General features: G+C 37.2%; 63 protein-coding genes (1 of these 63 cut by a window edge). 14 read left to right on the top strand and 49 right to left on the bottom strand.

The annotated features are described in order from the left end of the window. Together phaQ and UtA1_RS08885 are read left to right on the top strand one after the other, a co-directional pair. Positions 1 to 444, top strand: partial view of a poly-beta-hydroxybutyrate-responsive repressor gene (gene phaQ, locus UtA1_RS17910; RefSeq protein ID WP_096550751.1) — the 3' portion only. The gene continues 126 nt to the left of window position 1, outside the view; only the last 444 of its 570 coding nucleotides appear in the window; the start codon falls outside the window, past its left edge; the stop codon is at positions 442 to 444. 76 nt (positions 445 to 520) lie between these two features. After that, positions 521 to 1,015 (top strand): hypothetical protein, encoded by a 495-nt coding sequence (locus UtA1_RS08885; protein ID WP_016836881.1) that lies wholly within the window; start codon positions 521 to 523, stop codon positions 1,013 to 1,015. A gap of 108 nt (positions 1,016 to 1,123) precedes the next feature. Here UtA1_RS08885 and sirA read toward each other — a convergent pair whose 3' ends face one another. After that, complete coding sequence (sirA, locus tag UtA1_RS08880; protein WP_096550749.1) at positions 1,124 to 1,549, bottom strand: sporulation inhibitor of replication protein SirA; 426 nt, start codon at positions 1,547 to 1,549, stop codon at positions 1,124 to 1,126. A 227-nt stretch (positions 1,550 to 1,776) separates the two neighbouring features. Between sirA and UtA1_RS08875 the strand changes: the two genes are divergently transcribed. From UtA1_RS08875 to UtA1_RS08855, 5 genes are all read left to right on the top strand, one after another. Next, on the top strand, positions 1,777 to 2,124 hold the full coding sequence (locus UtA1_RS08875; protein WP_096550748.1) for a lmo0954 family membrane protein: 348 nt from the start codon (positions 1,777 to 1,779) through the stop codon (positions 2,122 to 2,124). Between the two features lie 13 nt (positions 2,125 to 2,137). Continuing rightward, positions 2,138 to 2,782, top strand: a complete 645-nt coding sequence (locus UtA1_RS08870; RefSeq protein WP_096550747.1) for a PspA/IM30 family protein — start codon at positions 2,138 to 2,140, stop codon at positions 2,780 to 2,782. A gap of 102 nt (positions 2,783 to 2,884) precedes the next feature. Then, a complete protein-coding gene (gene liaF / locus UtA1_RS08865) occupies positions 2,885 to 3,568 on the top strand; it encodes a cell wall-active antibiotics response protein LiaF (RefSeq protein WP_096550746.1) in 684 nt (227 codons plus the stop codon). Then, positions 3,565 to 4,665 carry a sensor histidine kinase gene (locus UtA1_RS08860; protein ID WP_016836876.1) on the top strand — a complete coding sequence of 367 codons (1,101 nt, stop codon included), beginning with the start codon at positions 3,565 to 3,567 and terminating at the stop codon, positions 4,663 to 4,665. Before liaF ends, UtA1_RS08860 begins: the two co-directional genes overlap by 4 nt. Then, positions 4,658 to 5,296: a response regulator transcription factor gene (locus tag UtA1_RS08855; protein ID WP_096550745.1), complete on the top strand. Its 639-nt coding sequence runs from the start codon at positions 4,658 to 4,660 to the stop codon at positions 5,294 to 5,296. The genes UtA1_RS08860 and UtA1_RS08855 overlap by 8 nt, the downstream gene beginning before the upstream one ends. A gap of 200 nt (positions 5,297 to 5,496) precedes the next feature. Here the strand turns inward: UtA1_RS08855 and UtA1_RS17150 are convergent, their stop codons facing one another. The 5 genes from UtA1_RS17150 to yneA form a co-directional block, all read right to left on the bottom strand. After that, a complete protein-coding gene (locus UtA1_RS17150; protein ID WP_172597779.1) occupies positions 5,497 to 5,640 on the bottom strand; it encodes a hypothetical protein in 144 nt (47 codons plus the stop codon). A gap of 469 nt (positions 5,641 to 6,109) precedes the next feature. Beyond that, entirely contained in the window at positions 6,110 to 8,104 is a 1,995-nt protein-coding gene (gene tkt / locus UtA1_RS08845) for a transketolase (RefSeq protein ID WP_096550744.1), read from the bottom strand. A 129-nt stretch (positions 8,105 to 8,233) separates the two neighbouring features. Next, a complete protein-coding gene (locus UtA1_RS08840) occupies positions 8,234 to 8,464 on the bottom strand; it encodes a DUF896 domain-containing protein (RefSeq protein WP_016836873.1) in 231 nt (76 codons plus the stop codon). Between the two features lie 66 nt (positions 8,465 to 8,530). Next, on the bottom strand, positions 8,531 to 9,187 hold the full coding sequence (locus UtA1_RS08835; protein ID WP_016836872.1) for a YneB family resolvase-like protein: 657 nt from the start codon (positions 9,185 to 9,187) through the stop codon (positions 8,531 to 8,533). Then, a complete protein-coding gene (gene yneA, locus UtA1_RS08830; protein WP_016836871.1) occupies positions 9,174 to 9,515 on the bottom strand; it encodes a cell division suppressor protein YneA in 342 nt (113 codons plus the stop codon). The genes UtA1_RS08835 and yneA overlap by 14 nt, the downstream gene beginning before the upstream one ends. A 167-nt stretch (positions 9,516 to 9,682) precedes the next feature. On the opposite strand from yneA, the gene lexA reads away from it, so the two are divergent. Continuing rightward, positions 9,683 to 10,300: a transcriptional repressor LexA gene (gene lexA, locus UtA1_RS08825; RefSeq protein ID WP_016836870.1), complete on the top strand. Its 618-nt coding sequence runs from the start codon at positions 9,683 to 9,685 to the stop codon at positions 10,298 to 10,300. A gap of 52 nt (positions 10,301 to 10,352) precedes the next feature. Here the strand turns inward: lexA and UtA1_RS08820 are convergent, their stop codons facing one another. The 13 genes from UtA1_RS08820 to UtA1_RS08760 all read right to left on the bottom strand — a co-directional run bounded on the left by UtA1_RS08820 (position 10,353) and on the right by UtA1_RS08760 (position 22,748). After that, the gene (locus UtA1_RS08820) at positions 10,353 to 11,057 is read right to left on the bottom strand and encodes a gamma-glutamyl-gamma-aminobutyrate hydrolase family protein (protein ID WP_096550743.1); all 705 of its coding nucleotides are present in this window, start codon (positions 11,055 to 11,057) and stop codon (positions 10,353 to 10,355) included. A gap of 533 nt (positions 11,058 to 11,590) precedes the next feature. After that, positions 11,591 to 12,463, bottom strand: coding sequence for an IS3 family transposase (locus UtA1_RS08815; protein WP_096550742.1), 873 nt, complete (start codon positions 12,461 to 12,463; stop codon positions 11,591 to 11,593). Beyond that, positions 12,460 to 12,753, bottom strand: coding sequence for a helix-turn-helix domain-containing protein (locus UtA1_RS08810; protein WP_172597841.1), 294 nt, complete (start codon positions 12,751 to 12,753; stop codon positions 12,460 to 12,462). Before UtA1_RS08810 ends, UtA1_RS08815 begins: the two co-directional genes overlap by 4 nt. A 305-nt stretch (positions 12,754 to 13,058) precedes the next feature. Then, positions 13,059 to 13,310, bottom strand: a complete 252-nt coding sequence (locus UtA1_RS17145) for a hypothetical protein (RefSeq protein WP_096550741.1) — start codon at positions 13,308 to 13,310, stop codon at positions 13,059 to 13,061. Between the two features lie 428 nt (positions 13,311 to 13,738). After that, entirely contained in the window at positions 13,739 to 14,494 is a 756-nt protein-coding gene (locus UtA1_RS08800; RefSeq protein WP_096550739.1) for a prepilin peptidase, read from the bottom strand. 28 nt (positions 14,495 to 14,522) lie between these two features. Continuing rightward, positions 14,523 to 15,212 (bottom strand): potassium transporter, encoded by a 690-nt coding sequence (locus tag UtA1_RS08795; protein ID WP_096550738.1) that lies wholly within the window; start codon positions 15,210 to 15,212, stop codon positions 14,523 to 14,525. Beyond that, positions 15,209 to 15,796 (bottom strand): hypothetical protein, encoded by a 588-nt coding sequence (locus tag UtA1_RS08790; RefSeq protein ID WP_096550737.1) that lies wholly within the window; start codon positions 15,794 to 15,796, stop codon positions 15,209 to 15,211. The genes UtA1_RS08795 and UtA1_RS08790 overlap by 4 nt, the downstream gene beginning before the upstream one ends. Beyond that, positions 15,780 to 16,769, bottom strand: coding sequence for a type IV pilus biogenesis protein PilM (gene pilM, locus UtA1_RS08785; RefSeq protein ID WP_096550736.1), 990 nt, complete (start codon positions 16,767 to 16,769; stop codon positions 15,780 to 15,782). The genes UtA1_RS08790 and pilM overlap by 17 nt, the downstream gene beginning before the upstream one ends. A 116-nt stretch (positions 16,770 to 16,885) precedes the next feature. Next, positions 16,886 to 17,356 (bottom strand): type II secretion system protein, encoded by a 471-nt coding sequence (locus UtA1_RS08780; protein ID WP_096550735.1) that lies wholly within the window; start codon positions 17,354 to 17,356, stop codon positions 16,886 to 16,888. Positions 17,357 to 17,468: 112 nt separating this feature from the next. Further along, positions 17,469 to 18,677, bottom strand: coding sequence for a type II secretion system F family protein (locus UtA1_RS08775; RefSeq protein ID WP_096550734.1), 1,209 nt, complete (start codon positions 18,675 to 18,677; stop codon positions 17,469 to 17,471). Continuing rightward, positions 18,674 to 19,717 carry a type IV pilus twitching motility protein PilT gene (locus UtA1_RS08770; protein WP_096550733.1) on the bottom strand — a complete coding sequence of 348 codons (1,044 nt, stop codon included), beginning with the start codon at positions 19,715 to 19,717 and terminating at the stop codon, positions 18,674 to 18,676. Before UtA1_RS08770 ends, UtA1_RS08775 begins: the two co-directional genes overlap by 4 nt. Positions 19,718 to 19,730: 13 nt before the next feature. Continuing rightward, positions 19,731 to 21,398, bottom strand: a complete 1,668-nt coding sequence (locus UtA1_RS08765; protein ID WP_096550732.1) for a GspE/PulE family protein — start codon at positions 21,396 to 21,398, stop codon at positions 19,731 to 19,733. A gap of 15 nt (positions 21,399 to 21,413) precedes the next feature. Further along, positions 21,414 to 22,748, bottom strand: a complete 1,335-nt coding sequence (locus tag UtA1_RS08760; RefSeq protein ID WP_096550731.1) for a VanW family protein — start codon at positions 22,746 to 22,748, stop codon at positions 21,414 to 21,416. 491 nt (positions 22,749 to 23,239) lie between these two features. Here UtA1_RS08760 and UtA1_RS08755 point away from each other — a divergent pair, with 491 nt between their 5' ends. From UtA1_RS08755 to UtA1_RS08740, 4 genes are all read left to right on the top strand, one after another. Next, positions 23,240 to 23,695, top strand: a complete 456-nt coding sequence (locus UtA1_RS08755; RefSeq protein WP_096550730.1) for a hypothetical protein — start codon at positions 23,240 to 23,242, stop codon at positions 23,693 to 23,695. Positions 23,696 to 24,003: 308 nt separating this feature from the next. Beyond that, complete coding sequence (locus tag UtA1_RS08750) at positions 24,004 to 24,483, top strand: hypothetical protein (RefSeq protein ID WP_096550729.1); 480 nt, start codon at positions 24,004 to 24,006, stop codon at positions 24,481 to 24,483. Positions 24,484 to 24,500: 17 nt separating this feature from the next. Further along, positions 24,501 to 24,947: a PilW family protein gene (locus UtA1_RS08745; RefSeq protein ID WP_096550728.1), complete on the top strand. Its 447-nt coding sequence runs from the start codon at positions 24,501 to 24,503 to the stop codon at positions 24,945 to 24,947. Next, complete coding sequence (locus tag UtA1_RS08740) at positions 24,947 to 26,572, top strand: DUF7305 domain-containing protein (RefSeq protein ID WP_096550727.1); 1,626 nt, start codon at positions 24,947 to 24,949, stop codon at positions 26,570 to 26,572. Before UtA1_RS08745 ends, UtA1_RS08740 begins: the two co-directional genes overlap by 1 nt. Positions 26,573 to 26,628: 56 nt before the next feature. Here UtA1_RS08740 and glnA read toward each other — a convergent pair whose 3' ends face one another. The 9 genes from glnA to UtA1_RS17140 form a co-directional block, all read right to left on the bottom strand. Continuing rightward, positions 26,629 to 27,963: a type I glutamate--ammonia ligase gene (gene glnA, locus UtA1_RS08735; RefSeq protein WP_096550726.1), complete on the bottom strand. Its 1,335-nt coding sequence runs from the start codon at positions 27,961 to 27,963 to the stop codon at positions 26,629 to 26,631. Positions 27,964 to 28,006: 43 nt separating this feature from the next. Further along, on the bottom strand, positions 28,007 to 28,411 hold the full coding sequence (locus UtA1_RS08730; protein ID WP_016836852.1) for a MerR family transcriptional regulator: 405 nt from the start codon (positions 28,409 to 28,411) through the stop codon (positions 28,007 to 28,009). Positions 28,412 to 28,616: 205 nt separating this feature from the next. Further along, the gene (locus UtA1_RS08725; protein ID WP_096550725.1) at positions 28,617 to 29,234 is read right to left on the bottom strand and encodes a Bax inhibitor-1/YccA family protein; all 618 of its coding nucleotides are present in this window, start codon (positions 29,232 to 29,234) and stop codon (positions 28,617 to 28,619) included. Positions 29,235 to 29,296: 62 nt separating this feature from the next. Beyond that, positions 29,297 to 29,899 (bottom strand): histidine phosphatase family protein, encoded by a 603-nt coding sequence (locus UtA1_RS08720; RefSeq protein ID WP_016836849.1) that lies wholly within the window; start codon positions 29,897 to 29,899, stop codon positions 29,297 to 29,299. Next, entirely contained in the window at positions 29,889 to 30,965 is a 1,077-nt protein-coding gene (locus tag UtA1_RS08715) for a pyridoxal phosphate-dependent aminotransferase (RefSeq protein WP_016836848.1), read from the bottom strand. The genes UtA1_RS08720 and UtA1_RS08715 overlap by 11 nt, the downstream gene beginning before the upstream one ends. Beyond that, entirely contained in the window at positions 30,940 to 31,893 is a 954-nt protein-coding gene (gene cbiB / locus UtA1_RS08710) for an adenosylcobinamide-phosphate synthase CbiB (RefSeq protein ID WP_096550724.1), read from the bottom strand. The genes UtA1_RS08715 and cbiB overlap by 26 nt, the downstream gene beginning before the upstream one ends. Continuing rightward, entirely contained in the window at positions 31,890 to 32,570 is a 681-nt protein-coding gene (locus UtA1_RS08705; RefSeq protein ID WP_096550723.1) for an adenosylcobinamide amidohydrolase, read from the bottom strand. Before UtA1_RS08705 ends, cbiB begins: the two co-directional genes overlap by 4 nt. Before the next feature lie 523 nt (positions 32,571 to 33,093). Beyond that, entirely contained in the window at positions 33,094 to 34,344 is a 1,251-nt protein-coding gene (locus UtA1_RS08700) for a methionine gamma-lyase family protein (protein ID WP_016836845.1), read from the bottom strand. Between the two features lie 349 nt (positions 34,345 to 34,693). Beyond that, positions 34,694 to 34,837 (bottom strand): ribbon-helix-helix domain-containing protein, encoded by a 144-nt coding sequence (locus UtA1_RS17140; RefSeq protein WP_172597856.1) that lies wholly within the window; start codon positions 34,835 to 34,837, stop codon positions 34,694 to 34,696. Between the two features lie 168 nt (positions 34,838 to 35,005). Here UtA1_RS17140 and UtA1_RS08695 point away from each other — a divergent pair, with 168 nt between their 5' ends. Both UtA1_RS08695 and UtA1_RS08690 read left to right on the top strand, forming a co-directional pair. Then, complete coding sequence (locus UtA1_RS08695; protein ID WP_096549911.1) at positions 35,006 to 36,442, top strand: DDE-type integrase/transposase/recombinase; 1,437 nt, start codon at positions 35,006 to 35,008, stop codon at positions 36,440 to 36,442. 321 nt (positions 36,443 to 36,763) lie between these two features. Continuing rightward, positions 36,764 to 37,876 (top strand): RNA-guided endonuclease TnpB family protein, encoded by a 1,113-nt coding sequence (locus tag UtA1_RS08690; protein ID WP_096550722.1) that lies wholly within the window; start codon positions 36,764 to 36,766, stop codon positions 37,874 to 37,876. A 101-nt stretch (positions 37,877 to 37,977) separates the two neighbouring features. Here the strand turns inward: UtA1_RS08690 and UtA1_RS08685 are convergent, their stop codons facing one another. The 21 genes from UtA1_RS08685 to UtA1_RS08600 all read right to left on the bottom strand — a co-directional run bounded on the left by UtA1_RS08685 (position 37,978) and on the right by UtA1_RS08600 (position 57,595). Further along, on the bottom strand, positions 37,978 to 38,292 hold the full coding sequence (locus tag UtA1_RS08685) for a rhodanese-like domain-containing protein (protein WP_096550721.1): 315 nt from the start codon (positions 38,290 to 38,292) through the stop codon (positions 37,978 to 37,980). Between the two features lie 116 nt (positions 38,293 to 38,408). Beyond that, a complete protein-coding gene (locus tag UtA1_RS17135) occupies positions 38,409 to 38,552 on the bottom strand; it encodes a hypothetical protein (RefSeq protein ID WP_172597780.1) in 144 nt (47 codons plus the stop codon). Between the two features lie 466 nt (positions 38,553 to 39,018). Then, on the bottom strand, positions 39,019 to 39,243 hold the full coding sequence (gene hfq / locus UtA1_RS08675; RefSeq protein ID WP_096550720.1) for an RNA chaperone Hfq: 225 nt from the start codon (positions 39,241 to 39,243) through the stop codon (positions 39,019 to 39,021). 54 nt (positions 39,244 to 39,297) lie between these two features. After that, a complete protein-coding gene (gene miaA / locus UtA1_RS08670) occupies positions 39,298 to 40,224 on the bottom strand; it encodes a tRNA (adenosine(37)-N6)-dimethylallyltransferase MiaA (protein WP_096550719.1) in 927 nt (308 codons plus the stop codon). Beyond that, entirely contained in the window at positions 40,208 to 41,128 is a 921-nt protein-coding gene (locus UtA1_RS08665; RefSeq protein WP_096550718.1) for an alpha/beta fold hydrolase, read from the bottom strand. The genes miaA and UtA1_RS08665 overlap by 17 nt, the downstream gene beginning before the upstream one ends. Continuing rightward, the gene (locus UtA1_RS08660) at positions 41,091 to 42,758 is read right to left on the bottom strand and encodes a glycerol-3-phosphate dehydrogenase/oxidase (protein WP_096550717.1); all 1,668 of its coding nucleotides are present in this window, start codon (positions 42,756 to 42,758) and stop codon (positions 41,091 to 41,093) included. Before UtA1_RS08660 ends, UtA1_RS08665 begins: the two co-directional genes overlap by 38 nt. A gap of 36 nt (positions 42,759 to 42,794) precedes the next feature. Beyond that, complete coding sequence (gene mutL / locus UtA1_RS08655; RefSeq protein ID WP_096550716.1) at positions 42,795 to 44,669, bottom strand: DNA mismatch repair endonuclease MutL; 1,875 nt, start codon at positions 44,667 to 44,669, stop codon at positions 42,795 to 42,797. A 12-nt stretch (positions 44,670 to 44,681) separates the two neighbouring features. Next, positions 44,682 to 47,261 (bottom strand): DNA mismatch repair protein MutS, encoded by a 2,580-nt coding sequence (gene mutS, locus UtA1_RS08650; RefSeq protein ID WP_096550715.1) that lies wholly within the window; start codon positions 47,259 to 47,261, stop codon positions 44,682 to 44,684. 130 nt (positions 47,262 to 47,391) lie between these two features. Beyond that, complete coding sequence (gene cotE, locus UtA1_RS08645; protein WP_016836837.1) at positions 47,392 to 47,967, bottom strand: outer spore coat protein CotE; 576 nt, start codon at positions 47,965 to 47,967, stop codon at positions 47,392 to 47,394. Positions 47,968 to 48,217: 250 nt separating this feature from the next. Continuing rightward, on the bottom strand, positions 48,218 to 48,655 hold the full coding sequence (locus tag UtA1_RS08640; protein ID WP_016836836.1) for a RicAFT regulatory complex protein RicA family protein: 438 nt from the start codon (positions 48,653 to 48,655) through the stop codon (positions 48,218 to 48,220). Further along, positions 48,655 to 50,196: a tRNA (N6-isopentenyl adenosine(37)-C2)-methylthiotransferase MiaB gene (miaB, locus tag UtA1_RS08635; protein WP_016836835.1), complete on the bottom strand. Its 1,542-nt coding sequence runs from the start codon at positions 50,194 to 50,196 to the stop codon at positions 48,655 to 48,657. Before miaB ends, UtA1_RS08640 begins: the two co-directional genes overlap by 1 nt. A 116-nt stretch (positions 50,197 to 50,312) precedes the next feature. After that, on the bottom strand, positions 50,313 to 50,669 hold the full coding sequence (locus tag UtA1_RS08630; RefSeq protein WP_096550714.1) for a hypothetical protein: 357 nt from the start codon (positions 50,667 to 50,669) through the stop codon (positions 50,313 to 50,315). 285 nt (positions 50,670 to 50,954) lie between these two features. Then, positions 50,955 to 51,821: a 2-oxoacid:ferredoxin oxidoreductase subunit beta gene (locus UtA1_RS08625; RefSeq protein ID WP_096550713.1), complete on the bottom strand. Its 867-nt coding sequence runs from the start codon at positions 51,819 to 51,821 to the stop codon at positions 50,955 to 50,957. Continuing rightward, positions 51,821 to 53,560, bottom strand: coding sequence for a 2-oxoacid:acceptor oxidoreductase subunit alpha (locus UtA1_RS08620; protein ID WP_096550712.1), 1,740 nt, complete (start codon positions 53,558 to 53,560; stop codon positions 51,821 to 51,823). Before UtA1_RS08620 ends, UtA1_RS08625 begins: the two co-directional genes overlap by 1 nt. 327 nt (positions 53,561 to 53,887) lie before the next feature. Further along, positions 53,888 to 54,154, bottom strand: coding sequence for a stage V sporulation protein S (locus tag UtA1_RS08615; protein WP_016836831.1), 267 nt, complete (start codon positions 54,152 to 54,154; stop codon positions 53,888 to 53,890). A 158-nt stretch (positions 54,155 to 54,312) separates the two neighbouring features. Further along, complete coding sequence (locus UtA1_RS08610) at positions 54,313 to 55,110, bottom strand: TIGR00282 family metallophosphoesterase (protein WP_016836830.1); 798 nt, start codon at positions 55,108 to 55,110, stop codon at positions 54,313 to 54,315. Positions 55,111 to 55,385: 275 nt separating this feature from the next. Next, positions 55,386 to 55,478, bottom strand: coding sequence for a hypothetical protein (locus UtA1_RS17500; protein ID WP_408647340.1), 93 nt, complete (start codon positions 55,476 to 55,478; stop codon positions 55,386 to 55,388). Between the two features lie 43 nt (positions 55,479 to 55,521). After that, positions 55,522 to 55,740 carry a hypothetical protein gene (locus UtA1_RS17495; RefSeq protein ID WP_197722714.1) on the bottom strand — a complete coding sequence of 73 codons (219 nt, stop codon included), beginning with the start codon at positions 55,738 to 55,740 and terminating at the stop codon, positions 55,522 to 55,524. Positions 55,741 to 55,789: 49 nt separating this feature from the next. Then, the gene (locus UtA1_RS17490; RefSeq protein ID WP_197722713.1) at positions 55,790 to 56,158 is read right to left on the bottom strand and encodes a transposase; all 369 of its coding nucleotides are present in this window, start codon (positions 56,156 to 56,158) and stop codon (positions 55,790 to 55,792) included. Continuing rightward, the gene (locus UtA1_RS17485; RefSeq protein WP_197722712.1) at positions 56,151 to 56,615 is read right to left on the bottom strand and encodes a transposase; all 465 of its coding nucleotides are present in this window, start codon (positions 56,613 to 56,615) and stop codon (positions 56,151 to 56,153) included. Before UtA1_RS17485 ends, UtA1_RS17490 begins: the two co-directional genes overlap by 8 nt. Positions 56,616 to 56,830: 215 nt before the next feature. Beyond that, entirely contained in the window at positions 56,831 to 57,595 is a 765-nt protein-coding gene (locus tag UtA1_RS08600) for a tyrosine-protein phosphatase (protein ID WP_096550711.1), read from the bottom strand. Between the last annotated feature and the right edge of the window lie 76 nt (positions 57,596 to 57,671).

Raw genomic sequence — 57,671 nt, 5'->3', positions numbered from 1 at the left:
AAAATTACAAAGTTTGGCATTGAATCATTGGATCACGGAAATTTTTATCGCCTATTAAGACAGCTTGAAAAAGAGAATTTAGTAACTTCTGTTTGGGATACAAGTTCTGGAGGACCAGCAAAACGCATTTATTCCATTACAGAAGCTGGCGAAAAATATTTAGATATGTGGGCTAATTCTTTAAGTGAATATCAACGTTTATTAAATCAATTTTTCAATTTATATAATCCATTTTTCACACCAAATACGACATCAAAACGATTAGAAGAACAATTCGCAGCAACTCCTCAAGCAACAGACGTACCAACCAAAGAAAAAACATCTACGAAAACCACTTCAACAAAAGCAAAATCCACAGCATCCACGACAAAACCTAAATCCACTCGTTCTCGCAAAACAAAAGCACAAAGTTCCAATGCACCTGAAGAGCAACCACAATCTTAAATTTTTGGATGTAATGCATGAAAATGCATTCATTATAAATTTAAACTCTGGTTACATTAAAGGAGGAAATCAAGTAATGGCAAAAGAGCAACTTGCAAAAGGTGTAGATTTAGTATGGGACAGCTGGGTAAATAGCTTAAAGACGATTGAAAAAGTCCAAGAAGACTTTGAAAAAAGAGCTCTACAAACATTTAACGTACAAAAGGAATTTATTGAATCTTCCGTAAATGCCATTAATGCCATTGAAGAAGAAGGGAGAAAAGCTTCAAGAGAATGGCAAGAAAGACTTGAAAATAGCTTCAAAGAATTAGGTAAAGAAGGTCAATTCGATGACATTTCGAAATGGTTGGAAAGCGTTCAAGAAATTACAGACAAAGCACAAAATTTAGCTTGGAAACCAAACAACGCACTTCTTGATTTATTTACAAATGCGCAAAAACAAATCGAAATAACGCTTCAACAAGCAATCGAGCAACAAAAACAAGAACGCATTGAAACATTAAATAAAATCGAAGAAATTGCTAATCAATTAAAAGAAACTCATAAAAAATTGTTGGCAGTTGCAGAATAATTTTTCCTACTAAACTTATAGTTAAATCCCCTTTTTATTAAAAAAATCCCCTAACTCCCCTTTAAAACCCTGTTGTCCCATGTTGCCAACAGGGTTTTTCATTTCTTTCTAATACGACGCATATTTCACCGGCTTTAACCAACCACATTCATGTTCCTCTTTATTAAATGCAAGAAAAGAATCATTTATTTGGCTTAAACTTTGGAACAAATCTAAATCAAGCATTCGCGATCCTTCACAAATGGCTTCAATATAATATTCGAACACTTTAATTTTAATTCGGCCTTTTAATTTATGTTCAAACCCTAAGTAATCATCCATCCAATGCATTTCAGGAAAACATTTTTGAAGATGCTGATAAATTTTTCCCTCTACATCCCCTTCAATTGGTTCACATAGATAACTTAATTGTTTTCTTGCAGAGGACTCCTGTTGATCATCTATTTTTGCAACCATTTCTAACAGCATTCTTTCCCTTCCAAAAACGAATGATTGATATTGTTTTTTTATGATGAATATTGAATATATTCTCATCTGCCTGTCCTCCTTCCTAACCTCATTATAATTGAAAGATTTTGAATTTTTTGTCAAACCTTGTCCCAATTATCGATATTTTTTTGCCAAATTCCGATAAAATCTTTCTTCTATTTTTATATTCCAAATCTCGGTCTTGAGTCTTAGTCGAAAATACAATTCAAGGTCATTTTGAGAAATAGTAATGCATTGTAACATTAAGGTACAAACGAGAAAGGAGAATGAAAATGAAAAAATTACTCTTATTGCTTGCAGCAGTGGTTCTAGTATTCATTATCCTTGGAACATTAGGACCTTTATTAGGGCTAACTTTTGCCTTAGCTTTTGTATTCCTAGGAATGCACTATTACGTTAAAAGTAATTCTGTTTTTAGCAAGGTGATTTGGATATTCATTGGTTTAATTGGATTATTGATGGCTGTATCCAATATCCCTGCTTTAGTTGGTCTTGTAGCAATCGTCCTCTTATATGCGCTATATAAAAAATGGAAAAATGAAGATATTACACTTCCTATCAAAGAAGAGGATGATCCTTTCACAAACTTTGAAAATGAATGGTCAAAAATTACAAAATAAGGAGAGATTTTAAATGATGAGTTTATTAAAACGTTTCCGCTATACATTAGAAGCAGATTTACATGCACTGTTTGACAAAAAAGAAGCGAAAAATCCAATTGCTATATTAAATCAATATATTCGCGAAGCTGAAAAACAAACAGAACAAACAGGGAAACTATTAGAAAGACAAAGATTATTAAAAGAAGAATTGGAACAAAATTTAAAAGAAACTGGCAAAATGCTGGAGAGAAGAACAAATCAATTGGAGTTAGCAAAAGCTAGCGGTGAAGAAGATTTAATTCTCTTTGCGACACAAGAAGTGGAAACTTACAAAAGCCGCCAAATGACATTACAAGAAAGCTTAAATCAAGCGAATGAGGAAGTCATTCAATTAGAACAAAAATTTGAAATGATGAAGCATAAGATTCAAGATATGAAAGTTCGACAATTGCAATTAATGGGGAAAGAAAATGTCGTGCGAGCGAATGTAAAGATGAATCGTGTATTAAATTCTGAAGATATGAACTTCCATGAGCTATCAACTTATATAGATCAACTATCAAATAAAATTGAGAAAAACTACGAATATACTCAACTCGAAACTCGCTTAGCCCTATTAGAACAACAATCAACCAAAAATAACGATGAAACATCGATACTTTCATCAAAGGAATAATCGAACATGCTATAATGAAAAAGATGAGAAATTAAGAAGGGAATTTTCTCCCTTCTTTATTATTATTAAACATTTATCGTGCAACATGAAGGAGGAACCACGTTGAAAAGTTTGACGACGAAGCAGTTAACAACCATTTTTATTATGATGTTGCTTATTGTTTTTGCGGAGCTAACCATTTTCAATAACGGTGGTGCCTTCTTTCTAATTATTGGTGCATTTCTTCTTTATAAAAGTTTTGTAAAAGAGAAAAAGCTGTATTTTTGGTTAGGTGCTTTTTTTATCTTTTTAGCTATTATCACCATTTGGAGTTTGCGATTCTTTATCGTCTGCGTAATCATTTATATTCTCTTTAAACATTTAACAAAACATCATAAAGAAGTAACCATTTTAGCAAAAGACTTTGAATTAGGGACAGTTCAGAAAAATGATTTTATACACACCTCATCCATTCCAATGGAAAATTATAAATGGCAAGATATCCAAATCCAAAACTTTTTAGGCGATTACACGATTGATGTAACAGAAACGATTTTACCAGCAGGTACTTCTGTCATAACGATTCGCCAAGGGATAGGAAAAATAAAAATTATTTTACCTTATGAAATTCCTTTCCGCATTCAATATTCTGCTCTAATTGGTGAGGCAAAATTATTGCATTATTCACCGAAAAGATTGTGGAATGAACGGCTTGTTTTTGAAGATGGTGACCCGAATGAAGCAAAACGAAAACTAGTTATTCATGTGGCTACTTGGCTTGGGGATGTGGAGGTGATTCGGAAATGATTTCACTGATATTCCGCACCTTTACGATTTCACTGATTATTTTAGGTATGTTTTTTGGACTTTTCTATTTATTATATGGTGTACCAAATGAAACAACTTGGAGTCCTATATGGGAAAATTATTATAACGAGCTGCCGCTTTTTGCAATTATTGTAATTGGTACGTTCATTATCAGCTTTTTCATAAGCTTATGGTGGATGATTGTAGAAAAATCAAAAGAATTCACTACATTACATTATGTAAAGCAATTGGCTGAGCCTGAGCTAACTGTTAAACGAAACGTTTCCTATCCACTCCGAAAAGCTTTAATTGAAACGAATGAATTAATCGAAACGCAACGAAAAAGTCTGCAACGTTTATCCAATGAAAAAGCAGAAGCAAGTGACAAAATCATTCAGGAACGTATTATCGCAGAAAGACAAAGACTTGCAAGGGAACTTCATGATTCCGTTTCTCAACAATTGTTTGCTGCGTCGATGTTGTTATCTTCCATAACAGAAACGGAGACTCCACCGGATAATGCAAAACATACGCTAATACAAATTGAAAAAATGGTGCAGCAAGCCCAATTAGAAATGCGTGCATTGTTATTACATCTCCGACCAATCGCATTAAAAAACAATACCCTTGCTCAAGGGTTAAAAGAATTAATTAACGAATTAAAGCAAAAAGTCAACGTTGAAATTGAATATGAAATTGAAGAGATTCAGCTTTCAAAAGCTGAGGAAGACCATTTATTCCGCATCGCTCAAGAAGCGTTATCGAATACATTGCGCCATGCAAAAGCAACGGAAGTGGAACTGCTACTGATTGAAAGAGATCAACTGGCAATATTAAGAATTCAAGACAATGGCCGTGGATTTGATATGAATAAAGAATCCAATACGACTTCTTATGGTTTACGAAACATCGCGGAGCGTGCTGTGGAAATTGGAGGAAAATATAAAATAGTTTCGGTGCCTGGCGAAGGAACGATTGTTGAAGTAAAAATACCATTGAAAGCACAAGATGAGATGGAAGAAAAGATTTCACTTGATGAAATACGGGAAAAGCATTTGATGGAACAGAAAAATTCGGGAGGTGAATCAGATGATTAAAGTATTCATTGCCGATGATCATGAGATGGTTCGCATCGGTGTCTCTGCATACCTATCAGCCCAAACAGATATGACCGTTGTCGGAGAAGCAAGTAATGGTCAAGAGGCAGTGGAAAAAATTCTCCAGCTTAAGCCTGACATTGATATTATCTTGATGGATAATGTGATGCCAGTTATGAACGGTGCTGAAGCGACGAAAGTAATTTTAAAAGCATGGCCGGAAGCAAAAGTTATGATGGTGACAAGTTTTCTTGATGATGATAAAGTTTACCCTGCACTAGAAGCTGGCGCTATCAGCTACATTTTAAAAACTTCCAATGCCAAACAAATTGCAGAAGCGATTCGAAAAACCGTTAGCGGCGAATCCGTGTTGGAACCTGAAGTCACTTCAAAGATGATTAACCGGATGCGAAATACAAATAGCCATCCCCTTCATGAACAATTAACTGATCGGGAAATGGAAGTATTATTACTTATAGCCCAAGGTAAATCAAATCAAGAAATTGCAGATGAATTATTTATCGCTTTGAAAACCGTAAAAACGCACGTGAGCAATATCTTATCGAAATTGGAAGTTCAAGACAGAACCCAAGCAGTGGTATATGCATTCCAAAATGGGCTGGTGAAATAACAAGATATGGGGTGTCTAGAAAGAGGAAAACACCCCTCTCCTTTTCTCCTGCAGTCACTATCCTCGCCCAAAAGATCCATCTCAACATTTAACCACCTCTAAAATCTTCTTACCCCTTCTATTCCAATCGAGTAGGAGGGAGCGATTAACTCCCGTCCTCTCACACCACCGTACGTACGGTTCCGTATACGGCGGTTCAATTAAGATGATTGACGCAAGTCTTTATAACTTCCGTGAATAGCTGTTCTCTTTATGCCAGTGGTCACTCCACCCTCCAAGAGGTCTCCCACGGGATTCACCGCTTCCTTCCTCAAGTGAGGTACTACGTTTTCTGTGTTCATCATGACTCACTGAATGCCAAGGGCTATTCTCTCTTAATTGTTCGGTCCTTCTTAGTAGTTCTAAACCAACTAATACTATGACCTCTGCTGACTTCTGACGGTTCAGCTACTTATCACTAAGTAGGTTATGAAGCGTACTTCACATATCCGCCAGACCTCCCCGGGTAAGAATGTAATCTTTCCTTCCATCTATCTGCTTCATTTACTCTGTACCACCTTTGGCAGAAAGGACTTTGTTTTGTTTAGCAAACTCATCCAATGATACCTAGCCTTATATGAAGTTCGTGTTCCTCAGACCGGAAGTTTGCCGCTCGCTTCCTTCAGATTCCGCGTCACCACGGACACCCTTGCGTTAAGCTAACTGTTACTTCTGCCTTCACAGTTCGGGACTTACACCCTATAGATTACACCCATGCCAGGCGCACTAAAAAAAGAGGATACCTTCTAAATAGAAGATATCCTTCTTTCAGCATTATAAAGCTTTTACTTTTGCCACTACATTGTCGACAGTAAATCCATATTTTTCCATTACCACTTCTCCTGGGGCACTTGCACCAAACTTATCAATCGCAAGTACATCTCCTTCAGTGCCAACATATTTATGCCAGCCTAAAGAAGAACCCATTTCAATAGCCAATCGTTTTGTCACCGCTTTTGGCAATACAGATTCTTTATATTCATCAGATTGCTGTTCAAATCGATCAACAGACGGCATCGATACAACCGATACATCGATACCATCTTCACGTAATTTCTCTTGGGCTTTCACCGCTAATGCTACTTCAGAACCTGTAGCGATTAGAATAGCATCTGGTGTATCTTTTGTCGCTGGTGATACGACATATGCACCTTTTGCAACACCTTCTTTAGCTAGAGCTGCTGTATTTTCAAGCACAGGCAAGTTTTGGCGTGAAAGCACTAAAATTGTTGGTTGATTTGTTGATTGAATGGCAAGTTTCCATGCTTCTTTTGATTCATTTGCATCAGCAGGGCGAATAACAGAAACATTTGGCATAGCACGGAAAGATGCTAAATGTTCAATTGGCTCATGTGTTGGCCCATCTTCCCCTACAGCGATTGAGTCGTGCGTGAACACATAAGTAACTGGTAGTCCCATCAATGCAGATAAGCGAACTGCTGGTCGAATATAATCAGAGAAGACGAAGAATGTACCACCAAATACTCTTAAACCACCATGTAGCGCCATACCGTTTAAAGCTGCACCCATCGCAAACTCGCGCACGCCAAACCAAACGTTGCGACCTTCAGGTGTTTGCGCTGAAAAATCGCCTCCACCTTTAATTGTTGTTTTGTTAGAACCAGCAAGGTCGGCACTTCCTCCAAAGAAATAAGGCACTTTTTTCGCTAATGCATTAATTACATCGCCAGAAGATGAACGAGTCGCAATAGATTTTCCAGGCTCATATGCAGGAATCTCTTCATCAAAATCTTCCGGAAGTTCATTATTCATAGCTTTAATAAATTGCTCTGCTAATTCTGGATATTCCTTTTTATAGTTTTCAAATTTCTCGTTCCATTCTGCCTCAGCCTGTACACCGTTTACTTCAGCAGCTGCTTTGAATGTTTCATACACTTCTTCCGGAATTTCAAACGGCTCGTGCTTCCAGCCATAGAATTCCTTCGTTAACTGAACTTCGTCAGCTCCAAGTGGTGCACCGTGAACATCGGATTTTCCAGATTTATTTGGCGAACCATAACCAATTACTGTTTTTATTTCAATTAATGTTGGTTTCCCTTTTGACTGCTTTGCTTGTGCAATGGCGTCATTAATTGCATCCACATCTGTGCCATCTTCTACACGAATATAGTTCCATCCACAAGCTTCAAAACGTTGTTGAATGTTTTCAGAGAAGGCTTTTGAAAGATCGCCGTCTAATGAAATATCATTTGAATCGTAAAGTACGATTAATTTTTCAAGTTGTAAATGTCCTGCTAATGAAATAGCTTCGCCAGCAACGCCTTCCATTAAATCTCCATCACCGCAAAGAGCAAAAGTATAATGATCTACAATTTCATGACCAGGTTTATTGTATGTAGCTGCTAAGTGACGTTCAGCCATCGCCATACCAACAGCCATTGCAATACCTTGTCCAAGTGGGCCAGTTGTTGCTTCAACCCCTACTGTGTGACCGTATTCAGGATGCCCAGGCGTTTTTGAACCCCATTGGCGGAAATTTTTGATTTCTTCCATATCTAAGCCATATCCACCTAAATGGAGAAGGCTGTATAATAACATGGAACCGTGTCCTGCGGAAAGAATAAAGCGGTCGCGGTTAAACCATTTTGGGTTTTTTGGATTATGGCGCATTTGTTTCGTCCATAATGTGTATGCCATTGGAGCTGCACCCATTGGAAGACCTGGATGCCCAGAGTTCGCTTTTTCAATGGCGTCAATTGATAAAGTTCGGATTGCGTTAATTGCAAGTAAATCCGCTGTAGTCGTCATATGATTGACATCCTTTCTCGTGCTAAATATTTGTTCCGTATTCAGTTTAGACAACATTTACAGAGAAAACAATCTAATTTTTAGGAATGTCATATTTTTTACTTTAGATAGCAATATACTTATAACTCGTTAATTTAATTTATTGCGGCGAAGCTGTTTTATTTTATCCGGTGTGACATCGTTACCTTCGATATCATATACTTGCACATTTTCAATGGTCTTTCTAAAAGACTCACGGAAAGCCTCTAAATATTCTTTCCTTAACATTGTGCGCTCTTTCGCTTCTTCTTCTGTTAATTTACCCTCCTTCGCTTTTCTCGTTAATTCATTGATGCGGGCAATTTTTTCTTTAGACAACATTCCATTCACACCTTTCCTTTTCAATACATAAAAGGATATGCAAAAAAGACTCGAAGTGCAAGTAGATTAATCTTCGAGTCTTTCTTTATATTCCATATATCTGCGATGAACAGTTGCTTTACTTACCTCATATCCTAAACCTCTCAAAATTGAAGCAATTTCTTGGAATGTTAATCCTTTTTCCCGTAAATTGACAATTTCTTCAATCGGAACATCAATCCGTTCTCTCCCTTCACGTTTATGTTTATTTTTAAAATTCCGTTCAGGGCGATATCCGTTTTCCACTGCTCGACGCATTCCTCGTTTTATTTTGGCATTATGTATTTTCCGCTGATATTCTTCAACAATGGCTAAAATTTCTAACAGCATCGTATCCATTTCATTCATTGTTAATGGACCGGCATCATTAAGAGAATATATTTCTATATCGCTTTTTTTTAGCAAATGCAATACTGCAACGCGGGCATGTCCACGGCCTAAACGCGTTTCATCTTGAACGAAAACACTTCCAATATTGTGTTCCACAATATAATCCATCATTTCGAGCAATCCTTCTCGGTTTACATCATAACCGCTATGTTGATCTTCGAAAATGTTGACTACTTGAAACCCTAATTGTTGGGCATAGATTGAGAGTTCCTCTTTTTGTCGTTCTAATGAAGTTTCTTGCTCGTTTTTTTCAGTGCTTACCCTTGCATATATAACCGCTTTATTTTCTTTCATTGTCTTTTACAGCTACCTTTATTGATTGAATTTCTTCTTCATTCATCGCAATATAGATTGCATCTTTCGGAATAGGAATCATTAATGTCTCACCTGCAATGATATAATCAACGTTGATGTTGTTTTCCTTCGCTACTGTTCGAATCCATTCCTCCGTCGTCATATATCCTTTATAGCGATCTGCTAATGTCCAAAGCGTATCGCCTTCTTTAATTGTAATTTGTTCAAACGTCATATCTCCATCATCTGTAATGAAAATATAAGCAATAATGAGTAATGTTACAATAGATAGAATTTTAATATAATGATTCTTCTCTAACCAACTCATTTTCCGTTCCCCTTTTCTCGAATACTCGTTCGGAATATCTGTTCTTAATATAATACGAACGTACGTTTTTGTCAATAGGTTTTTCGAACTTGTGTTTGCATTGTTCGAGATGTGCTGTTATACTATATGTAAAATATGTAAAACTATTCACATTAGAGGTGACCAACATGGAGAAATTATCAAAAAGGCAAAAGGATATTTTAGAATTTATAAAAGAGGAAGTTCGAGCAAAAGGGTATCCTCCATCCGTTCGCGAAATAGGTGAAGCAGTTGGGCTTGCCTCTAGCTCAACAGTACACGGTCACCTTACGCGCCTAGAACAAAAAGGATATATTAGGAGAGATCCTACTAAACCTCGAGCAATAGAAATATTGGATAGTGACGAAGTGGTTCAAAAACAGCCAGTTGTCCATGTGCCATTAGTGGGTAGAGTAACTGCTGGTAGTCCAATTACAGCGATTGAAAATATAGAAGAATATTTTCCGCTACCTGCTACATACGGAACAAGTGAAGATCAGCTGTTCATGCTAGAAGTAATGGGAGATTCGATGATTGAAGCCGGTATTTTAGATGGAGATTACGTCGTTGTGAAAAAGGCATCTACTGCAAACAACGGAGAAATTGTAGTTGCCATGACGGAAGAAAATGAAGCGACTGTGAAACGATTTTATAAAGAAAAGAATTATTTCCGCTTACAACCTGAAAACTCTTCTATGGAACCAATCATTGTCGATAATGTCACGATTTTAGGAATTGTAGTTGGTTTATATAGAAAATTTCATTAATTACTAGAAAAAACTCGCAAACTATTCATCTGAATGCGAGTTTTCTTCATTATTATTCTTTTGTACAAGCAGCAACAAATGCTTTGAATAATTTTATTGCTCCTTCCTCACCATTAAAAGCCAGCTCTTCTGGATGCCATTGAACGCCGATGCAAAATGGTGAAGTTTTATGTTCTACCGCTTCCACGATGCCGTCGCTAGCCACTCCGACAATTGTCAGGTCTTCCGCAATTTCTTTTACAGCTTGATGATGGAAGGAATTCACTGCTATTTTTGTGGAGCTTACAACTTGCTGCAATTTACACTTATCTTGAAGATGAACAAAATGGGATGTTTCGGAACGATGAGAATTTTGGGTATGCAGAAGAATTTCTCTTTCATTTTGTGAGTAAATATCTTGGATAATTGTCCCACCTAGCGCTACGTTTAACACTTGCAATCCACGGCAAATTGCAAGAATCGGGATATTTCGTTGAAGTGCAATCTTTGTCCATTGAATTTCCCTTTCGTCACGCTTTGTTACAACTCTCCCCAATTTTGGAAGCGGTTCTTCACCAAAAAAAATGGGATTGATATCTCCTCCTCCTGTGAGCAATAATCCATCGATTTTATTTATCAATTGTTCTCCATCTTCTTCTGAAATATAAGGAAGGCAAATTGGAATTCCACCTGCATTGAGAACGGCTTGCACGTATGAATCATTTACCCGATATGTTCCCCCCTCCCAATCCATTGTTATCCCTATAATTGGTTTCATATAGTCATCCCCCTTGCCATTATATTATGTAATATATTTTATTATATTTGAATTGTATAGGAATATTTTGGTATTTTTTTGAGTATTCATTTTATGGGAGACTCTTTGCATAATCGTGAATCTTTACACAAGAGAAACGAATTATTTGCTCCTGATACTTCATATCTGCTCAAGTGGACATCCTTTTCGCACAAGAATACTCCATCTACACTAGTGGGCACTCTAAACATGTTGTTTTTTATCTGCTCAAGTGGACACCCCTTTTATACACACATGTTGGTATTATTTGCACTTTATTCGCACAAGTGGCTGTTCTATCTACACAAGCAAGCACTCTATTCGCACATGTTGCTACCCTATCTACACAAGCAGACACCCTATTCGCACGAGTTGCCACCTTATCTACACAAGCAGACACCCTATTCGCACATGTTTCAACTTTATCTACACGAGCGGACACTCTATCTGCACAAGCAAGTATGCTCATGCTCCTGTCAAGTAGACATTTTTATCCGCCCCGTATTAATCCAAATTTATGCTGCTTTTGTTCTATATTCCATCGGGCTCATTTTTAGTTTAGTTACGATACGTTTGGTGTTATAATAATTAATATAGTTTTCTACTGCTTCGTAAATTTCTCGTACAGTTTCGGGTTGGCTAAAACATCCAAGTTCAACCTTCAGATGACTAAAGAAATTTTCGATGCAGGCATTGTCCCAGCAGTTGCCTCTGCGGGACATGGATTGAGTTATCTCCATCTCACGGAGATACTCTTGATAATCGGGATTAGTAAAGTGAGTGCCTTGGTCACTATGGAGAATCGCTCCTTTACTATATCCCCTTTTTTTAAGCATTTCTAAGGCGCGATACACTAATTTCATTTCCAAACTTGTCCCCATTGAATAAGCCACGATTTCCTCATTAAATAAGTCTTTAATGGCACAGAGATATACCCATTTTTGACGTCCTCTTTTCACGCGAATATACGTAATATCAATGGAAAACTTTACTCCTTCTCGAATGGCTTTGAAGTTACGGCTAAGAAGATTGGGAATTTTTCCATGAACACTTGGACGATATCTAAATTTCTTTTGGCGAATTTTGCATACCAATCCATATTTCCTCATTAAACGGGCAATCCGTTTTTCATTGATGACTAACCCATATTGTCTTTCCAATTCAATTTTGATTCGTTTTCTCCCCACAGTACCACGGTGATCGTTAAACACCTTTAGGATATAAGGGATTAACCGTTCATCAATTTGATCACGATGTTTTTCTCCATTTCTCTTTAACCATTTATAATAACCCGCACGGGATACATTGGCGATTTCCGCTAAAATAGAAATCGGATATTGTTCTGCGTAAGCGTGAATAAAGGCAAATTGTTGTTCTTTGTCATTCACCCCTTTCTTAGATCTAACAACTTTTTTAAGTATTCGTTCTCCAACTGTAATAGGAGATATTTTTCTTCCAAAGATTTTTCAACAGGCGACTGTTTCTGTTTAGCTACTTTTTCTCTTTTGGTTAAGAGAGCTTCATAGCCTCCTTCTTTCACAATTTTCACCCATTCAGAGACTCTTCTCCGATGAATGTTATATATTTTAGCTACCTCTGTGGAAGAATACCCTTCGAAATATTTTTCAATGACTTGTTTTTTGAATTCAAATGTGTAATATCGATATTTTTTCGCCATTTCCATATCCTCCATTCATGTACGAAGTACGCCACCATTGACACCTACCTGATTGTCCGTAGTGATTGTAGATTGCAGATGATCTCAAAAAATAGCTCCTTGCGCTCACTCCGTTTGTCATTGTACTACGGACAAATCGCTTCTAAGTACTTGTTGGCGGGGCCCCGACCCCATCCACCAAGTACTAAGAATCGTGGTAGGTGTCAATGGCATTGCAGCTACGCTGTGGCTTTTTAATAAACCCAATAAATTCCCACATTTTATATTTATTATGCTCATCTTATGGGCGCTTTAATGTGTAAACTTTACAGGTATAATAGCAGTACTTTATCCGCACAAGTTGCCACCTTATCTACACAAGCAGACACCCTATACGCACGAGTTGCCACCTTATCTACACAAGCAGACACTCTATTCGCACATGTTTCAACTTTATCTACACGAGCGGGTACTCTATCTGCACAAGCAAGTACTTTATCCGCACGAGTTGCCACCTTATCTACACAAGCAGACACCCTATTCGCACATGTTTCAACTTTATCTACACGAGCGGACACTCTATTCGCACATGTTTCAACTTTATCTACACAAGCCGGTACTCTATCTGCACATGTTGGTACCCTATCTACACAAGCGACACTCTATTCGCACATGTTTCAACTTTATCTACACAAGCGGACACTCTATTCGCACGAGTTGCCACCTTATCTACACAAGCGACACTCTATTCGCACATGTTTCAACTTTATCTACACAAGCGGACACTCTATCTGCACATGTTGGTACCCTATCTACACAAGCGGATACCTATTCGCACATGTTTCAACTTTATCTACACGAGCGGGTACTCTATCTGCACAAGCAAGTACTTTATCCGCACGAGTTGCCACCTTATCAAGCTTCAAAAACCTAACCTCACACACTATTGTTTTAACCCAAACAAAAAAGCACCACCCAAAATAGGTGATACTCTCCTTGATAAATTTTAATGAAACAACCACCAATACCACCGGATGATTGTACCGCCGTAAAAATACACGATGACCGCTGCCAATGCAATGGACGGGCCAAATGGAACAGGAGTTTTGCGACCTTGATTTCGCACCGATAACACAATCATACCGACAATCATGCCGATGACGGATGCTAAAAATAAAGTTAGCAAGGTTTTCAAAGTCCCTAAAACCAGACCGATTAAGAAAAATAGTTTAATGTCGCCGCCACCCATTCCTCCTTTTGAAATTACCGCTATCAAAAGCAATATTCCAAAACCTATCACCGCACCAAGAAAAGCATCCCACCACGGTTCAATCGGCGAAAGAATGCGACCTAAGATTAGCAATGGTAAAAAGAAAAGAAGCACTTTGTCCGGAATAATCATATATTTTAGGTCAGATACGACAATGATCACTAATAATGAAATAAAGAAAAGCGCAATGGCCAATTCAATGGACAATCCGAGCTGTATATAACTAAATGCAAACAGTAAACCTGTTGCAAGCTCTGAAACTACATAAATCGGCGAAATCTTCGCTTCACACGTCCGGCATTTTCCTCGTAACCATATGTATGAAAATACAGGAACTAAATCAATCGCAGTCAGTCGCCTTTGACAATTCGGACAATGGGATGGTGGAGTAATGATTGACTCTTTCTTAGGAATTCTTAGGCCTACAACGTTAAAAAATGACCCAAACACAATTCCAAATAGGAAGAAAAAAATTCCATACACAATTTCCATGTAAAGCGCTCCTCACAAAATCGATTGACTATTCATCTCCTTCATAATAGAAGGTTGTCACTTGAACAGTTGCTTCGATGCTATCCACTGGATCCTCAGCGAATTCATTTTCTTCCCCAGGCAGAGAAAAATCGATAATATCAATATGCATAATACGTTCTATTTTTTCAATTTCTTTAATAAAATGGACTAGATGCTGGAAATCTGGGGATTCCACATTGACTTCAAATGTAATTAATTTTAACTCTGGAGGTAAAGATTCTTTTGCAATTGTCGAAACAGGTCTTTCGTTTGAAGACGTTTCTTCCCCAGAGTCATCTACATTTTCACTGTCTTCTGTTGGAGCGTTAGGGTCTTCCAACTCGGAATTAGAAACAAGCGTATCGTAGTTGTTAAAATCAACTGATAAAATTTTTGTGCCCGATACATATTGAGTTTCTTCTATATTTAATATGAGATCATCTAAATTTCTTGTAGCAGGAACTTTCTGACGCATTTCAAAAAGCGTTGCTTCGTCAATGCTTTTACTAGCATTAATTTCCTCGATTTGTTGTTGAATTGTGGTCATTTCAGAGCGAGTCGAAGCAATGGACGATTCGAGTGAGGCGACTTCCTCTTTTTTCGGTAAAATAACGTAATAATATACAGCAAATAACAGTGCTGCTACGAGGGCAATAATCAACAAGGTGGATGAATTTTTACCACTTGTTAATTTCATCTGTCAACACCTCCAGCAGCTAAATATTGTTGATCGATAAAGAGCGTAAATACTACTTCATATCGAGGAATTTCGTTGAAGTTTGTTGAGTCATCCTCTTCCTCGAAATCACTAGGATCAAAATGTTCTATGGAAGTCACTTGCACATCTTGGAAGTAAGCGCTTCCTGTTAGTCGAGACAAATAGTTCGCTATGTCGCTTAATGTTTCAAAGTCCATTGTTACCTCTGCTGTCTTTGCGTCAAATGTATATTCCCTTAAATAAGAATGTCCCGTCTGCAAACGAATCGTTTCATCGATTATGGGTGAAACTGGATACGAAATTGTCTCAACAAATTCAATGGATTGCTTTAACGAACCTGTGTTAACGGTCATGCTGTCGAGTTCTTCTTGCAATTGATTCCGCTCTGCAATCACTTGTTGTTCTTCGCTTCGCAAATGTGCAATTTCGCCTCGAATTTTAAAATATTGGAACACAAAAAAAGCAACGAGAAGTAAAACAACAATTGTTAAGAGAATATAGAGATTTTTCGATGCGGACTCCCTTTTATCGACTCTCGGCAACAGGTTAATATCTGGGATCATGATTAACCTCCTTTAAGGCCAGTCCCATTAACGATGCATGTTTTGCCTTCAATTCGGGATAATATTGTTGAATAAACGAATCATTAATTAATTGCATAGGTAAATCAAAACTTTGTTGCAGAAAAGAATGAATTTCATCAAGATAGGGGTTATCCCCCATGACGATGATTTCATCGACTCCCTTTTCTCCTTTATTTAAAGAGAAACGGAAGAAATTCATGATGCGATCGAGCTCTAACACTTGGTCTGAAATGAGCATGCGATAATCTTCAAACTCTCCATAATAGGAGAAGTCTAGTTGATGCTCACCCACTTCTTCCGCCTTCCATCGGCTCAAATCCGTATCAATGGGTTGAAAACGTTGGAATTCGACATTCCCTTTAGAATAAATCGTAATGGATAATTCATTAAGTAACCAATTTGTCAGCAAATAGGTTTTTTGTTCATTTAATAGATTCAACGATTCAAGCAATCGTAAATTACAGAGTGCCCGAACATCCGCCGCTTCCGGATGCATCGAAATATCTAAAAATAAATGTATGTATTTATTCACTTGTTCAGAGCTTGCGGCAAACAGCATCGCCTTGCCGTCCCCTTCCTCCGGGTCAAACACATCAATAAGGGGCTCTTCAAATGGAAGATGAATGGAGTAACCTATTTCCATTTCCGCATATTCTCTTAATTTAGTTGCTTCAATATCATTCGGATGTTCAAACGATTTTAATAGAATGAAAGAATCCGGAACGAGAAAACGAACATGTTGGTTTTTCCCACCCCATTTGGGAGCGTATTTTTTTAAGAGTTCATACAGAGTCAACTCATCTTTTACGTCAGATTCTTCAATTACCCCTTCTGGAATGGCAATCTCCATTACTTTCGCCTGCGATAGATCTGATCCCTTCATCACAAGGGAGCGAAGTACGTAATCATTGATTTCAATGGATACATGAGATTTTTTCTTTCGTCTAAACATACGCAGGGCTCCTTTTTTCCAGCATAAAAAATTATTCTCAAATATTAGTTTTCCATTTCCACCCCCGAAAAAACTCTTTCAGGAGTGGTTTGGAAAACTAAATATATTACGTCTCATTAATTTGGATATATTTTAGAACCATCTACACGAATTTCAATATTACTTCCGGCTTTAGCCTCTTCTGCCTTAATATCTTCAATTGAAGCGCCAGAACTTTCATTTCCAAACTTAATTGTGACATTTCCTTTTGTACCAGTTGCTGAAATTTTACCATCTCTAGTAACTGTTAGGCCATCTTTACTTATTGAACCAAAGTTTTGAACATAGTCTTCTCCTTTTATCTTAGTAGTATTACCAATTTTTTCACCAAACTTCTCTTCCCCACCATCAGTATAGTAGATTTGAGCTGCACTAATTACGTTAATTGCATCCGCTTTAATTGCTTTAATTCTGTTATTCTCAATTAAGTTTCCGATTGCTGGAATCGCAATCATTGCCACAATTGCTAAAATTACAACTACTGCTAACACTTCGATTAACGTTAAACCTTTTTCATTTTTTAAACGTTTTTTCAATAATTTTAACATATAAAAACCTCCTTTAGGATTAGTATGTAACTCGTTATGACTTAGTTCGGACTACACTTTTACCCGTTAACCTCACCCCCTTAAAATAGTCCGAAACTATTAATCTATTTTCCTACATTTGTTCATACAAGCTAAACATCGGCAAGAAGATGGCTGCAACGATTCCACCTACGATTACTGCCAGAAATAGAATCATGATAGGTTCAATTAACGACTTTAACGTATCCACATTGCGTTCCACTTCTGCCTCATAAAATTCCGCAACTTTTTCTAGCATATAATCGAGGGAACCCGTAGATTCTCCAATCGATATCATCGATGTGACAAGCGGTGGAAATAACCAACTTTTCGCTAAAGGTTCTGATAGTGGACTCCCTTTTTCAAGACTATCTCTTGCTTCTCTTACAACTTGTGAAATCACCGGATTCCCGACCACTTTTTCTACAATCGTTAGACTTTGCAAAATCGGTACTGCACTACTAAACAATGAAGACAAAGTGGATACCATCCGTGCAATAACAGATTTTTGCAATAGCGGACCAAATATTGGAAATTTCAACAATAAATAATTCATCGTATAGTGAAACTCTTTATTGTTTTTATAAAGGAAATAAAACAGCACAATTGCGATTACAAGAATACCAAGTACTACCCACCAAAAATTTCGTAACCAATCGCTAATTTTGATGGTGATGATGGTAACTGTTGGCAACTCTGCCCCCATGCTTTCAAAGGATTCAGTAAATGAAGGAACAATAAAGACCATCATAAATATGGCTACTGCAATAGTTAAAACAAGCAATATTAACGGATAAGTCATCGTCGATTGAATCTTTTTCTTTAAGTTGTATTGCTTTTCGAAGGTTGTAGCCAATTTATCCAAAGTAATATCCATATTCCCCGATACTTCTGCGGAAGCGATCATGTTAGTAAACAATTCGGGAAACACTTTCGGATGTTTTTTTGTCGCATCGGAGAAGGAAATCCCCGTTCGAATATCCTCCTCCACCATCTCCAAGGCTTTTTTTAACGGCTTGCTCTTTGTTTGGCGAGATAATATATTTGTAGAATCAACAATCGATACACCTGCGCGAATCAGCGTAGCAAATTGTCGGCAATAGATGACGAAATCCTGGTTTTTTACTTTTCCCCCACCGAAATTCAGCTCTTTGTCAAGGATGCTCGACGATTGATTGACTTCCCGGGGGTTGATACCTTTCTCCCGAAGTTTTGCAATCGCAGCTTTTTTACTTGTTGCATCGATTTTGCCTTTTATTACTTGACCTGTTTTCGTCCTTCCTACATACCTGTAAATGGTCAATGGTAATCACCAACGTTCATGTAAGGTTTCACTTCCTCAAACGACACGATGCCTCTTGAAAGCAACTCTTGAATTGAATGTTGCAACGTATGCATGCCTAGTGCACGGCTCGTTTGCATGATATTTTGAATTTGGTGAATCTTTTCGTTGCGAATTAAATTTGTCACTGACGGCACAGCCACAAGAATTTCGGTTGCTGCTACACGGCCACTTCTATCTTTTCGAACGAAAAGTCGTTGGGAAATTACTCCTTGCAACACATTAGCAAGTTGATTGCGAATTTGATTTTGCTGATGTGGTGGAAAAACATCGATAATACGATCAATCGTTGTCGGTGCACTGGATGTATGAAGTGTACCAAACACTAAATGCCCTGTTTCTGCAGCAGTAATTGCAGTTGATATCGTTTCTAAATCCCGCATTTCTCCAACGAGAATGACATCTGGGTCTTGACGAAGAGCAGCTCTTAGTCCTGTTGCAAAATCTTTTGCATCAATTCCAATTTCCCGTTGATTGACAATGGATTGATTATGTTGATGAATAAATTCAATCGGATCTTCTAGCGTAATAATGTGTTTTGCCTTCGTTTCGTTGATATGGTGAATCATTGCTGCCAACGTAGAAGATTTACCAGAACCTGTAGGCCCCGTTACTAGCACAAGTCCTTGTGGTTTATCCGCCAAATCATATAACACTTTCGGCATTCCGAGCGATTCAATTGTCGGGATTTTCGTTGGAATTAATCGAAAAGCTAATGCTGGTGCATTTCGTTGATGATAAGCATTGACACGGAATCGAAAATTTTCGTTAAAAGCGTAATTAAAATCTGCATCTCCTTTTGAACGATATTCTTCTAATTTGTTATCCGGAATAATAGCGTTCACCATGTCAATAATCTCTTCAGCAATCAACTCGGAATCTCCAAACCTTTCTAATTGACCGTGAATTCGGTACACTGGTGGAGTTCCAACGGTAATGTGTAAATCTGAAGCATTTAATTCATAAGTTTTTTGTAGTAAATCTTGGATTGAATATCCCATGGCACATCCCTTTCTATTCGACCGTTGCTACGCGTAGTACTTCTTCTGTAGTTGTCAAGCCATTTAATACCTTTAAAAATCCGTCTCCAAGTAAAGTTCGATAACCTTCCTGCTTCATGTAATCCATAATGGTTGGAATTCCTTTTCGTTGCAAAATGTAATCTCTCACCGTACGATCAATCGGTAAGATTTCATGTATTGCAATTCGACCTTTATATCCCGTATGGTTACATGCTGGACATCCTCGACCTCGAAGCACCTTATCAATTTGCAATCCTTCCCTAGAAAAGATTTCCTTTTCTCGAAGGGTTGCAGATACTGTTTCTGCGCAGTCGCGACATACCCTTCTTACTAATCGTTGTGCAATAACTCCTACGACGGAAGAAGCGATTAAAAACGGTTCTACTCCCATGTCTTCTAGTCGAGAAATCGATTCAACAGCACTATTTGTATGGAGCGTGCTCAAAACTAAGTGACCAGTAAGGGATGCTCGAGTTGCAATTTCTGCTGTTTCGGTATCCCTTATCTCCCCAATCATTACAATATCTGGGTCTTGACGGAGGATGGATCGCAACCCTGCCGCAAATGTTAAACCAACCTCTTCTTTTACTTGAATTTGATTGATTCCCTCGAGTCGATATTCAACTGGATCTTCAACGGTAATAATATTTACCCCTTCTTGATTAAGTTCAGATAAAGCGGCATACAATGTCGTCGATTTACCTGAACCGGTTGGACCGGTGATTAATACGATGCCATTTGGTCTTGAAATCATATTTCGGAATAATTCTTCGTTTTGTTTACTAAATCCTAATTTATCGATACTTGTAGCAGCATTGCTTAAATCAAGAATACGCATAACGATTTTTTCGCCATAAATGGTCGGCAATGTTGATAAACGAATATCCACCGGACGGAAATTAATGGTCGTTTTAATGCGGCCGTCTTGTGGTACACGGTTTTCTGTAATATTTAAATTCCCCATAATTTTAATGCGAGCTGTCACCATGTTTTGCATATGTTTTGGAAGTGAACGCTCCGTTCTGAGCACACCATCTATCCGGTATCTTACGCGAAATTCCGTCTCTTGCGGATCAAAGTGTATATCACTCGCCTTTTGCAATACCGCATTGGAAATTAATTGGTTTACTAATCGAACAATCGGTGAATCGTCATCGGTAATTTGCTGATCTACCGTTTCCGATGCAGCAATGTTTAAATCGGCCATCGCCGCATCCATCGATTCTTGTAAATCATAATATTTAGCAATTGTTCTGTATAAATCATCTTTCGCAGCTATCCCCGTCTCGATGTGACATCCGGTTGCCATTCGAACTTCTTCTATAGCAAAGTAATCCATCGGGTCAGCCATTGCGATAAACAATCGATTTTTATCTCTGCGAATGGGCATAATTTGTGCCCGTTTTGCCAACTCTGCAGGCACTAACTGAAGTACTTCTGGATCGATTCGATATTGGCTTAAGTTTACATGCGGAACACCTAATTGAAACTCAAGCACTTCAATTAATTGTTGCTCTGTTAAAAAGTTTTCTCGGATTAAGAAATCCCCTAATTTTTCGTTGCTCGATTTATTTTTTAGTGCGTATTCAAGTTGTTCAGTTGATATAACCCCTGCTTCAACGAGCAAATCCCCTAATCGCTTCCTATTTTTCGTAATCATTTTGCCCTCTCCTTTCTATGGAGTTACTAAATTTCCGCCTTTATCATAGTAACTTCCAGGAGGCAACCCATCCTCGAAATGATGATTTTTGACTTCGTAACGGTCGTCATAATCCGGTAATCCATCACCATCTAAATCCACATTCTCCACAAGATTAAAGCCTGCTTGATTACCTTGTTCTTCCATCACGCCGCTGCCTTCAGAAACTGGTTGTCTTGCTGAATTCAAAACAATTCGATTTTTTGGAGGATAATAATCTCTACTAATCTCTTGTATTCTTTCGTCCCCATTTTTCGAAATTGTTCTCGTAACCGTTACTCGAAGCCCTTGTTTTCCTTCTTGAATGAGCTTTGTTGTTCCCATTGGTAAATCATTAGAATAGCGGTTAATGATTCGAGGATCAATAGTCTGTTGATGAACAGAAATGTGAATAGTTGCATCTTTTACTGTAGAATGTAACGCTACTTTTAATTGGTCACCTTCGACTGTTGATTTAAATAGATAAGGATGTTCAGAAACATTGACAAATTGCAAATCTTTTTCGAAAAATGCATCTACATATACGTCCATTCCTGGTTGCAAATAAGTAGAAATTTCTTTTTGAGAATGTCTCTCTAAAATATCAACTTCCCCTTGTAATACGGTATTGTAAATCAGCGAGCCAAAGAAATTGAATCCTTCCATATTTGCCGCATCTGTTAGATTCTCGAAATAGGTTAATAGAGAGAATGGTTCGTTTGGTTTTAATATGTAATCGTTCAACGATTCCGCTAATACTTGTACGCCTCTTGCCTCAGTTGGAATTTGTTCAATAGATAATGCGATTCTTTCATTTTCAAGTTGCGTCGTATCTGTGACTGTTGCCTCAACTTCATGGGATTTTAAATAAGAAGCTTGCATAACAACTTGATTGTATGTTTCTTCTGTATCCCAAACGGAAATGTTTGAAATTCGATTTTTTACAACTTCACTATCTGAAATGTGAATTGGTATATGAACGACCTTATCAGATGTCCAAAATAGAAAAAAAGGCTTGTCTGTTAAATCTCGATAATTTTGTATCGACCGTTCTATATCAAATTGTATTTCTTGCGGATCAATTGAAAGTTCCGCACCGCCACCCTGTATGATAATCGGTTCTGATTTCCATTCAACAATTGCACTTTCTAGTACTTCTTTTATTTCATCATCTTTTAGACCAGAAACGCTAACTCCTCCAATCGTAGAACCGTTTGTTTGTTTTCCGTCCGCAAAAGCTTTTAATGAAGTTTGCATCGGAATCAATATACAAATCATTGCAATAATCACTAGGATGAAGGTGAATGCTTTGTGAGATTGTAAATATTTCAACGTATCCACCTCATTACACAACACTTTTTGTAGCAATATTAATCATAATTTACTATATCTCGTAGTAAAAAATACCCTAATCAAATTCATATAAAATAGGATACATTAATTTACAATTTTTAGCACGATTCTTTATACCTATTATCTTTAAATTTTTTTGTACAATAAATTTATAGACTAAAAATCATCCATTTTACTGGAAATTTTTTATTTTATAATATATATCCATTCCTGAGAAATAATAGTTCCCTTCTACTATAATTATATTTTTGATTACCTTTGTTATATGTATATAAGATTTGTAAAAAATGTTTCATTTTTGTTACATAAACAATATGTTACGATTCCATAATGTTTTGTAAGCAAGATAAATCAAAACATCAATATATTGTGACAATGAAAGCACAATTCTCTATCTTCTATAGCAATTTTCAACGTTTTTCATTACATTGAAATTAGAATTCATTCTACATGATAAGTAGGTGCTTATAGTGAAATATCTATTCAACCAAAGAGGCGGTAAATCGCTAGTTGTTACAGCAATCACGATTTGTGTACTTTTCCTTATTTCAGGCGGTGCAATGATTTATTTTACAATTAAAGATCAAAATATCGAATTTTCTGAAGAAGTGGTAGCTGAGGCTACAAGGGTGGCAGAAGCGGAACTTAATAAAGCCTATGCTGTTGCGGAACAATATCCATTTGAAAAGCGATTCGAAGCAATCCAATCAATCGGCTATCGCGAACCAAAGGAAGGAGAATATGCCATCTTCACCTTTGAAAAAGAATATAAAGAAGAAGATGAATTTTACGTTATTTTAAAAATGAAACCGCATGCAGAATACGAAAATCTGACAAGAGTGTATGTATCGGTTTTTGATAAAGAAAACGGGGCACTTATTGTTGAAAAAGAAAATGTTTTGAAATGGGAAACGGAAGGAAAATAATTCTAATAATCGGAGCGAATGATGATAACATTATGTTATTCAATTCGCTCCTTTTTTCTACGGTAACTTTATTTATAAGGAATTATAAAACTTTCATTTTATATTCATCAAATGTCAATATTTTTATAATAAATAATACCCATTAAAATTTCATAAAAATGTATAATGAAGTATAAATAGTATTTTGTTCCCGTTTTAGACTGTAAATAAAAAAATCAACCTCGATAGTTTATATAGCGCTCTTTATTCATCAGGTTATACATAAATCTATTTTAAGTGAGGTTAATTTTGTTCTTTAGGAGGAGTAAATGAAAAAAATCTTACGAAATGAACTGGGCCTTTCATTATTAGAAGTAGTTGCTTCAATCATTATCCTTTCCATTATTCTAATTGCTTTTTTCACTTTCTTAGTACAATCCAAAAAAATAAATCGTATATCCGAGTCTATCGCAGACGCAACATATATAGCGCAAATGGAAATGGAAAATTTATATTCATTATCGAATGGTGAAAACTTTAATAATCTAATATTAAAACTGAAGTCTGACAGTAATTATACGTTGCAATCAGAAAGTCTAAAAAAATGCCCAAATAATAATCAAGATTATTCTGATTATGTGTTCGAAAAAATAGATTCTCAATATCCTAATTTCAAAGGAGAAATTCATATAAAAACTCTTTGTCAATATGAGAATAGCGTATCTTTTCGGATAGAGTTGATTGACGTGAATACAAATAGCACAAAAGCTATTTTAGAAAATGTTTATATGTTAAAGGTGACAAATTAGGCGGTGGGATTATCAGAATGTCTAAGCATAATCAACAAGGCTTGACTTTGGTGGAAGTTCTAGCTGTTATCATCATTTTATCGATTATTTTCACATTTATCTTTTCTATTATGAACTCTTCTATTTCACAACATTCTGAACAAGGAAAAGAAGTACAACAAATTCAAAGCGGTGCATATATTTTGAAACAAATCACGAAAGACATGAGAAAGAGTTATAGAATTGAAATTAATGCGAATAAATATTATCTATACAATAAAGAAAAACTACTCTATCAATACGAATACACGTCAAACGCTGAATTGTTACGAACAGATGAAAACAACGATGTTACAGTAGTAGGAAAAAATATAGAAAGCTTTTTAATCTCAACTGATAATGAAGGAAAAGAAGCAACCATATTTTTTGAAATTAATGGCAAAGAATATCGAACGACCATTAATTTTAGAAGAGGGGGATCGTGATGAAGTTCATTAAAAATCACCAAGGCTACGCATTATTTCTGACCATTTTGGTTCTTATGTTAGCTTCTGTTATCGGAATATCCCTATTAACCATCACGTCAAATGCAAATAAAACAACTATCCACGAAAGAGAAAATCAAGCATTATTTTACATTGCCGAGGCAGGTGTAAACCTTGAAAAATCAAATGTATTGAAAGTGTTAAAAGAACTGGACGGAGATATTAAAGCCTCTTTCGAAAATTTGGATCCAAATATCGATAAAAAAGACTTACAAAATTTATATTACGAAAAATTAGTAGATGATTTTTGTAAAAAATATACTGGTGGTAAATGTGGTTCTACTTATTATTTGGAAGAACAGTTCTCCAAAAAACCTAAAGCAGAAACAGAAGTGTCGATACATTTAAATCAACAGCCAATTATCACCATTACATCAACAGGTTTTTTTGAAGAGTATCCAGCGCAATCACGCACAGTTACTCAAGAATTGTATTTAAATATTAATGTCAATATTCAACCTAAAGAAGGTGGAAATGATCAATCGAACGGAGATGGACGCGAAAATAAAAATGAAGAAAACGTTCTCCCTTTAGAGAATTTTACAGTGTTTACAAAAAGAGATATAGAATTGAGCGGTGGAGCAACCATCCATGGTAATGCAGGATCTATACAAGGCGATATTTCTTTAAACGGAGGTTCAACCATTACTGGAAGTATTGCAGCAGCTGATGAATTGAATCTAAAATATCCAAATTGGATGTATGGCATTAAAGAAAAATTTACATCACTCCCTGAATTTTTACAAAATTCCCCTTCAAAATTAGATTATTATTTACCTGAATTTCCAGATAAGATTTTTCAAGAAGGAGAATATTTCCCTCTACCAGAGGATTATGAAATTGTGAGAAGTCCATACAATAAACATTGGGTCATAAAAGATGGGCATTTAAATGCTACTTCTTATTTAGCAGATAACTTTACATTAACATTGAATAACGACACAAGACTTAAATCTATTAACATAACTGGTAGTAATACAATTACAATTGATATTGGTAATAAGGATATTAATTTACTCGTTGATGATTTAAACATTTCACAAGGTCATATCAACATTATAGGATCAGGAACATTAAATATTTATGCGAAAAAAATTTCTTCTATCGGAGGATCTTGTCAATTAAATTTAAATGGCAACCCTGCTTCTTTTAATATATTTTATAATGGCACTGCCCCTCTCTCCTTCTCTGGTGGAGCAAAAGTAAACGGATCCTTGTATGTAAAACAAAGCAATTTATCCTTATCTGGTGGTTTTGCTTTTTATGGCAATATTTATAGCGGCGGTTCAATGATTAGTATATCAGGAGGAGTACCAACAAGAGGTCAATGGATAGTCGCTCCAAAAGCAACTTTATCCTTATCCGGAGGCGGTAACGTAACCGGCACAGTTATTGCAAATTCTATCGACGCTAACGGAGGAACAAGTATAAAATATGGTGAACCTATCGTTCCAAATCCAGCTGTTCCACCAACACCAAATCCTCCAGCAGATTTAGAATATAATCTTGATACTGACTTAAGTGATCCATTTATTGAACAACCATTAATTGAAATTGAAAAATAAAAAAGAAAGCGTAGAAACTCTCCATTTCAGAAAGTTTTCTACGCTTTCATTATACCTTAGTACATCTTCAAATAATGCTCTCTCTCCCACGGGTGAACTGTGGAGCGATACATTTCGAATTCGATTTCCTTCGCTTCTTTAAAGTTTTGGTAAATATGTGGTCCAAGTGCGTTTTTCACCACTTCATCTTGTTCCAACAAGCGTAGCGCATCGTCCAATTGTGCAGGCAAGTTTTCAATTCCGTTTTCACGGCGCTCTTCTTCTGTCATGATATAAATGTTTCGGTTAATTGGTGCTGGCGGCGTTAATTTATTTTTAATTCCGTCAAGACCAGCCGCTAAAATAACTGTCATTGCTAAATATGGATTCGCTGATGGATCAACAGAACGCACTTCAATACGTGTTGACACTCCGCGAGAAGCTGGTACACGAATTAATGGAGAGCGATTTTGTGCAGACCAAGCGACATATACAGGGGCTTCAAACCCAGGTACTAAACGCTTGTAAGAGTTCACTGTTGGATTTGTAATGGCCGTAAAGCTTTGTACGTGTTTTAATACACCAGCCATAAATTGCATCGCCGTTTCGGATAATCCAAGTTCTGTTGATGGATCATAGAATGCATTCTCTTTTCCTTTGAATAAAGAAACGTTGCAGTGCATACCTGACCCTGCTTCACCGAATAATGGCTTCGGCATAAACGTTGCATGTAAACCATGTTTGCGGGCAATGGTTTTCACCACTAATTTGAAAGTTTGAATATTGTCGCAAGCTGTAATAACATCCGCGTATTTGAAGTCGATTTCATGTTGTCCCGGCGCCACTTCATGGTGAGACGCTTCCACTTCGAAGCCCATCTCTTCTAACTCTAATACAATATCGCGGCGGCAGTTTTCTCCAAGGTCAGTTGGAGCTAAATCAAAATATCCACCATGGTCGTTAACTTCTAAAGTAGGTTCGCCGTTTTCATCCAATTTAAATAAGAAGAACTCTGGTTCAGGCCCTAGATTGAAATCGGTAAAGCCCATTTCTTGCATTTCTTTAATAATTCGTTTCAAGTTTGTGCGAGGGTCACCTAAGAATGGTTCGCCATCAGCAGTGTAAATATCACAAATAAAACGAGCTACCTTTCCTTTCCCAGTTGTCCAAGGGAATACCATGAATGTATCTAAATCCGGATATAAATACATATCAGATTCTTCAATTCGCACAAATCCTTCAATGGAAGATCCGTCGAACATCATTTTATTGTTCAATGCCTTATCCAATTGGCTTACAGGAATTTCCACGTTTTTGATTGTTCCTAAAATATCTGTAAATTGTAGTCGGATGAATTTTACTTCCTTTTCTTCTACTAAACGATAGATATCTTCTTTTGTATAACGACTCAAAAAATCCACTCTCCTAATTATGTTAGCTTTGCTTTGACGATTGTTATTGATAGAGCCTATTAACGTCTCCATAACGCAAGGAAGGTTTTTGCAAACGGGATTGAGCAATCTTCATTTCTTCCCGCAAAATGCTGCGGATTTTATCTTCTGATAGTTCTTTTCCGATTTTATTATGCTCATTTTCCTCTTTTTTCATTTCAAAGACTTTTTTGATTCCCGCAATGTTTAAGCCTTGTTCAAGTAAATCTTTAATTTCTAGCAGTTGATCAACATCATTTAACGAAAACATTCGTTGATTGCCTTCTGTACGATGTGGACGAATTAAATCATGTTCTTCATAATAACGAATTTGGCGCGCCGTAAGATCCGTTAATTGAATTACCGTACCAATTGGCAATAAAGGCATAGATTTTCGAATTTCACTCGTCCGTTTCTTTTGATTTGACATGTCACTCCTCCCCAATGAGGAAATTTTACTACCCGTCATTTTATTTGTCAATGTCATGTTAGAAAACCTAACATCAGTAATTTATTGTATATTCGAGATAAATTGCCATTTATCCTAAGAAAAATTGTTTATTTTTTATTTTGACGCAAAACAAAAAGACTGTGGAAAAATTGATTGTCATTTTCCACAGTTTTTTCCTTTATCATTATCCTTTTTTCAATCGGTAAATCAATTCTAATAAATGGATAAATAAATTGATAAAAACTAAATATAAACTCAAAGCCATCTTTACAACTTCATCTTCTTTTACATAATGATTCCGAATTAAATTAAAATCATACACAGTGAAAAGAGCAAATACCAATACGATTAAAGCTGCAATCAATATATGTACTGTACTGCTAACTGAGATAAAGAAATAAATAAGGGAAAATATAATAACAATAAGTAAAATTGCCACTAAATACATTCCCCAGCTAGAAAGATCCCGTGGTATATTTAATCCCACTAACGCAAGTATAATAAATAGAATTACCGTTCCGAAAAATACGGAAAGCAAAAATGCTGCTCCTAATGCCTCTATAAAAAACTGACCTAACCAAAAGAACATAATACCTGTTAAAAATGGAACAGCATATAAAATTCCACCCGCTAAATATACATTGCGTACAAAAACGACGACAATTAACAAGATAATATTCATAATTGCAATGGCCAAAACAATTGAGGATGGCAATAACATTCCAATCAATAAACCAATGGCCGTTAAACCCCACATTAAAGCAAAATGTTGTAATACAAGTCTTAAATGATGGGCGTACATGTAAACAACTCCGTTTATCTTATTTAGTTCAATATATTTTTCATTGGAGTTGTATATTCAAACTAAAAGACCTTTCCGGTATATTCAATCATTCGATTTTCCTTTGTCACGATAATTTTTGTGACACTTGCTCCTTCAATTTCAAAGTCCCATATATGTTGAATTGGTAATCGCAAAATCGATAATATTAGGGCGCGAATGGCTACACCATGGGATACAACAAGAATTTTCCCCGAGCTCAATTTTCTTGCACAAAATTGAACAAACTCGTCCATTCGTTGAATAACTTGTTGGAAACTTTCCCCGGTATCAGGGGTGTATCGTTCTGGATAACAGCAATATTCCTCGTATCTTTCTGCATCATCATTTTGAATTTCTGCAATCCGCTTTCCTTGCCAACTACCTAAATGAATTTCTTGCAATCTAGCATCTTTTTCAATCGTTAAATAATGACCTACTAATATTTCGGCAGTGTCATAGGCTCTTTTTGAAGGACTAGAAAAAGCCGCATCAAATGAAATGTCTTGAAGTTGCCCTTTTAAACGCATGACTTGCTCAATGCCCATTTTCGTTAAATTTGAATCGAGCCACCCTTGCAGCCGCCCTTCTTTATTCCATTCTGTTTCTCCATGGCGCACGATATAAAGTTCTAATTTATTTTCCATACCATTCATCCATAACTTGCTGAAATTTTTCGATTGCTTTTTCGCTTTTAATTCCAATTCGAAGCCATTTGCCATCCATACCAACAAAATTTTCTGTATGTCTTAAGACAACTCCATTACGAAGGCAATAAAAATAAAAATCTCTTGTTTTTTGCGATTCTTTCAATTGAAAGCATAAAAAGTTCGCAACGCTTTTCGTTATGATGCATTGTTGTTTGTGCAAATAGTTTTCTAGATTTCTTTTTAATGATTGGTGATTTTCAATGCTTTCTTTTCGAAATTTATCATCTTCTAAACACAATCTGCCGATTTCGATTGCCAAAGCATTTACGTGCCAATGAGGAAGCTTTTCTCTCAACTGATTGATAACATTTTCGCTTGAAACTAAATATCCTAATCGAATGCCAGCAATACCGTACATTTTCGTCATCGATCTCATAACCGAAAGATTAGAATATTGTTTTATTAGGGAGATAACAGATTCAGATTCATCGGTCCAATCCATAAAGGCCTCATCAACTAACAGCTCACAACCTACTTCTCTTCCGTAAATCAAGAGTTCTTCAATTATATCCTTTGAAATAAGGGAACCCGTTGGATTATTCGGATTACATAAGTAGAGGCAAGAAGCATCATGCATGCTCTTTTTGATTTGATTCATTGGAAGTTTGTATGTCGTAATTTCATGAGCCACATATTCAATGATTTTGGCTCCTTGCGCTTCCAACGTCGATTTATATTCAGAAAAGGTTGGATGAACGATGATTACTTGTCGATTAGTAAATCTTCCAGCAAAAAAGGTTAATAATTCTGCCGCGCCGTTTCCAATGATAAGGTTTTCTCGTTGAACATTTAGTTTCTTTGCTAGCATTGTTCTTAACGGTTCTGCTTCTGGATGCGGATAGGTGGAAATATGGTGAATGAATTGGGGCCAAGCATCTTTCACTTTCTGAGGAAAGCCAAATGCATTCACATTTTCACTTAAATCATATACTTTTTCAGGAATTGGAATCTGAAAACGTTGATAAAGTGTTTTGTAATTAGCCCCATGCGACGGTAATTGCAACGACGCCACCTCCCATGATAATCGTAAATAGTGCTGAAACGATAAACATATGGCGAATTGCTTCTTTAATATGGTTTACCTCTAACGGCACATCCGCTTTTCCCATATAAGCTCTAAAGGATTGTACACCTTGGTAAGAGTTGTAGCCTCCTAGTCTAATTCCAAGTTGATAGCTGGTAGCAGCTTCTAAATAACCGCTATTAGGACTAGGATGTTTTTTTGCATCTATCCTCCATAAACGAATCCGTTCAGTTAACGAGCGATGGGTTTTATTTTTCGTGAACAATAAAATAATCAAACCTGTTAATCGACTTGGAATAAAGTTAGCCACGTCATCCAACTTTGCACTAAATTTTCCAAACTCAATATATTTTTCATTTTTATAACCAATCATGGAATCTAACGTGTTAATTGCTTTATAAGCCCATAATCCAGTTGCTCCAAAAAGACAAGCGTAAAATAGTGGTGCTGTTACCCCATCACTTGTATTTTCAGAGACTGTTTCTACAACACCGCGCACAATTTCCGATTCCTCTAAATGTTCGGTATCGCGCCCCACAATCCACGATAGTTTTTTTCTAGCTTCATTTAAATCTCCTGCAATTAACGCATTATATACTTCCATTGCTGCTTCTTTTAAACTTTTTTGGGCTAGTCCAATCCCAATCAATACCCCTTCAATGAGTATGCCTACTATTACATGAATTTTATAAGCTAAATACACTATAAGAAAAGTTGTAATAGCTACAACAGATACAACGAGAATACCGGTAATCATTCCTTTAAGAAAGCAGTAAGATCCTTTATTGAAACGATTGGTAAGGAATCTGATGAATGAACCGATCCACCGAACAGGATGGGGAAATTTTGGAGGGTCACCGATAAAAGCATCTAGCAATTGTCCTACAATCACTGCAACAACCGTCATGTTTTCGATATTCCTTTCGTATAAGCAATATATTCATCAACGGCCATTGTTAACGTTTCATATAAGGCTTTTCCAACAAACGAACCAAGTTTTGTAATGGACCCTCCATATTCATGAAATTCCCCTTTTTGAGTGGAGGCAATGCATACGCTATCAGTAGAAGTACCTGTCGCAATCGTGCCGGAATTGGAATCGATAATGTTTCGTTCCGCGAGCACTTTTGTTTTCACTTCAATAGCGCAACATAATGCTTGAATTAATGCCTCATCCGTTAAATAACCGTTTATGAAAATAAAGATATTGATTGTGCCATTTGCTGGTTTATAAGAATATGCATGAGATTTTGTAACATCCACCGCATTACTCAATCCAGCAGTAACAAGTAAAACGATGGAAGTTTCACCCTCCTCGTAAAAACGTGAAAAGGCAAATTTCATATCGACAGCCGTCATCATCGCTACGGTTTTATCAAGTGGAAAGCCTTTGGATAGAAGAAATTGTTTCATTTCTTCATGGGCATCCTGAGGAAAGTAGGTTTTATCAACAGTACGATTAATAAAATATTGATAATGACCATAACCAGGATTGTGCATAGCTGAACTAAACGTGCGCAGGGGTTCATTCGCTTCAATTGCAATAAATTCTCCATAGTTTTTGATACATTCAAGTGTTATCATTCTATTCCCTCTTTTTGACTACTCTATTAAGTAAGTTAACACAAATCGAAGTTTAAGTGAACAAACAATACAGCAGGTTAAGAAAAACTTATGACTGAATGTTCAGGTGTTTCCATTTAACTTTTTCCGACAGAAGTCTCCCATCCTCAAGGAATGTGAAGGGCGATAGCCCAATGAGTAGGTGGGAGATGAATGTCGGTTGGCGATAGCCAAATCTTATGATAAACTGAATGTATCATATGTTTCTTGATAAGTGGCTATATGGTGGTTGAGTGGACAAATGAATAGGCGAGAACCAAGCAGATTCCTTCCACTTGTAAAATAGCCAAGGTAGAAATGTCGGATATCTAGGGTTGGGACGACCCGAAGTCACGCTCAGGGAGACGAAAGGTGGCTTTCGTCGCGGAACTGAGAAGCTCCCACTTCAAGCAAAGCTAAGTGGGAGTAGTTCACGTTACTAGTAACCTGCTAACGTAGTAGATTTTTCAATAAAACGAGAAAAAGCAGCTCTTAATGAACTGCTTTAAATAGACTTTAATTTTTGAACTGCGCTGCAAACCGCATATTTTACATGCTCGTATGTTAAGCCACCCTGTACATATGCAGTATACGGCGGTCGTATTGGACCATCTGCTGTTAGTTCAATACTTGAACCTTGAACGAAAGTGCCTGCCGCCATGATGACATCATCTTCGTATCCAGGCATGTATGACGGAACAGGTGCATAATGGGCATTAATTGGAGAGGCTGCTTGGATTTCTTGACAAAAGGCAATCATCTGCTCCGAAGTTTGGAACGATACGGATTGTATTAAATCCGTGCGGTATTCCGTATAATGAGGAGTTGTCTTCATTCCAACTTCCTCTAATATGGCAGATGTAAAGATTGCTCCTTTCAAACTTTGCGCCACAATATGAGGTGCTAAGAAAAAGCCTTGATAAAAATCGATTAGCGTATTTAAAGATGCGCCAGCTTCTCCACCAATGCCAGGGCTCGTCATACGATAAGCGCATTTCTCAACTAAATCAGCTCTACCAGCGATGTATCCACCTGTTTTGGCAAGTCCTCCTCCTGGATTTTTGATAAGTGAACCTGCCATTAAATCAGCCCCAACTTCTGTCGGCTCTAATCTTTCTACAAACTCACCGTAGCAATTGTCAACAAAGATTACGACGTCTTGTTTGATTTCTCTTATTTTTTCACACATTTCACGTATTTGATCAATTGTAAAGGAAGGTCTGATTGCATAACCTTTTGAGCGCTGGATTGCAACCATTTTCGTCTTTTCATTGATGGCTTGTCGAACACCTTCCCAATCAATTTCACGATCATTAATTAAATCAATATGTCGATACTGAATATCGAAATCTTTTAAAGAACCTGTATCTTTTTCACCACCATCAACAATCGATTGGAGGGTATCGTAAGGTTTCCCTGTGATATAGATTAATTCATCTCCAGGTCGTAGCACACCAAATAAACTTAACGTAATCGCATGAGTTCCAGAGATAATTTGACTTCGAACAAGGGCACTTTCTGCACCGAACACTTCCGCATAAACTCGTTCTAAATTATCTCGTCCCTCATCATCATATCCATACCCTGTTGATGGATTAAGATGAAAATCGCTTACTTGATGTTTACGAAAAGCAGCTAATACCTTTTGTTGATTGAAAAAAGCTGTTTCATCCACTCTTTCATGGTAAGGCTTTACTTTTACTTCGATTTTTTTTGCAAGTTCTACAATTTCAGGTTTTAAGTTAGATACGAACATTTGTGATACTCCTGTCTTTTTTGCTTTTGAAGGAATTTCTTTTATTTTTATCCTTTACCATCTTATCAGTTCGTTGAAAGGAGTCAACTGTATTGCTGGAAATAGACAACCTAAACACTTGAATTTATTTAAATACTTTCGCCTTTTCCTCAAATACATGCTGCACTGGACAAAATTCCTGGAGTTATCAACTCGCTCAATAAAAAAGGGGAGTCCTCTCAAGAACTCCACCGAATAATTCATTATTTAACGGCTTTCCGAAAGAAGTCTCCCATCCTCAAGGAATGTGAAGGTGCGAATAGCACCAATGAGTAGGTGGGAGATGAATTTCGGTTGGCTTTAGCCAAAGCTATTTTTCTAAGCCTTTTCTCAATAATTCAAGAATAGTCGCTGTTCTTGTAGAGAGGCCATTCTCTTTTTGGTATTGATCTAATTTCTTGATAATTGTTTTGGGCATACGTATTTCTACACGCTCTTTTTCAACATTTTTCATATTATCACCTCATAATTGATTGTCGTATTGTCAAAAATTTATAGATAAAATCTAGATGATTTATTGATATATAAGGTTTTATAAACAAAAAACTTGCCACCCCCTTAAAATTAGGGTATTTATGAGGTAACCACACACTCAAAAATCCCTAATGAAGGAAGTGACAAGTTGTTACCTCAATTATTAACCTATTTGCTTGAATATATCAAGTACCAAGATCAAATGATTCGAACATTACTTACCCTTCTGATTGGAAAAAACATGTTTGATAAGCCAACTGAAAAGCCTGTCAATAAGCCTTATCAAAAACTCCAGGTGGATGAGCTGCCAATCATTGAAACTCTACAAAAGCTTGATTATCAAATTCTTCTCAAAGAATATTTGGAGAAGAACGGGAAACCTCTCAAACCTGTTCAGAGACGCTCCAATTCAAAAGGTAAAGTACCTTCATCCATGAAATGTCCAAGGTGTGGTGCTCCGTCAGATTATCTTTATGCCAATAACGGAGGTAAAGGACAGTATCAATGCAAGGTGTGTGCGTGTCTGTTTAATAAAAAGAATCAATATGCCAAGGAGGCTGTACTAAAATGTCCACACTGTTCGAAAACACTCGAGAAGATCAAGGAAAGAAAAGATTTTCTCGTATTTAAGTGCAAAAACAATGACTGTCCGTATTACAAAAAGAAACTGCGAGGAATGTCTAAAAAAGAGAAAAAGCAGTTCGAAAAGGATCCTCAGTCTTTTAAAGTTCGATACATATTCCGTCAGTTTCAAATTGATTATCAGCCGTTAGCCAAACATTCACCTAAGAAGCCAAAAGTGGATTTGTCCAGGCTTCATGTGTCACCGCACACATTGGGGCTCATTTTAACCTACCATGTAAACTATGGCTTATCGGCTCGGAAAACAGCTGCACTGATGAAGGATGTTCATGGTGTACCCATCTCTCACCAGAGTATATTGAATTACGAAAACAGCGTAGCACTTCTGCTCAAACCTTATGTGGATCATTATCCTTACGAGCTTTCTGATCAATTCTGCGGAGACGAAACATACATTAAGGTGAATGGCCGTTGGCATTATCTTTTTTTCTTTTTTGATGCGGTAAAGAAAATTATTCTGTCCTACCCTGTTTCTCCAAATCGTGATACAGTATCAGCCATTCGCGCGATTGATGAGGTCTTATGGAAGATGAAAGAGATTCCTGAAGACCTCACCTTTGTCGTAGATGGCAATCCGATTTACCTTTTAGCACAACACTTTTTTGCCCAGCACGGTATTACGTTTGATGTGAAGCAGGTCATTGGACTAACCAACGAAGACCCGGTTTCAACGGAATACAGACCGCTAAAACAAATTATTGAAAGACTGAATCGAACATTTAAGGGTAATTACAGATCGACACACGGATTTGGATCCGATCACGGATCCGTTTCTTATGTGACTTTGTTTGTGGCTTATTTTAACTTCTTGCGGCCACATTCAGCCCTGGAAGGCAAAGTGCCTGTAGTCATTCCAGAACTAAAAGAACTGCCGAATATGCCTGCACGTTGGACAAAACTGATTGGTTTAGCTCAACAATGGCTAGTAGAGCAAACTGCCTAACTTTTTGTTTAGCAGAGCCCTTACCAGCATCGGCGAAGCGAACTCTTGACAAACCGAACCAGTCAATGGTTTAAAATGGGAATTGGCAAGGGCTTCTTTGGTGTGCCTTCTTTTTGTTCCCTTCACCCTTGTTGGTTCGAAATCAAACCATTGACGTGTTTGTCAAGAGCGATTGCGGCGGCATTTTCTCTATTTTCGTTAGAACACATCCTTCCAATACTGAGTTTTCATAGAACTTTTGACACTACCTTGATTGTACGGTTTTTTTACGATATAATCAATATATACGATATTTTTCCGTATAAAGTGAGGTGATTTGATATGACCAAGCAAAACAAAGCCTTCAAGTTCCGCTTATATCCAAATAAAGAACAGGAAGAGTTATTGTCAAAAACTTTTGGTTGTGTTCGCTTTGTCTATAATAAGATGTTAGCTGAACGCAAAGAAACGTATGAAAAATTCAAAGATGATAAGGAAACTCTTAAAAAGCAAAAGTTTCCGACACCAGCAAAGTACAAAGATGAATTTCCATTCTTAAAAGAAGTGGATTCTTTAGCTTTAGCAAACGCACAGATCCATTTACAAAATGCTTATAAGAACTTTTTTGAAGGTCGTGCGGAGTTCCCTAAATTCAAAAGTAAAAAACACAAGCAATCCTATACAACCAATATGGTCAATGGAAATATTAAGATTGAAGATAGTCATATCAAATTACCAAAGTTCAAAAAGCCGATTAAAATGAAGCAACATAGAGAAATCCCCGCTGAGTATAAAATCAAATCTTGTACTATTTCTAAAACAAAGACAGGCAAATACTATATTTCGATTTTGACAGAATACGAGAAAAATATTCATCCAGTGAAAATCCAGAAAGTTGTCGGTTTGGATTTTGCAATGGATGGTCTATATGTCGAAAGTGAACAGGGTAAGAAAGCCAATTACCCACGTTATTATCGACAAACGTTAGACAAATTAGCAAAAGCACAACGAATTCTTTCTCGAAGAAAGAAAGGTTCTACACGATGGGAAAAGCAACGTCTGAAAGTAGCTAAGCTACACGAAAAGATAGCGAATCAGCGTAGAAACTTTCTTCATCATAAGTCAAAAGAATTAACGATAATCTATGACGCTGTGATTATTGAGGACTTAGACATGAAAGGAATGTCTCAAGCCCTCAACTTTGGAAAAAACGTTCATGATAACGGCTGGGGTATGTTCACTACTTTCTTAGAATATAAGCTGAAAGAACAAGGGAAACAACTTGTGAAAATTGATAAGTGGTTTCCTTCTACTAAGAAATGTTCTTGTTGTGGCAAGGAAAAAGAAATGCCATTATCTGAACGTGTATATAAATGTTCTTGTGGCATTGTATTAGATCGTGATCACAATTCAGCAATCAATATCAAAAATGAAGGGTTACGCTTGTTAGCATAAAAAATAATAACTTTCGGAACGAGAGGGATAGCTCGGTCAATTTCCCGTCAATAGATGGGATTACCCGAGAAGCCCCCACTTCAAGTAGACCGGAAGGTTAACTAAGTGGCGGGTAGTTCACACTCTAATTCTCCATCGTACGCTTCCATGCCGCCTTCTAAATTTGTCACATTATACCCATTTGATTCTAAAAATTGGCAAGCATTAGCACTGCGAACACCCGAACGGCATACAATAATATATTCTTTTGTAGGATCTAATTCCTTCATGCGTTCAGGAATAGATCCTAAAGGAATATGAACAGCACCTGGAATCATTCCGTTTGCCACTTCAAAATCTTCGCGTACATCAATAATATTTAAGTCCTCATTTGCATCCAATAAATTAATCAATTCTTCCGTTGTCATTGTTTTCATACGAATACCTCCAAACTTTCATCTGCCAAATATTATAATCCAATCGAGTAGGAGGGAGTGATTAGCTCCCGTCCTCTCACACCACCGTACGTACGGTTCCGTATACGGCGGTTCAATTAAGATAATTGACGCAAGTTTTCATAACTTCCGTGAATAGCTTGTCTTCTTATGCCAGTGGTCACTCCACCCTCCAAGAGGTCTCCCACGGGATTCACCGCTTCCTTCCTCAAGTGAGGTACTACGTTTTCTGTGTTCATCATGACTCACTGAATGCCAAGGGCTATTCTCTCTTAATTGTTCGGTCCTTCTCAGTTGTTCTAGACCAACTAATACTATGACCTCTGCTGACTTCTGACGGTTCAGCTACTTATCGCTAAGTAGGTTATGAAGAGTACTTCACCTATCCGCCAGACCTCCCCGGGTAAGTACATGCACTTTCACACCATCTATCCGCCTCATCTACTCGATATGACCTTCGACAGAAAGAGCTTTGTTTTGTTTGGCAAACTCACTCAATCATACCTAGCCTTATATGAGGTTCGTGTTCCTCGGACCGGTGTTTTGCCTCCAGCTTCCTTCAGATTCCGCGTCACCACGGACACCCTTGCTCTTGGCTAACCTCTACTTCTGTCTTCGGGGTTCGGGACTTACACCCTATAGTTCATGTACATGCCGGGCGCACCAAAATAAAAATCGGCGAGTAGAATACTGCCGATTTTCATGCGTTTACTCTTCTGATTGAAGGGAAACATTTTTGGATGGTGAAAATGTTGAAATGGCATGTTTATAAATTAAATGTTGTTTACCTTCCGATTCAATTAACACCGTAAAGTTGTCATAAGACTTAACAGTTCCCTTTAATTGGAAACCATTTAATAAAAAGACAGTTACAAATGTATTGCTTTTACGCAAATTGTTTAAGAAAGCATCTTGTAAATTCATTGATTTCACACCGCACACCTCATCTATTTTTTTCTCTAGTGTAAATTATTCGATGCAAATGGATTATTTTCCTTCTTTATTATAAAAAAATTTAGACATTTTTAAAATACTTTCCCAATCATTTCCTATCCATTGCACATCCATTTTGTTTCGAAAATAGGTTAACTGTCTTTTTGCATATCGACGGGAATTTTGCTTAATTTGTTCCACCGCTTCTTCTAAGGAAATATGGCCATCCAAATAGTCATATAACTCTTTGTAACCAATTGCTTTTATGGATTGTACACCGCGGATATTTTTCTTCCACAAGCTTCGGACTTCTTCAAGCAACCCTTGTTCCATCATTAAATCGACCCGTTCGTTGATTCTTCTATACAATTCTTCCCGGTCGATATTCATACCAATAATTAAATGGTTGTACAATGGAACATTACCTCGATTCAGTTCCTCCGATTGTTTAGAAACGCCATGCAGTTCAATTAATTCCAATGCCCGAATGACGCGGCGTGTGTTGTTCGGATGAATTGTTTTTGCCGTTTCCGAATCTAGTGCTGCAAGTTTCTCATGCATTGCTTTTGGCCCTACTAATGCGAATTCCTCGTAATATTTCTTGCGCGCTTCTTCGTTGACTTTTTCTTCCGTAAATTGAAAATCGTATAATACAGCCTGAATATATAAACCTGTTCCGCCAACGATAATTGGCAGTTTTCTTCTACTTTGAATTTCCTCTATTTTTTCTCTTACTAATCGTTGATATTCCGCTACGGAAAAGCTTTCAGTCGGTTCTTTGAAGCTTAATAGATAATGAGGGATGCCTTCCATTTCTTCTTCTCGGATTTTTGCAGTCCCAATATTAAGACCTTTATAAACTTGCATTGAATCGCCGTTAATGATTTCACCGTCAAAAGCTTTCGCCATTTTGATGCTCAATGCCGTTTTTCCAGAAGCGGTAGGGCCAACGATTGCTACTACATCAATTTGTTTTTCCATTTTTTAACCACCGTAATAGGACTTGATATACTACTTCTTTATTTTGTTCATTTAATATTTCATGTCGCATGCCTTCAAACAAATAAACCGCAACATGCTGAAGGCCTGCATCTGTTAATTCTTTTGCGACTTTAAACACCCCTTTACCATTGTTCCCAACCGGATCTACACTGCCGCTAACTAAAAGAACAGGCAAGTCTTTTCGTATTTTTTTATTTTCATCTTTTTGATGAATTAACAGCAGCCCTTCTGTTAAATCTTTAAAAAATTGATGGGTTGGGATGAATCCGCAATAAGGATCTTCCAAATAATTTTCCACTTCTTTTATATTACTGCTTAACCAATCAAATGGGGTTTTAGCGTTTTCAAATTGTTTGTTGAAGCTTGTGAAAGTTAATTCATTCATCCATTTACTTTCCATCTCTTTTCCTTGATAACGAGCAAGAAATTTGGCAAGGACATTCCCTACATAATGCAAAGCTGTTGTTGAGCCCGTTCCACATAAAATACATTGATGGACGAGACTTGAATGAAGTTGAATAAATCGGCGGGCAATAAAGGAACCCATGCTGTGGCCAAATAAAATACACTCAAGCTCATCATTCATCGTTTCATTCATGACTTCATACACATCTTGCACAACTCGCTCAAAACCATCTTCGTCACAAAAATAGCCAAACTTTCCGCTCGCTTCACCCGTTTTCCCGTGCCCTCGGTGGTCATGTACAACCACTCGATATCCATTCTGACACAGTATACGGGCAAATTCATCGTAGCGATCTCCATGTTCTCCCATGCCGTGAAGAATATAAAAGTTTCCGATTGGCTGTTCTTGTTCATAAATTCTTGTGTAGATTTGTACTCCGTCACTCATCGTGATCCATCGTGCATTTTTCACCGCCATCACCCTTCGCATCTTGAATAAATTGATTTAACTGCATGGAATAAAATAATTTTTCATTTTCAGAATAGCCAAGCCTTTTACTCATTATGTCAATGACCACATCTTTTGTTCGTTCCACGAGTGCAAGATCAAAATACATGAGGCCTGTTCTGCGGATGAAAAAATCAGCTGGTGTGTATGCCATTTCATAATAAATGCTATAAAGCAACTGAGCAAACAACGTTTTTGGAAGTTTATCAGTCGGTTCTTGTGATTCTAGTAAAGTAAATACCCGTTCGACATTCCTTCCATACATGCGGGCAAGCATCTTTGCTTCTTCGAAAGGCAGTCCAACCTTTGTCCCTTCCATTGCCTTGTGATTTACAAATGCCTCAAAATTGTTAGAGTGAAGACCCTCAGCACCAGAAAGCGATAAAGTTTTTGTTTTGCATTTTGTCGCATGACGAAAACGATGTTTCTTCACGATTTTATCAACAATTTGTTCCGACATTAGACGATACCCAGTGAGCTTTCCCCCTGCGATAGTCATTAATCCGCTTTTTGAAGTCCAAATTTCATCCTTTCTTGAAATCTCAGACGGATTCTCTTCTTTTTCAAAAATGAGAGGCCGAATACCAGCCCAGGTAGACTCTACATCTTTTTTATCTAAAGATAGGGATGGAAATACGGAACGCAGAGCATTCAACAAATATTCCACTTCTTCTTTTGTTGCAACCGGATGAACAAGGTCTTCATGATAAAACGTATCTGTTGTTCCGACGTATATTTTTTGATTTCTCGGGATGGCAAACACCATTCGACCATCTTCTGTATCGAAATATATCGCCTGCTCTAAAGGAAGTGCGGACTTGTCTATTACAATATGAATTCCCTTTGTTAATTTTAATACCTTTCCTTTTTTATTATGTTGAACATCTTTAGATAAAAGTTCATCTACCCAAGGCCCTGTAGCATTGACAATTTGGGTGGCATGGATTGTTATTCTTTTCCCAGTTATTTCATCACGTACTTTTGCTGCAACAATTCGATTTTTCTCATAAACAAATTCCGTTACTCTTGCGTAATTTAAGCAAATCGTTTTATATTCTACCGCTTTCTTAATTGCCTCGATGGTCAGTCTTGCATCGTCTGTTTTATACTCCACGTAATAACCAGCTCCGCGCAAGCCGTCCTTCTTCAAAAACGGTATGAGTTGAAGTGTCTCTTTCTTTGAAAGCATTTTTCGTCGTTCTGATTTGCGTACTTGTGCTAATGAATCATAGATTTTTAAGCCAATGGATGTGGATAGTTTCCCTAAAGAACCATTTTTGTAAATAGGAAGTAGCATTTTTTCAGGAGTTGTAACATGGATGCTATTTCTATAAACAATTTCTCTTTCTCTCCCTACTTCCGCTACAAGAGCAAACTCCAATTGTTTTAAATAGCGAAGTCCTCCGTGAATCAGCTTCGTTGAACGGCTGGAAGTGCCTGCTGCGAAATCTTGCATATCCACTAACGCCACGGAAAGACCTCTTGATGCAGCATCCAACGCAATACCTGCACCAGTAATTCCACCGCCAATAACCAACACATCAAACGAATAGTTATTTAACAGTTGCAACATGTTGGAACGATTTTGAAATGAAAACATCCGAACACTCCTTTATTAAGTTTTTGCTACTTCCTTTTACATAACCCGTTTAAACATTTTTTCAATTTCATAAGTGGAGAAATGAATCATCACCGGACGTCCATGAGGGCAAGTAAACGGATTTTCCGCTTTACGCAGGTCGTTAATAAGCGCCACCATTTGTTCTTTCGTTAAATAATAGTTCGCTTTAATGGAACGTTTACAGCTCATCATGATGGCTGCTTCTTCTCTTAATTTTTTTACATCCGTTTTTCGAGTTTTTAATACTTGTTCAATTAATTCTTCGATGATTTCTTGTTCAAAACCTTTTGGGAACCAAGTTGGATGTTCACGAACAACAAAAGAAGATGAACCAAACTCTTCGAGAAATACCCCTACTTCTTCTAACGCTTGTCGATTTTCTTTTAAGATGAATGCCTCATCCTGGCTGTAGTGGAACGTTAAAGGCAGCAATAATGCTTGCCGCTCATTCGGATCCACTTCCCCCACCTTTTCTTTAAAATATTCATATTTTATTCGTTCTTGTGCAGCGTGTTGATCGATTAAATAAAAGCCATCTTCCATTTGTGCAACGATATAAGTTCCGTGAATTTGCCCAACCACTTCTAGCTCCGGAAATGGTTCTGTATGTTTAGCGACGATGGGCTCTTCAACAACTGCCTCAGCCTTTTCCATAGTTGTTTCATCACCCTCATCTGTTTCCTGATGGCTAGTTGTATTCTCCCATTGGTTCACTAATTCTGTTGGGGGTGACTCTATTTCTATTTCATCCATAGCAGGACTTTCATTTATAATGGCCGATTCATCGGCTAGACGTTCGACAATTGTCTTGATTTTTGATTCATTAATCGTAGGTTGTTTCCAAATATTCATTTGCTCAGAAATTGGTCGAATGATTTTCTCTTTTTTTTGAGCTAATGGGACATTCATACGTTCACGAATCGCATGGCGAATCGTTTGTTCAATCAACGGCAGCAACTCTTCTTCTTTACTTAAACGAATTTGTAATTTCGTAGGATGCACATTGACATCAGTCAAATATGGATCGCCTTCGATGTACAATGCAACGATTGGAAAGCGTTCGATCGGCAAAAAAGTGTGATAAGCATCAACGATTGATTTTTGGACTAAGTAATGTTTCACCCATCGGCCATTGACGAAAATGGAGATATAGTTTTTAGACGCGCGTGTAATTTCAGGCAAAGAAGCATATCCGTGAATGGAATAGTCTCTATTTTCTCCACTGAAAGCTATCATCTTTTTTGCATTTTGCATTCCGTAAATCGCTGCAAGTACTTGTTGCACATTTCCACGACCATTTGTTTGAAGGAGTGTTCCTCCATTATGAACAAGCTTAAATGCGATATTTGGATACGCAAGGGCTAAACGATTCATTAAATCGATGGAGTGCCCGAGCTCTGTTTGAATTGTTTTTAAATACTTTAGCCGAGCTGGTGTATTAAAAAATAGTTGGGACACGGTAATTTCTGTCCCTTTTCTTAGTGGCCCCGGCTTTTTCGATACAATATTTCCACCTTCAAGTTCTAATTCAATTCCCGATTCCCCATCAGAAGTTTTTAATTGAAGTTTCGAAACAGCAGCGATAGATGCAAGAGCTTCCCCCCGGAATCCAAGGGTGCGGATGCGAAATAAATCTTGCTCTTTCGAGATTTTGGATGTCGCATGGCGATAAAAACATAACATCGCATCAGTCTCATCCATGCCGCTTCCGTTATCAATAACTTGAATAGAAGTTAAGCCCGCTTCCTCAAGGAAAACTTCAATGGATGAACTTCCTGCATCAATGGCATTTTCAACAAGTTCTTTCACAACCGATGAAGGTCTTTCAACAACTTCCCCCGCTGCTATTTTGTTGGATAGCCATTCATCCATCAGTTGAATCTTACCCATGCGTATCCCTCCTTATTGTTTTAGTGATTGTTGCAATTCGTACAAAAAATTCATTGCTTCCATCGGTGTCATCGATACGATATTTACTTTTTCTAATCGTTTTAAAACTTCTTGCTCATGAGATTTCAGCGATTTCTTTTCTTGTTTAGGCTCTACATCTTCTTCAAACAATGATAGTTGATGAACCTCTTCCTCAATTTGAGGGGCTGAGTTGTCTATTTGTTGTGATTCAAATTCCTCAAGCAAAATTCTTGCCCTTTCAATAATCTTCTCCGGCATATTTGCTAGTTTCGCCACATGAACACCGTAACTTTTATCTGCTGCTCCTTTTTTCACTTTATGCAAGAACACCACATTGCCATTTTTCTCAACCGCACTCACATGAACATTTTGAAGCCGTTCAAGTACCTCTTCTAAAGCAGTTAGTTCATGATAATGGGTGGAAAATAGCGTATTTGCACCGATGTGGTCGTGGATATATTCCATCATGGCTTGAGCAAGGGCCATCCCATCATAGGTTGATGTACCTCGTCCAATTTCATCAAATAATAACAAACTTTTTTCCGTTGCATTCGTAATGGCATGCTGACTTTCCAGCATTTCCACCATGAAAGTGGATTGGCCAGAAGCTAAGTCGTCAGCGGCTCCTATGCGGGTAAAAATTTGATCGGTAATCGGCAATTCCGCTTCATCACATGGTACATAACACCCCATTTGCGCCATTATGACAATCAACGCTACTTGACGCATATATGTACTTTTCCCAGACATATTCGGTCCGGTAATCAGCATCATATTTTTTTCTTCTGTTAACACGCAATCATTTGGTACATAGCCTTGTTTATTTAACATTTTTTCAACAACCGGGTGTCTTCCGCCAATGATTTTTAAGCCTTTGCCTTCATGGAAAGTAGGCTTTGTAAATTGGTATTTTTCAGAAACAACTGCAAAGCTTACGTACACGTCCAATTCGCTAATAATTGAAGCGAGTTGTTGTACACGGGGAATATATGCTTTTAACTGTTCTCTTAATTCAACGAATAGTTCGTACTCAAGAGCTAAGCTTTGTTCTTCCGCATTCAAGATTTGGGTCTCTTTTTCTTTTAATTCTTCCGTAATAAAGCGCTCTGCATTGGCTAGTGTTTGTTTTCGATGATAGCGAGATAAATCTACATTCGATAAGTTCGATTTTGTTACTTCAATGTAGTAACCAAAAATTCGGTTAAAGCCAATTTTTAAATTTTTGATGCCTGTTAGCTCCCTTTCTTTTTGCTCAAGCTGAGCAATCCAATCCTTCCCGTTTCGGGCAATATAGCGCAATTCATCTAGTTTTTGATTGTAGCCTTCTCGGATCACATCCCCCTCTTTAATGGCAACTGGCGGATGATCCGTAATAGCTCTTGAAAGCAATTGCTCAATATCCTCACAAGCGTCCATTTTACTCGCAAGGTTTATTAACGTTTCTTTATTGCTTTCGAGAAGTTTTTCTTTAATGGTTGGGACTTGTCTTAATGATTCACGAAGTTGCGCTAAATCTCGACCACCTACATTGCCAAATGCAACTCGTCCTGAAAGGCGCTCCAAATCATAGACGCTTTTTAGCAGTTCCCTTAATTCATCACGCAAGAAAAATTCATCCAGTAAATCGGTCACGGTGTTTAGTCTTTCTTCTATTTGTGCTCGGTTCGCGAGAGGTTGGTGGAGCCATTGTTTTAACTTTCTTCCGCCCATTGCCGTTACCGTCTCGTCTAAAAGCCAAAGCAAAGTTCCCTTTTGATCCTTTCCACGAATGGATTGCAGGAGTTCTAAGTTGCGTTTTGAATTGGCATCGATTTGTAAATATTGTTTCGTTTCGGTATATGTAAAAGGTTGAATGTGAGATAAGGAGCGCATTTGAGTACGTTCAATATATTGAAGTAAATATTTAGCCACACCGAAACACTTTTTCGGGAGATGGAGTAAATAGTTGTTAGCTTTTTCATCGTGCATCTCTTCATTTTCAATAGATAAAACAATGCCGAGATTTGCCGCTTGTTCTTGTAAGAGAATTTTTAATTCATCTGTCACTACAAGTTCTCGAATATTATAGGCTTGTAATTGTTGAAAAAGCCCCTTTACGCCGCCTTCAATGATGAAAGACTTCGCTTCGCCAGTGGAAACATCCAAATAGGCAAATGCAAATTCATGATCACTAATTCGCTCAGCACATCCGATGAAAATGTTTGATTTATTGTCAATTGTTTTTCCTTCAATCATCGTACCTGGTGTAATGAGTTGAATGACTTCACGCTTCACTACACCTTTTGCTTGTTTTGGGTCTTCCACTTGTTCGCAAATGGCTACTTTATAACCCTTTGATACTAATGTTTCAATGTAGCTTTGGGCGGAGTGATATGGTACACCGCACATCGGTACTCGTTCATCTCCACCCGCATCACGTCCTGTTAAAGTGATTTCAAGTATTTGAGACGCTTTCAGTGCATCTTCAAAAAACAATTCGTAAAAGTCACCTAATCTAAAAAAGAGAAAAGCATCTTCGTAATCTGCTTTAATGGATAAATATTGTTGCATCATTGGTGTATATGTAGTCATGTTATTACCTCACTTAAAATTCTCTAAGCTATTATAACATGACGAAAATTATAGCGATAACCAAGAAAACATGCTTTTTAATATTGGGAGCACCATCTTATTATTCTATTGATGGTGCTCTCAATGGAGATTATTGAAATGAAGAGGAGTCTTCACTGCTGCTTGATTTTTTATAATCGAAATCTGAAGAACTTGAAGAGGAAGAGGAGCTTGATGATTCATCATCATCGTCATCAAAATTCCATTCTTCTTCAAATTCAATTGGATGAACTGATACTACCACTTTTGTTTCACCGATTACTTCCACTAAGAATTCGCGTTCAATCACAATGTTGAAGCTATCGCCTTGTTGGTTGATCACTGCTTCAATGCAGTTTGGTTGTTGTAATACTTTTACATGGACTTCATTTGAATCGATGATTTCTTCATCGCGATAATGTAATTTTATTCTGTCTTTATAAGGAATTGTTTCTGTATAAACAGCAGTTTTTGAATGGTTATGATATGCATACCACACATTCACATCAAATTTACCAGAAACTTCTACATATTTACCCACTTTTTTCGCAGAATAGTGGTGGTTGATTACCCAACAACCTAATATGCTTGTTGGCGTGTTAGGTGGACGCATCACTTCACTGGATTCCGTACGTTTTTTCCCTTTCGCCACAACCGCTTTTGTCACGATTTGACGCAAACGTTTCAAACAATTTCCTCCTTTACATCTAGTCGAACTATTGTATGCGGCGAATGCCTAATTGGTGAAATATGATCTTTGTTTTTAAAGAAATTTGTTAAATCCTGTCGATTAAAGCAATAATGAGTTGAACTAGTGCATTTGCCTAACAAACATATAGTATTAAGGGAGGTTAAGAAGTGTTCCAGTTTGCGTAAAAAATTCAAAAGAAAAAAGGCTACTGGAAAATCAAACATTCGATTTTCCTTGTAGCCTTTTATTAAGAGCAACTTCCAGGACTCGTATTTTGCACTTTTGATCCCGTTTCACCAGTAAGTAAATTGCCGCCAGTTGATTCAATAATATCGTTTGTAACAGTTGTCGCAATCGCGTTGGAAACTAATTGCAATAGTATATTAACTTCCATTTGAGATTGTTTAAACTGCTGAACAACTGGTAATTCATCGATTTCTTTTTCTATTTCCTCGATTTTTTTCTCAACAAGTTTCAGCGCTTTTTCTTTCCCTAAATGTTGGAAGTTTACAGCTTGTTTTTGAAGGGATTTTAAACTTGCAATTTTTTCACGCACAAATTGATTTTCATTAATTTGAGCTTCTGCTTTTTTGAAAAATTCTACTTCTTCAGTTTGGGCAATCATGTGAGCGATTTCTTTCGCTTTTTCAACAATTTCATCTTTTGTATATAATTTAGTCGCCATTAGATTTCCACCTCTTGTCGTTTTACCACTTCTACGAATTCACCGCGAAGAGAGTAAGAACTTGCTTTCGTGATTTTCACTTTTACTAACTGACCAATTAATTCTTTCGGGCCAACAAAGTTTACTAATTTATTTCTTCTTGTATAACCAGCTAATACATCACTGCGTTTTTTACTTTCGCCTTCAACTAACACTTCAACAATTTGATTTTCATATTTTTTCAATGCAGCTTTTGAGAATTCTTCTACAACGGCATTGAGGCGGTATAAGCGATCTTTTTTCACTTCCATTGGTACGTTGTCTTTCATTTTTGCAGCTGGCGTACCTTCACGTGGAGAATAAATGTAAGTAAATGCTGATTCAAATCCAACTTCACGATATAAATCAAGCGTTTCTTGGAATTGTTCTTCCGTTTCGTTCGGATATCCAACGATGATGTCAGTTGTCAATGCCACATTCGGAATAGCTGCTTTAATTTTTCGAACAAGTTCTAAGAATTGTTCTCTCGTATATTTACGAGCCATAATTTTTAAGATTTCATTTGAACCAGATTGAACTGGCAAGTGAATGTGTTCAACTAAGTTTCCGCCTTTTGCTAACACTTCAATCAAGTGATCGTCAAAATCGCGAGGATGGCTCGTTGTGAAACGAATGCGTGGAATATCAATTTTACGCAGCTCATCCATTAAATCGCCAAGTCGATAGTTGATATCTGTGAAATCTTTACCGTAAGCATTTACGTTTTGTCCAAGAAGCATAATTTCTTTGTATCCTTGAGCTGCAAGTTCTCTTACTTCTTGAATGATTTCTTCCGGTCTGCGGCTGCGCTCTTTTCCTCGAGTATAAGGAACGATACAGTATGTACAGAATTTATCGCATCCGTACATGATGTTTACCCAAGCTTTAATAGAGCCTTGTCGGGCTTTTGGAAGGTTCTCGATTACGTCCCCTTCTTTTGACCAAACTTCAACGACCATTTCTTTAGACATGTACGCTTCTTTTAAGATATATGGTAAACGGTGTATATTATGCGTACCAAATACCATGTCAACATGTTGGTATTTCGTTAAAATTTTATTGACAACCGATTCCTCTTGGGACATACATCCGCACACCCCAAGCAACATATCAGGATTTTCTCGTTTGTATTTTGCAAGAAGGCCTAGTTCACCAAATACTTTATTCTCTGCATTTTCACGGATGGCACATGTATTTAAAAGTACGACATTTGCATCTTCTACTGAATCAGTAGGTTCATATCCTAGTTGCATGAAAATGCCGGCCATTACTTCTGAATCGTGTTCATTCATTTGACAACCGTATGTGCGAATATAGAATTTACGGCCGTCTCCCATTCCTCGAAACTCTTCAGGAATTTTAAAATCTTTATGATATTTCACTTCTTCTTTTCCGCGTTTTTTCGCTTCTTTTAAAGAAGGAGCAGTGATTACTCGTTCAAAATATTTGCTATAATCTTTTTCAGTTTTTTGAGGTTTTGGCTGTGCTGCCTGACTATTTGCTAAACGTTGTTCTTCGTTCATTGATTATGAATGACTCCTTTCTAATGGATTCATAGAGGAATCCCATTTTTTAATTATAACGAATAGTTCATTAAAAGAACAATATTTATGATACGATTATGCTACTTTTGACATATTTACCGTACTGAGAGAAATCGCTCATATTGCTTGTGATTCTTCTCTTTTATAATGGTCAAGAAGGTTAGGCAATTTTGAACAACGGTAAACCAATTGAATGGATATCGTTGTTCAAATTGATATTTCGACAAGGTCAATACGGATTGAAAAAGCTCTGTTGGTTCAATATTCTTCGCTTGTAAATGCGCTAAAAAAGCAAGGAACCTTTTATGATCTTCAACTGTTAGTTTTTTTTCATCTACAAGCTTATCAATTTGTTCTCGATTTTGAAACGAATTTGCTTTACGAAACAAATTAAATAATTGTTCCTCATGTTTTCTCTTTTTCATGGAGATGAAATCAATTACATTGCTCAATGGTAAGACCTCGATTTCTATCGATCTAAATATTTTCCTATACCCATTAATGAAATTGCGCGCTTATCTCCCATATTACCCTCTTTGGAGAATAATTTCGAATGAAAAATATAGAAAAAGAAAGAAAGTACTTTTAACTTAAATTATTGCAAGTTTTAAATGAAATAGTAAGATAAGCCAACATACTCAAAAAAATACCAACTTAAGAGAATCTGACGGTCAAAGGACAGAATTCACTTAAGTTGGTTTCACTGCATTCATATTCGATTTGACACAAAGAGCATTTTACATAAATTCTTTTACTAATTCGTTAAATTGATCTTCATCAATTTTTAAATCCATATCCACTAGCGGCTTTTCTGCAAAACCTTCTAATTGTTGTTCATAAGGTACGGATTTAGTATCTTGATAAACGATACCTGTAACAAGTCCATCTTTTTCCATTACTGTTTGCATCGCCAATTCACGATTTTGAGGGTCGTAATGTTCCATATCGCTTAATTTCGTTAGATGTTCTTTAAACCATTCATACGTGTTCACTTTATTGTAAGTCACACATGGGCTAAATACGTTAATAAAGGAAAATCCTTTATGTTGAATACCTGCTTCAATTAAAGCAGTTAGTTCTTTAATATCAGATGAAAATCCTTGAGCAACAAATGTTGCACCTGCTGATAGAGCAAGTTCCAATGGCTTAATCGATGGCTCAATTGAACCATTTGGTGTTGATTTTGTTACGAATCCGTAAGCAGAACGTGGAGAAGTTTGACCTTTTGTTAAACCGTAAATTTGGTTATCCATTACGATGTAAGTAATATTGATGTTACGGCGAATGGCGTGAACCGTATGAGCCATCCCAATCGCATAACCGTCACCATCTCCGCCAGTAGCAATGACATGTAAATTACGATTGGCAATTTTTAGACCTTGAGCGATTGGCAATGCACGGCCATGTGTACCGTGAAAACCATAGGAATTGATATATCCACTAATGCGTCCTGAACAGCCGATACCGGAAATGATTGCAAGTTCATGTGGTTCGATACCGACATTGGCAGCTGCCCGTTGAATCGCTGCTTGCACAGAAAAATCTCCGCATCCAGGACACCAGTTAGGTTTTACGTTGTTACGAAAATCTTTAAATGTTGCCATTAGTCAAGCAACTCCTTTACACGAGTTTTTAATTCACGAGGCAAGAATGGAGTGCCGTCATATTTCGTGATACTAAATGTTTTGTTATGTCCACCAATATTCATTTTCATAATATTGGCCAATTGACCTGTCGCATTATTTTCCACCACAATAATTTTTTTCGCACGGTCTGCATAAGGTCTTAATTCATTGGCTGGGAATGGATGAATTAAGCGGACATGAACGTGGTTCGCTTTAATGCCTTCTTGCTCCAATAATGGGCGAATTTCTTCAATCGCACCTCGAGTTGAGTTAAAACCAACGATTAAAACATCAGCTTCCTCATGAGGCGCATCGACATAAATTGGATCTTTGAAGTTTAAATAATTTAATTTACGTAAACGCTTGTCCATTTGATTTCTACGGTTTCCTGGTGCTTCTGCCGGTTTACCCGTTTCATCGTGCTCGTTTCCTGTTACTTTATGAATGCCGTGTAGTTGGCCTGGAAGAACACGAGTTGAAATTCCGTCTTCCGTTACTTCATATCGTTTGAAATCTTCTTTCGGATCTTTTTCTGGCAATTCATCAAGGTTCAATTTACCACGGCGAATTTCAATTTTTGAATAATCAAATGGATCAGCAGTTTGTTTACCAAGAGCCAATTGTAAATCCGTCATCACAATGACTGGTAGTTGCAATTCTTCAGCAATGTTAAATGCTTGGATTGTATCGTAAAAGGCTTCTTCTAGTGTTGAAGGAGCAATTACTACTTTTGGAATTTCTCCGTGTGTACCGTAAAGCATCGCCATTAAATCAGATTGTTCTTGTTTTGTTGGAAGCCCTGTTGATGGACCGCCCCGCTGTGTGTCGATGATTACAAGCGGCTGTTCAGTCATACCAGATAAACCGATGGATTCCATCATTAAGGATAAACCAGGACCTGCTGATGCAGTAAAGGCACGTACTCCGCCAAAGTTCGCACCGATTGCCATCGTACAAGCGGCAATTTCATCTTCTGTTTGAATAACCGTACCACCAAATTTAGGAAGTTTTTTAATTAAATATTCCATGATTTCAGAGGCCGGCGTGATTGGATATGCAGCCATAAATCGAGAACCAGCAGCAATCGCACCTAGCGCAACCGCATCATTACCAATCATGAACATGCGTCGTTTGCCATCTGCTGGTTCTAATTCCCATTTACCAACTTTATCGCCAATGAGTTCGCAAGTTGCATCATAACCTCGTTGAATGGCTTCCATATTCTTTTTTACTACTTCTTCACCTTTGCGGCCAAAAATTTCATCTACAACTGCTTGGAAGCTTTCAATTGGCAAGTTTAATAAAGCCGCAGTTGAGCCAATTGCTACCATGTTCTTCATTAACGATGTGCCAAGCTCAGTAGCAATTTCTGTAAACGGAACAGAAAAGAGTGGCGCTTTTGAGTCTTCAGGATTTACCGGCTCAAATTTACTATCAGCCAAAATGATGCCGTTTTCTGTTAATTCTTTATAATTGACCTCTATAGTTTCTTGGTCAAATGCCACTAAAATATCTAAATCGTCCGCAATTGCACGAACTGGTGTTGGGCGAACAGTAATTTTATTATTTGTATGACCTCCCTTAATGCGAGAGGAGAAATGACGGTAGCCATATAGATGATAGCCTAAACGATTCATTGCCATTGAGAAAATTTCACCAGTACTCTCAATACCTTCACCTTGTTGCCCACCGACTTTCCATGAAAGCTGATGTAACATTCTAACATCTCCTTAAAAACTTTTAATTACATACTTTTTTCTTATTTAAATATAACATGAATCGATTTTCTTGAAATACGAAAAACGGTTAAATATTTCAATTTCAGACCTTAGACGGAAAAGTTCGTTCAAAACTTTGTAAAGGTTACAACACTTATTTTTCCCTGCTATGTATTTTCTAAAAGAACTTTTCTTACATAGGAGAATCTTGTTAATTCGATCATTATTGATCATTTCAAGAGAATTCCACAAAAAAATGGTGGAGAATTTACTCTCCACCCTCCGTAAGTTTTGGAAGAAGTACTTCCATTCGCCACTTTGAATGATTTATCGCTGGCGTTTCTCAACTACAAGTTTTAGTGCAGTACGATCTTCTCCACCAATTTGAATGTCTGCAAATGCTGGAGAACAGATTAAATCTGTCCCGCTTGGTGCTACAAAACCACGGGCAATGGCTACTGCTTTTACCGCTTGGTTCAGAGCACCCGCACCTACAGCTTGCATTTCTGCATATCCTTGCTCTCGAATTACCGCAACGAGCGCACCTGCTACAGAATTAGGATTTGAGCGAGACGATACTTTCAATGAATCCACATTTATTCCTCCCCATATTTGCTTTTTTATTGATTTTGAATGAAGCTTTTTTGTTGGCATTCATTCAAAGGACTTGAACTTATGTCCGTAGCACATTTTATGCAGCAAAGTAGAAAAATAGAATCATTTTGGAAGGGAATCATGCAAAATCTTGGGAATTATCCTTGGAAAGGATAATCGTCATTAATGTAAATTCTTTCACAAAAAGTGGCTTTGCCCGTTTCGTTATCAATATCAACGAAAAAGCCGCTGAATACGTCTCTTCCCGATTTTGGCACTTCAAATCGAGAAGGCATATTCGTTTGGAATTTGTAAATGACGCTTTCTTTTTTCATGCCTAAAATTTCATCGTATGGTCCAGTCATCCCTACATCAGTTATATATGCTGTACCACCTGGAAATATTCTTGCATCTGCTGTTTGAACATGTGTATGTGTTCCAACGACTGCAGAAACCCGTCCATCCAAATGCCAACCAAATGCAATTTTTTCGCTCGTTGCTTCACCATGGAAATCAACAAATACTAAAGGAGAAATTTTTCTTGCTTCTTCAACTAATTCATCCGCCATACGAAACGGATCTTCATGGGGAGGTAAAAATACGCGGCCATGTAAATTGATGACCGTTAAAATATGTCCATTTTTCGAGATTTGGACAACGCCTTTACCAGGTGCCTCTTTAGAAAAGTTTGCAGGTCGAATTAAATATTGAGCCTCGTCAATAAACTCAAAAATTTCTTTATTGTCCCAAGTGTGATTACCCATCGTAATCACATCAATGCCCATTTGCAACAATTGTTGATAAATTTTTTGCGTGATTCCTCGACCCGCTGCTGCATTTTCTCCATTTGCAATAACTACATCGGGTTCATATTTTTTCTTTAATCGTGGTAAATATTTTTCGACCGCCTCTCGACCGATTGATCCGACGATATCACCTATAAATAGTACTTTCAAGCTTACTACCACACTTTCTATAAAATCTATTCAATTTTACCATTTTAACGCCGGTAAATCTAATGGAATGTTATTTTGGACGATTTCGAAGGATTTTGTATGAAAAGGAATAGTACATATTGTTTGCATAATGAGCTCCATCCATGACAAAAAAGACAAGGGCATGTATACCCTTGTCTGAATTTTTTTGGTTCTTTGTCAAATAGTGTTGGTGAAAAAATTTTGTGACTTTCCTGGTATATGCAACCGCACAGCTTAGAGGAACTTCGAATCCTCTAAGCTTTTTTCATTGTGATTAAATTTTGGGTAATCATAATCCGATTTTTAAAATGGTGGAAGCAGCGATAACCGAAAGAAATGCGTTTCATCACTTTGATTTTGTTATGAATTCCCTCTAAAATGCCGTTGTTATTAATCGTATTTCAACGTATTCTCGACGTCATTGATGGATTTGTTGATTGTCTTGATGGCGGGTTTCATATAGCGGGAAACGATATTTTGTTTATTCTCTAATGTTTTCTTTAGGAGCTCAAAGTCTTTGATTTTGATGCAATGTTGCACGTATTGATATAACTCATAGGACGCTTTTAATTCAGAATCTAAATCAATGAGATAGTGGAGAATCTCCACCTCACACATATGCTTTTTAAAGCAACGATGATATGTATAGCTCTTATAATCAAGTTTTGTTTGATCTTTCAGAAGGAGCTTCCAGTATTTTTTTCAATTTATTGTAATTCTTTTTATCCCGATTCATGACGTTGATGCGCGTTTTGTTTAAAGCTCTGCTAAATAGTTGGAGGATATGGAATTTGTCGAGTACGATTTCCGCTTTAGGGAAAACTTCTTGGATTAAGGAAATATAAGGGCTGTACATATCGATGACAATCGTTTTTACCGCATCTCTCGCCTTCTTGGAATACCGTAAGAAATACTCTTTGAGGACATGTAATCTCCGGTCCTCCACGATATCCACAATCTCCCCCGTTTCAGAGTCGCAGAAAATAAAGGACATCGCTCCAGCTGCGGATTTCACTGATTTAAACAAAACACAAATGCTTTGGAAGATAGTAAACATTTGGTTGATAATAGCTATAAAAGCTGTCAATGACTCGACTGACAGTGGCATGAGAAACATTATGTTTCATCGCAATATCTTTTTCGGATATTTTATCTTTGGCGTTTAAAGCAATCGATACTTTGGTATTGTTGGAAATACAACAGTTTTTAGCCACGACGCTCGTTTTTAAAGTAAACGTGGAATGACAATGTTTACAGAAATACAGCTGTTTACGCAATTTTAAGTAGGTATGACCGTGTTTAATGATTTGATCATCGAAGACATGGCTACAAGCATAACAAGCTTTTGGTTGATACGTTAACGTCCCATGAAAGACTTTCGCTTTTACTTTTTTGATCGTTTCGGTAGAACAAAAATTTTCATCAAATGTGATATTTTTGTCTTTTATATTGAGTAGGTTTCGTATAGAATGATGGTGAGACATGTGACACAACTCCTTTGGAAAATGTGTTTTGGCGATTACATTTTACCAGAGTTTGTCACATGTCTCGTTTTTTGTGTAAAAAAATGGTGCTGGTTGTATCCACCAACACCAAATATTATAGAGCCAAAATAACCCTCTAATGCGAGGGTTATTGATTAATTAAGCTTTCAGATTCGATTATTGTATGGTGAACAGCTAAATTATTAATGGCATGGTTAAAAAATATTCCACCACTTACGTTTTTGTATTTCTTCCGGTTCATAAATGATAAACGGTTTATTTGCCAAAATACGGGCATTATTTTCAAGGAGAATGTCGATTGCATCAAGTTCTTTCTTTTTTTCCAAAAATGACAGCCCTTCATTAAATAGAAAAGGCCTTGTTGTTAAATGATGTACATCAGAACCGTATGTATGAACAAGATTCGCTCGTACTAGATCCAATGAAAGTTGTTGTACCGACCGTCCAAAATGCCCAGCCAAACTTCCGGCTGTCACCTGTGCAACAGCCCCTTCCCTAATTAAACGTTCAAGGCGAGCCGGCTTTTCTGCAATGGATTTATTCCGTTCTGGATGTGCAATGATTGGTGTAATATCATGGATCAACAGTTCACGGATAATATTGATCGTATATGGAGGAACAGTACTTGAAGGCAATTCAAGCAATAAATAGTTTGAATTTGCCAAGAGATGAGTTTGCTTTGTTAGGCAACGTTCCACAATCGTTTCTGAAATGCGTGCTTCATGCCCTATATGGATAGTAAGTGGTACTTGACGAATCTCTAATTCATTTTGCAGTTCCTGGACTTGTTCAATTACATCATTTGAAGAAACATCAAATTGCGGATGACTCGCATGGGATGTTGAAATAATATCTGTTATCCCTTCAGCCGCTGCAGTTTCCAGCATTGTAATCGATTCTTCAAATGTTTTCGGCCCATCATCCACACCGTATAAAATATGGCTATGTATATCAATCATCTTTCCACCTACTTAATAGTTTAAACATACTATCATTTGAAAATATCGAAAATATCACTTGCCTGCTTACATAGAT

The organism is Ureibacillus thermosphaericus, from assembly GCF_002370195.2.
Classification (GTDB): Bacteria; Bacillota; Bacilli; order Bacillales_A; family Planococcaceae; genus Ureibacillus; species Ureibacillus thermosphaericus.
The sequence above is the reverse complement of the archived record's forward strand: the minus strand, read 5'-3'. Positions and strand labels throughout refer to the sequence as shown.

Bases quoted from the DNA above. Each gene is read 5' to 3' on its own strand.
- UtA1_RS08885 (WP_016836881.1), top strand. From the start codon at position 521: ATGGCAAAAGAGCAACTTGCAAAAGGTGTAGATTTAGTATGGGACAGC.
- sirA (WP_096550749.1), bottom strand. From the start codon at position 1,549: ATGAGAATATATTCAATATTCATCATAAAAAAACAATATCAATCATTC.
- UtA1_RS08875 (WP_096550748.1), top strand. From the start codon at position 1,777: ATGAAAAAATTACTCTTATTGCTTGCAGCAGTGGTTCTAGTATTCATT.
- UtA1_RS08870 (WP_096550747.1), top strand. From the start codon at position 2,138: ATGATGAGTTTATTAAAACGTTTCCGCTATACATTAGAAGCAGATTTA.
- UtA1_RS08860 (WP_016836876.1), top strand. From the start codon at position 3,565: ATGATTTCACTGATATTCCGCACCTTTACGATTTCACTGATTATTTTA.
- UtA1_RS08855 (WP_096550745.1), top strand. From the start codon at position 4,658: ATGATTAAAGTATTCATTGCCGATGATCATGAGATGGTTCGCATCGGT.
- UtA1_RS17150 (WP_172597779.1), bottom strand. From the start codon at position 5,640: ATGATGAACACAGAAAACGTAGTACCTCACTTGAGGAAGGAAGCGGTG.
- tkt (WP_096550744.1), bottom strand. From the start codon at position 8,104: ATGACGACTACAGCGGATTTACTTGCAATTAACGCAATCCGAACTTTA.
- UtA1_RS08840 (WP_016836873.1), bottom strand. From the start codon at position 8,464: ATGTTGTCTAAAGAAAAAATTGCCCGCATCAATGAATTAACGAGAAAA.
- UtA1_RS08835 (WP_016836872.1), bottom strand. From the start codon at position 9,187: ATGAAAGAAAATAAAGCGGTTATATATGCAAGGGTAAGCACTGAAAAA.
- yneA (WP_016836871.1), bottom strand. From the start codon at position 9,515: ATGAGTTGGTTAGAGAAGAATCATTATATTAAAATTCTATCTATTGTA.
- lexA (WP_016836870.1), top strand. From the start codon at position 9,683: ATGGAGAAATTATCAAAAAGGCAAAAGGATATTTTAGAATTTATAAAA.
- UtA1_RS08820 (WP_096550743.1), bottom strand. From the start codon at position 11,057: ATGAAACCAATTATAGGGATAACAATGGATTGGGAGGGGGGAACATAT.
- UtA1_RS08810 (WP_172597841.1), bottom strand. From the start codon at position 12,753: ATGGCGAAAAAATATCGATATTACACATTTGAATTCAAAAAACAAGTC.
- UtA1_RS08800 (WP_096550739.1), bottom strand. From the start codon at position 14,494: ATGGAAATTGTGTATGGAATTTTTTTCTTCCTATTTGGAATTGTGTTT.
- UtA1_RS08795 (WP_096550738.1), bottom strand. From the start codon at position 15,212: ATGAAATTAACAAGTGGTAAAAATTCATCCACCTTGTTGATTATTGCC.
- UtA1_RS08790 (WP_096550737.1), bottom strand. From the start codon at position 15,796: ATGATCCCAGATATTAACCTGTTGCCGAGAGTCGATAAAAGGGAGTCC.
- pilM (WP_096550736.1), bottom strand. From the start codon at position 16,769: ATGTTTAGACGAAAGAAAAAATCTCATGTATCCATTGAAATCAATGAT.
- UtA1_RS08780 (WP_096550735.1), bottom strand. From the start codon at position 17,356: ATGTTAAAATTATTGAAAAAACGTTTAAAAAATGAAAAAGGTTTAACG.
- UtA1_RS08770 (WP_096550733.1), bottom strand. From the start codon at position 19,717: ATGGGATATTCAATCCAAGATTTACTACAAAAAACTTATGAATTAAAT.
- UtA1_RS08765 (WP_096550732.1), bottom strand. From the start codon at position 21,398: ATGATTACGAAAAATAGGAAGCGATTAGGGGATTTGCTCGTTGAAGCA.
- UtA1_RS08750 (WP_096550729.1), top strand. From the start codon at position 24,004: ATGAAAAAAATCTTACGAAATGAACTGGGCCTTTCATTATTAGAAGTA.
- UtA1_RS08745 (WP_096550728.1), top strand. From the start codon at position 24,501: ATGTCTAAGCATAATCAACAAGGCTTGACTTTGGTGGAAGTTCTAGCT.
- UtA1_RS08740 (WP_096550727.1), top strand. From the start codon at position 24,947: ATGAAGTTCATTAAAAATCACCAAGGCTACGCATTATTTCTGACCATT.
- UtA1_RS08730 (WP_016836852.1), bottom strand. From the start codon at position 28,411: ATGTCAAATCAAAAGAAACGGACGAGTGAAATTCGAAAATCTATGCCT.
- UtA1_RS08725 (WP_096550725.1), bottom strand. From the start codon at position 29,234: ATGTACGCCCATCATTTAAGACTTGTATTACAACATTTTGCTTTAATG.
- UtA1_RS08720 (WP_016836849.1), bottom strand. From the start codon at position 29,899: ATGGAAAATAAATTAGAACTTTATATCGTGCGCCATGGAGAAACAGAA.
- cbiB (WP_096550724.1), bottom strand. From the start codon at position 31,893: ATGACGGTTGTTGCAGTGATTGTAGGACAATTGCTAGATGCTTTTATC.
- UtA1_RS08705 (WP_096550723.1), bottom strand. From the start codon at position 32,570: ATGATAACACTTGAATGTATCAAAAACTATGGAGAATTTATTGCAATT.
- UtA1_RS08700 (WP_016836845.1), bottom strand. From the start codon at position 34,344: ATGTTCGTATCTAACTTAAAACCTGAAATTGTAGAACTTGCAAAAAAA.
- UtA1_RS17140 (WP_172597856.1), bottom strand. From the start codon at position 34,837: ATGAAAAATGTTGAAAAAGAGCGTGTAGAAATACGTATGCCCAAAACA.
- UtA1_RS08690 (WP_096550722.1), top strand. From the start codon at position 36,764: ATGACCAAGCAAAACAAAGCCTTCAAGTTCCGCTTATATCCAAATAAA.
- UtA1_RS08685 (WP_096550721.1), bottom strand. From the start codon at position 38,292: ATGAAAACAATGACAACGGAAGAATTGATTAATTTATTGGATGCAAAT.
- UtA1_RS17135 (WP_172597780.1), bottom strand. From the start codon at position 38,552: ATGATGAACACAGAAAACGTAGTACCTCACTTGAGGAAGGAAGCGGTG.
- miaA (WP_096550719.1), bottom strand. From the start codon at position 40,224: ATGGAAAAACAAATTGATGTAGTAGCAATCGTTGGCCCTACCGCTTCT.
- UtA1_RS08665 (WP_096550718.1), bottom strand. From the start codon at position 41,128: ATGGCGGTGAAAAATGCACGATGGATCACGATGAGTGACGGAGTACAA.
- UtA1_RS08660 (WP_096550717.1), bottom strand. From the start codon at position 42,758: ATGTTTTCATTTCAAAATCGTTCCAACATGTTGCAACTGTTAAATAAC.
- mutL (WP_096550716.1), bottom strand. From the start codon at position 44,669: ATGGGTAAGATTCAACTGATGGATGAATGGCTATCCAACAAAATAGCA.
- mutS (WP_096550715.1), bottom strand. From the start codon at position 47,261: ATGACTACATATACACCAATGATGCAACAATATTTATCCATTAAAGCA.
- UtA1_RS08640 (WP_016836836.1), bottom strand. From the start codon at position 48,655: ATGGCGACTAAATTATATACAAAAGATGAAATTGTTGAAAAAGCGAAA.
- miaB (WP_016836835.1), bottom strand. From the start codon at position 50,196: ATGAACGAAGAACAACGTTTAGCAAATAGTCAGGCAGCACAGCCAAAA.
- UtA1_RS08625 (WP_096550713.1), bottom strand. From the start codon at position 51,821: ATGGCAACATTTAAAGATTTTCGTAACAACGTAAAACCTAACTGGTGT.
- UtA1_RS08620 (WP_096550712.1), bottom strand. From the start codon at position 53,560: ATGTTACATCAGCTTTCATGGAAAGTCGGTGGGCAACAAGGTGAAGGT.
- UtA1_RS17500 (WP_408647340.1), bottom strand. From the start codon at position 55,478: ATGAAACGCATTTCTTTCGGTTATCGCTGCTTCCACCATTTTAAAAAT.
- UtA1_RS17485 (WP_197722712.1), bottom strand. From the start codon at position 56,615: ATGTCTCACCATCATTCTATACGAAACCTACTCAATATAAAAGACAAA.
- UtA1_RS08600 (WP_096550711.1), bottom strand. From the start codon at position 57,595: ATGATTGATATACATAGCCATATTTTATACGGTGTGGATGATGGGCCG.